Origin of the sequence: Kitasatospora sp. NPDC001539 (genome assembly GCF_040298565.1) — a bacterium.
Taxonomy (GTDB): domain Bacteria; phylum Actinomycetota; class Actinomycetes; order Streptomycetales; family Streptomycetaceae; genus Kitasatospora.
Genome location: NZ_JBEPAK010000004.1, coordinates 1 through 55,755, shown reverse-complemented (window position 1 = coordinate 55,755; position 55,755 = coordinate 1). Strand labels below are relative to the sequence as shown.

54 protein-coding genes (1 of these 54 only partly in view) are annotated in these 55,755 nt (G+C 74.3%); 26 read left to right on the top strand and 28 right to left on the bottom strand.

From position 1 onward, the window contains the following. The 8 genes from paaE to ABT247_RS01940 all read right to left on the bottom strand — a co-directional run. Positions 1 to 335, bottom strand: the start of a protein-coding gene (gene paaE, locus ABT247_RS01975) for a 1,2-phenylacetyl-CoA epoxidase subunit PaaE (protein WP_350736435.1). It extends 877 nt beyond the left edge of the window; the window shows 335 of its 1,212 coding nt (coding positions 1–335); its start codon is at positions 333 to 335; its stop codon lies beyond the left edge, outside the window. Further along, positions 336 to 878: a 1,2-phenylacetyl-CoA epoxidase subunit PaaD gene (gene paaD, locus ABT247_RS01970; RefSeq protein ID WP_392897879.1), complete on the bottom strand. Its 543-nt coding sequence runs from the start codon at positions 876 to 878 to the stop codon at positions 336 to 338. It lies immediately after the preceding gene. Next, positions 872 to 1,804 carry a 1,2-phenylacetyl-CoA epoxidase subunit PaaC gene (gene paaC, locus ABT247_RS01965; protein ID WP_392897882.1) on the bottom strand — a complete coding sequence of 311 codons (933 nt, stop codon included), beginning with the start codon at positions 1,802 to 1,804 and terminating at the stop codon, positions 872 to 874. The genes paaD and paaC overlap by 7 nt, the downstream gene beginning before the upstream one ends. Beyond that, positions 1,788 to 2,054, bottom strand: a complete 267-nt coding sequence (gene paaB, locus ABT247_RS01960) for a 1,2-phenylacetyl-CoA epoxidase subunit PaaB (protein ID WP_217680971.1) — start codon at positions 2,052 to 2,054, stop codon at positions 1,788 to 1,790. The genes paaC and paaB overlap by 17 nt, the downstream gene beginning before the upstream one ends. Before the next feature lie 83 nt (positions 2,055 to 2,137). Beyond that, entirely contained in the window at positions 2,138 to 3,118 is a 981-nt protein-coding gene (gene paaA / locus ABT247_RS01955) for a 1,2-phenylacetyl-CoA epoxidase subunit PaaA (protein WP_350736427.1), read from the bottom strand. A 394-nt stretch (positions 3,119 to 3,512) separates the two neighbouring features. Continuing rightward, a complete protein-coding gene (locus ABT247_RS01950) occupies positions 3,513 to 4,886 on the bottom strand; it encodes a M20 family metallopeptidase (protein WP_350736424.1) in 1,374 nt (457 codons plus the stop codon). Positions 4,887 to 5,535: 649 nt separating this feature from the next. Continuing rightward, positions 5,536 to 6,195 carry a response regulator gene (locus ABT247_RS01945; RefSeq protein ID WP_350736421.1) on the bottom strand — a complete coding sequence of 220 codons (660 nt, stop codon included), beginning with the start codon at positions 6,193 to 6,195 and terminating at the stop codon, positions 5,536 to 5,538. Continuing rightward, positions 6,192 to 6,383, bottom strand: coding sequence for a hypothetical protein (locus ABT247_RS01940; protein WP_350736418.1), 192 nt, complete (start codon positions 6,381 to 6,383; stop codon positions 6,192 to 6,194). The genes ABT247_RS01945 and ABT247_RS01940 overlap by 4 nt, the downstream gene beginning before the upstream one ends. 256 nt (positions 6,384 to 6,639) lie before the next feature. Here ABT247_RS01940 and ABT247_RS01935 point away from each other — a divergent pair, with 256 nt between their 5' ends. From ABT247_RS01935 to ABT247_RS01925, 3 genes are all read left to right on the top strand, one after another. Further along, a complete protein-coding gene (locus tag ABT247_RS01935) occupies positions 6,640 to 7,653 on the top strand; it encodes an aldo/keto reductase (protein ID WP_350736415.1) in 1,014 nt (337 codons plus the stop codon). Positions 7,654 to 7,719: 66 nt separating this feature from the next. After that, complete coding sequence (locus ABT247_RS01930) at positions 7,720 to 8,307, top strand: TetR/AcrR family transcriptional regulator (RefSeq protein WP_350736412.1); 588 nt, start codon at positions 7,720 to 7,722, stop codon at positions 8,305 to 8,307. Between the two features lie 109 nt (positions 8,308 to 8,416). After that, entirely contained in the window at positions 8,417 to 9,334 is a 918-nt protein-coding gene (locus tag ABT247_RS01925; protein ID WP_350736409.1) for an ADP-ribosylglycohydrolase family protein, read from the top strand. Positions 9,335 to 9,419: 85 nt separating this feature from the next. Here the strand turns inward: ABT247_RS01925 and ABT247_RS01920 are convergent, their stop codons facing one another. Further along, positions 9,420 to 9,686, bottom strand: coding sequence for a GlsB/YeaQ/YmgE family stress response membrane protein (locus ABT247_RS01920; protein WP_350736406.1), 267 nt, complete (start codon positions 9,684 to 9,686; stop codon positions 9,420 to 9,422). A gap of 182 nt (positions 9,687 to 9,868) precedes the next feature. Here ABT247_RS01920 and ABT247_RS01915 point away from each other — a divergent pair, with 182 nt between their 5' ends. After that, on the top strand, positions 9,869 to 11,119 hold the full coding sequence (locus ABT247_RS01915; protein WP_350736404.1) for a glycosyltransferase: 1,251 nt from the start codon (positions 9,869 to 9,871) through the stop codon (positions 11,117 to 11,119). A 22-nt stretch (positions 11,120 to 11,141) separates the two neighbouring features. On the opposite strand, the gene ABT247_RS01910 is transcribed toward ABT247_RS01915, so the two are convergent. The 4 genes from ABT247_RS01910 to ABT247_RS01895 form a co-directional block, all read right to left on the bottom strand. Continuing rightward, positions 11,142 to 12,770, bottom strand: coding sequence for an NCS1 family nucleobase:cation symporter-1 (locus ABT247_RS01910; protein ID WP_350736401.1), 1,629 nt, complete (start codon positions 12,768 to 12,770; stop codon positions 11,142 to 11,144). Between the two features lie 218 nt (positions 12,771 to 12,988). Continuing rightward, on the bottom strand, positions 12,989 to 14,002 hold the full coding sequence (locus tag ABT247_RS01905; RefSeq protein WP_350736398.1) for a TIGR03842 family LLM class F420-dependent oxidoreductase: 1,014 nt from the start codon (positions 14,000 to 14,002) through the stop codon (positions 12,989 to 12,991). 80 nt (positions 14,003 to 14,082) lie between these two features. Further along, complete coding sequence (gene hydA / locus ABT247_RS01900) at positions 14,083 to 15,513, bottom strand: dihydropyrimidinase (protein WP_350736395.1); 1,431 nt, start codon at positions 15,511 to 15,513, stop codon at positions 14,083 to 14,085. A gap of 11 nt (positions 15,514 to 15,524) precedes the next feature. Then, the gene (locus ABT247_RS01895; RefSeq protein ID WP_350736393.1) at positions 15,525 to 16,367 is read right to left on the bottom strand and encodes a nitrilase-related carbon-nitrogen hydrolase; all 843 of its coding nucleotides are present in this window, start codon (positions 16,365 to 16,367) and stop codon (positions 15,525 to 15,527) included. Between the two features lie 451 nt (positions 16,368 to 16,818). On the opposite strand from ABT247_RS01895, the gene ABT247_RS01890 reads away from it, so the two are divergent. From ABT247_RS01890 to ABT247_RS01850, 9 genes are all read left to right on the top strand, one after another. Continuing rightward, a complete protein-coding gene (locus ABT247_RS01890; protein ID WP_350736542.1) occupies positions 16,819 to 16,896 on the top strand; it encodes a putative leader peptide in 78 nt (25 codons plus the stop codon). Positions 16,897 to 17,145: 249 nt separating this feature from the next. Further along, the gene (locus ABT247_RS01885) at positions 17,146 to 17,661 is read left to right on the top strand and encodes a cysteine dioxygenase (RefSeq protein WP_350736390.1); all 516 of its coding nucleotides are present in this window, start codon (positions 17,146 to 17,148) and stop codon (positions 17,659 to 17,661) included. Continuing rightward, a complete protein-coding gene (locus tag ABT247_RS01880) occupies positions 17,655 to 18,041 on the top strand; it encodes a rhodanese-like domain-containing protein (protein WP_350736387.1) in 387 nt (128 codons plus the stop codon). Before ABT247_RS01885 ends, ABT247_RS01880 begins: the two co-directional genes overlap by 7 nt. Before the next feature lie 440 nt (positions 18,042 to 18,481). Then, on the top strand, positions 18,482 to 19,576 hold the full coding sequence (locus ABT247_RS01875; protein ID WP_350736384.1) for an ABC transporter ATP-binding protein: 1,095 nt from the start codon (positions 18,482 to 18,484) through the stop codon (positions 19,574 to 19,576). Further along, positions 19,566 to 20,234: an ABC transporter permease gene (locus ABT247_RS01870; protein WP_350736382.1), complete on the top strand. Its 669-nt coding sequence runs from the start codon at positions 19,566 to 19,568 to the stop codon at positions 20,232 to 20,234. The genes ABT247_RS01875 and ABT247_RS01870 overlap by 11 nt, the downstream gene beginning before the upstream one ends. Then, positions 20,231 to 20,908, top strand: coding sequence for an ABC transporter permease (locus ABT247_RS01865; RefSeq protein WP_350736379.1), 678 nt, complete (start codon positions 20,231 to 20,233; stop codon positions 20,906 to 20,908). Before ABT247_RS01870 ends, ABT247_RS01865 begins: the two co-directional genes overlap by 4 nt. A gap of 49 nt (positions 20,909 to 20,957) precedes the next feature. Continuing rightward, entirely contained in the window at positions 20,958 to 21,902 is a 945-nt protein-coding gene (locus tag ABT247_RS01860) for an ABC transporter substrate-binding protein (RefSeq protein WP_350736376.1), read from the top strand. Between the two features lie 88 nt (positions 21,903 to 21,990). After that, positions 21,991 to 22,581 carry a hypothetical protein gene (locus ABT247_RS01855; protein ID WP_350736373.1) on the top strand — a complete coding sequence of 197 codons (591 nt, stop codon included), beginning with the start codon at positions 21,991 to 21,993 and terminating at the stop codon, positions 22,579 to 22,581. A 468-nt stretch (positions 22,582 to 23,049) separates the two neighbouring features. After that, positions 23,050 to 24,795 (top strand): glycosyl hydrolase family 18 protein, encoded by a 1,746-nt coding sequence (locus ABT247_RS01850; protein WP_350736371.1) that lies wholly within the window; start codon positions 23,050 to 23,052, stop codon positions 24,793 to 24,795. Between the two features lie 66 nt (positions 24,796 to 24,861). Here the strand turns inward: ABT247_RS01850 and ABT247_RS01845 are convergent, their stop codons facing one another. The 7 genes from ABT247_RS01845 to ABT247_RS01815 form a co-directional block, all read right to left on the bottom strand. After that, a complete protein-coding gene (locus tag ABT247_RS01845) occupies positions 24,862 to 26,187 on the bottom strand; it encodes a multidrug effflux MFS transporter (protein WP_350736368.1) in 1,326 nt (441 codons plus the stop codon). A 303-nt stretch (positions 26,188 to 26,490) separates the two neighbouring features. Beyond that, entirely contained in the window at positions 26,491 to 26,973 is a 483-nt protein-coding gene (locus ABT247_RS01840) for a hypothetical protein (RefSeq protein WP_350736365.1), read from the bottom strand. A gap of 364 nt (positions 26,974 to 27,337) precedes the next feature. Beyond that, entirely contained in the window at positions 27,338 to 28,216 is an 879-nt protein-coding gene (locus ABT247_RS01835; RefSeq protein ID WP_350736362.1) for an alkaline phosphatase family protein, read from the bottom strand. Between the two features lie 241 nt (positions 28,217 to 28,457). Further along, positions 28,458 to 28,832 (bottom strand): hypothetical protein, encoded by a 375-nt coding sequence (locus ABT247_RS01830; RefSeq protein ID WP_350736359.1) that lies wholly within the window; start codon positions 28,830 to 28,832, stop codon positions 28,458 to 28,460. Positions 28,833 to 28,905: 73 nt separating this feature from the next. Continuing rightward, complete coding sequence (locus tag ABT247_RS01825; protein ID WP_350736354.1) at positions 28,906 to 30,093, bottom strand: acyl-CoA dehydrogenase family protein; 1,188 nt, start codon at positions 30,091 to 30,093, stop codon at positions 28,906 to 28,908. 127 nt (positions 30,094 to 30,220) lie between these two features. Then, entirely contained in the window at positions 30,221 to 30,529 is a 309-nt protein-coding gene (locus ABT247_RS01820; protein WP_502892364.1) for an AzlD domain-containing protein, read from the bottom strand. After that, positions 30,529 to 31,332 carry an AzlC family ABC transporter permease gene (locus tag ABT247_RS01815; RefSeq protein WP_350736349.1) on the bottom strand — a complete coding sequence of 268 codons (804 nt, stop codon included), beginning with the start codon at positions 31,330 to 31,332 and terminating at the stop codon, positions 30,529 to 30,531. Before ABT247_RS01815 ends, ABT247_RS01820 begins: the two co-directional genes overlap by 1 nt. A gap of 173 nt (positions 31,333 to 31,505) precedes the next feature. Here ABT247_RS01815 and ABT247_RS01810 point away from each other — a divergent pair, with 173 nt between their 5' ends. Beyond that, positions 31,506 to 32,096, top strand: coding sequence for a helix-turn-helix domain-containing protein (locus tag ABT247_RS01810; RefSeq protein WP_350736346.1), 591 nt, complete (start codon positions 31,506 to 31,508; stop codon positions 32,094 to 32,096). Positions 32,097 to 32,201: 105 nt separating this feature from the next. On the opposite strand, the gene ABT247_RS01805 is transcribed toward ABT247_RS01810, so the two are convergent. Then, entirely contained in the window at positions 32,202 to 34,166 is a 1,965-nt protein-coding gene (locus tag ABT247_RS01805) for a cholesterol oxidase substrate-binding domain-containing protein (RefSeq protein WP_350736344.1), read from the bottom strand. A gap of 395 nt (positions 34,167 to 34,561) precedes the next feature. On the opposite strand from ABT247_RS01805, the gene ABT247_RS01800 reads away from it, so the two are divergent. Next, a complete protein-coding gene (locus ABT247_RS01800) occupies positions 34,562 to 35,968 on the top strand; it encodes a class II fumarate hydratase (protein WP_350736341.1) in 1,407 nt (468 codons plus the stop codon). Positions 35,969 to 36,056: 88 nt separating this feature from the next. On the opposite strand, the gene ABT247_RS01795 is transcribed toward ABT247_RS01800, so the two are convergent. After that, a complete protein-coding gene (locus ABT247_RS01795; protein ID WP_350736338.1) occupies positions 36,057 to 36,527 on the bottom strand; it encodes an SPW repeat protein in 471 nt (156 codons plus the stop codon). Between the two features lie 189 nt (positions 36,528 to 36,716). Here ABT247_RS01795 and ABT247_RS01790 point away from each other — a divergent pair, with 189 nt between their 5' ends. Continuing rightward, entirely contained in the window at positions 36,717 to 37,265 is a 549-nt protein-coding gene (locus ABT247_RS01790; RefSeq protein WP_350736335.1) for a PadR family transcriptional regulator, read from the top strand. Between the two features lie 59 nt (positions 37,266 to 37,324). Next, positions 37,325 to 39,061, top strand: coding sequence for an acyl-CoA dehydrogenase family protein (locus ABT247_RS01785; RefSeq protein ID WP_350736332.1), 1,737 nt, complete (start codon positions 37,325 to 37,327; stop codon positions 39,059 to 39,061). Positions 39,062 to 39,134: 73 nt separating this feature from the next. Here ABT247_RS01785 and ABT247_RS01780 read toward each other — a convergent pair whose 3' ends face one another. Beyond that, positions 39,135 to 39,830 carry a response regulator gene (locus ABT247_RS01780; protein ID WP_350736329.1) on the bottom strand — a complete coding sequence of 232 codons (696 nt, stop codon included), beginning with the start codon at positions 39,828 to 39,830 and terminating at the stop codon, positions 39,135 to 39,137. A gap of 303 nt (positions 39,831 to 40,133) precedes the next feature. Here ABT247_RS01780 and ABT247_RS01775 point away from each other — a divergent pair, with 303 nt between their 5' ends. Further along, positions 40,134 to 42,278: an ATP-binding protein gene (locus ABT247_RS01775; RefSeq protein WP_350736326.1), complete on the top strand. Its 2,145-nt coding sequence runs from the start codon at positions 40,134 to 40,136 to the stop codon at positions 42,276 to 42,278. A 139-nt stretch (positions 42,279 to 42,417) separates the two neighbouring features. Here the strand turns inward: ABT247_RS01775 and ABT247_RS01770 are convergent, their stop codons facing one another. The 4 genes from ABT247_RS01770 to ABT247_RS01755 are packed head-to-tail and all read right to left on the bottom strand — an operon-like array spanning position 42,418 to position 44,191. Then, the gene (locus ABT247_RS01770) at positions 42,418 to 42,633 is read right to left on the bottom strand and encodes a hypothetical protein (protein ID WP_350736323.1); all 216 of its coding nucleotides are present in this window, start codon (positions 42,631 to 42,633) and stop codon (positions 42,418 to 42,420) included. 56 nt (positions 42,634 to 42,689) lie between these two features. Further along, positions 42,690 to 43,373 carry a hypothetical protein gene (locus tag ABT247_RS01765; RefSeq protein WP_350736320.1) on the bottom strand — a complete coding sequence of 228 codons (684 nt, stop codon included), beginning with the start codon at positions 43,371 to 43,373 and terminating at the stop codon, positions 42,690 to 42,692. A gap of 18 nt (positions 43,374 to 43,391) precedes the next feature. Next, the gene (locus ABT247_RS01760; protein ID WP_350736318.1) at positions 43,392 to 43,802 is read right to left on the bottom strand and encodes a cupin domain-containing protein; all 411 of its coding nucleotides are present in this window, start codon (positions 43,800 to 43,802) and stop codon (positions 43,392 to 43,394) included. Next, positions 43,799 to 44,191, bottom strand: a complete 393-nt coding sequence (locus tag ABT247_RS01755) for a hypothetical protein (protein WP_350736315.1) — start codon at positions 44,189 to 44,191, stop codon at positions 43,799 to 43,801. Before ABT247_RS01755 ends, ABT247_RS01760 begins: the two co-directional genes overlap by 4 nt. Before the next feature lie 275 nt (positions 44,192 to 44,466). Between ABT247_RS01755 and ABT247_RS01750 the strand changes: the two genes are divergently transcribed. From ABT247_RS01750 to ABT247_RS01720, 7 genes are all read left to right on the top strand, one after another. Then, the gene (locus ABT247_RS01750; protein WP_350736312.1) at positions 44,467 to 45,786 is read left to right on the top strand and encodes a phosphoribosyltransferase family protein; all 1,320 of its coding nucleotides are present in this window, start codon (positions 44,467 to 44,469) and stop codon (positions 45,784 to 45,786) included. Between the two features lie 240 nt (positions 45,787 to 46,026). After that, positions 46,027 to 47,241, top strand: a complete 1,215-nt coding sequence (gene hppD / locus ABT247_RS01745) for a 4-hydroxyphenylpyruvate dioxygenase (protein ID WP_350736309.1) — start codon at positions 46,027 to 46,029, stop codon at positions 47,239 to 47,241. Positions 47,242 to 47,297: 56 nt separating this feature from the next. After that, a complete protein-coding gene (locus tag ABT247_RS01740) occupies positions 47,298 to 48,500 on the top strand; it encodes a homogentisate 1,2-dioxygenase (RefSeq protein WP_350736306.1) in 1,203 nt (400 codons plus the stop codon). Next, positions 48,497 to 49,399: a hypothetical protein gene (locus ABT247_RS01735; protein ID WP_350736304.1), complete on the top strand. Its 903-nt coding sequence runs from the start codon at positions 48,497 to 48,499 to the stop codon at positions 49,397 to 49,399. Before ABT247_RS01740 ends, ABT247_RS01735 begins: the two co-directional genes overlap by 4 nt. Continuing rightward, positions 49,396 to 50,619 carry a fumarylacetoacetase gene (fahA, locus tag ABT247_RS01730; RefSeq protein WP_350736301.1) on the top strand — a complete coding sequence of 408 codons (1,224 nt, stop codon included), beginning with the start codon at positions 49,396 to 49,398 and terminating at the stop codon, positions 50,617 to 50,619. The genes ABT247_RS01735 and fahA overlap by 4 nt, the downstream gene beginning before the upstream one ends. Before the next feature lie 327 nt (positions 50,620 to 50,946). Continuing rightward, positions 50,947 to 52,011 (top strand): enoyl-CoA hydratase/isomerase family protein, encoded by a 1,065-nt coding sequence (locus tag ABT247_RS01725; protein WP_350736298.1) that lies wholly within the window; start codon positions 50,947 to 50,949, stop codon positions 52,009 to 52,011. 224 nt (positions 52,012 to 52,235) lie between these two features. After that, a complete protein-coding gene (locus tag ABT247_RS01720) occupies positions 52,236 to 53,027 on the top strand; it encodes an enoyl-CoA hydratase (protein WP_350736295.1) in 792 nt (263 codons plus the stop codon). Positions 53,028 to 53,070: 43 nt separating this feature from the next. Here the strand turns inward: ABT247_RS01720 and ABT247_RS01715 are convergent, their stop codons facing one another. Next, positions 53,071 to 54,909: an NAD-binding protein gene (locus ABT247_RS01715; protein WP_350736291.1), complete on the bottom strand. Its 1,839-nt coding sequence runs from the start codon at positions 54,907 to 54,909 to the stop codon at positions 53,071 to 53,073. A 221-nt stretch (positions 54,910 to 55,130) separates the two neighbouring features. Here ABT247_RS01715 and ABT247_RS01710 point away from each other — a divergent pair, with 221 nt between their 5' ends. Next, entirely contained in the window at positions 55,131 to 55,730 is a 600-nt protein-coding gene (locus ABT247_RS01710) for an HdeD family acid-resistance protein (protein WP_350736288.1), read from the top strand. Positions 55,731 to 55,755 lie beyond the last annotated feature (25 nt).

Sequence of the window (55,755 nt, the reverse complement as noted above, 5' to 3'; positions counted from 1 at the left end):
CGCAGCGGGCCGCCGACGGGGGCGCAGATCGAGTAGGAGCGGCGCTCGTCGACGCCGTCCACCACCTTGCGCAGGGTCAGGGTCTGCCCGGGCCGGAAGGCGTACTCGGCCGCCAGCTCGTCCGGCACCTCGAAGGTCACCGCCACGGCGTCGTCGCAGAGCCGCTCCACCCGGTCGATCCGCAGCCGGTGGAAGGCCGGGCGGCGCGCCGGTCGTACGGCGGCCACGGCGTCGAGCGGGTCGACGGCGTCGAGCGCGTCCACGGCGTCGGCAGGGGCCGGGGACGTGGCGGACGCCCCGGACGCTGCGGAGGCGGCTGGAGAGGCGGCGGGCATTCAGATCTCCTTGACGCGTTCGAAGGGCTCACGGCAGGCGCGGCAGCGCCAGAGCGCCTTGCAGGCGGTGGAGCCGAAGCGGGACAGCTCCTCCGTGTCGGTGCCGCCGCACTGCGGGCAGGGCACCGGGACGGCGGCGGCTCCGGTGCGGGCGGGCCCGAGGGTGAGCGGGACGGGACCTCCGGCGGCGGCAGCCGAGCCGGGGCGCGGCGGCGCGATCCCGGCCTCGGCGAGCTTGCGGCGGCCCTCGCGGGTGATCAGGTCGGTGGACCACGGCGGGTCCAGCCGCAGCCGCACCCGGACCTCCGGGTACCCGGCCGCGCGCAGTCGGCGGTCCACGTCGGCGGCCATCTCGGCGACGGCCGGGCAGCCGGAGTAGGTCGGGGTGAGCCAGGCGGTCACCGCGCCGTCGGCGCCGTCGACCTCGACGTCGGCCAGCACGCCCAGGTCCGCCAGCGTGAGCATGGGCAGCTCCGGGTCCGGGACGGCCGCGGCGACCGACCAGGCGAGGTCGCGGGTGGTGGTCCCGGTGCCCGTCACCACGTCGCCCCCGGGTGCGCGCGGGCCACCACCTGGAGCTCGGCCAGCAACGGGCCGAGCGCCTCGGTGTGCACCCCGTCCCGGCCGGCCCGGCCGAGCACGGTGGCCAGCGGCGGGACGTCCGGCACGGTCAGCCCCGCCTCGGCGATGACGGCGCCGAGCGAGCGCAGCACGGGTCCGCGCAGCTCCGCCGGGTCGACGCCGACCCTCAGCTCCACCGGGTGCCCGGTGAACAGCTCCTCCAGCAGCGGCCACACCGCGTCCAGCCCGGCCTGCATCCGCTCCGCCGAGTGCGGCGTGCCGTCGCCGAGCCGCAGCGTCCAGGCGGTGGCGTACTCGCGGTGGTAGGCGAGCTCCTTGACGCCCCGGGTGGCGACCGCGGCCAGTACCGGGTCCGGGTGGCTGCCCAGCGCCTCGTAGAGGGCGCCGCGGGCGGTGGCGAACAGCAGCAGCCGGGCGACGGAGTACGCGAAGTCGCCGTTCGGGGCCTCGACCAGGCGGACGTTGCGGAACTCGTGCTCGTCCCGCCAGTACGCCAGGTCGTCCTCGGTACGGCCGGAGCCGTCCGCCTGGCCGGCCCGGGTGAGCAGCAGGCGGGCCTGGCCGAGCAGGTCGAGGCCGAGGTTGGCGAGCGCGACCTCCTCCTCCAGCTCCGGCGCCCGGGTGCACCACTCGATCAGCCGCTGGGCGAGGATCAGGGCGTCGTCGCCGAGCATCTGGCAGTAGGCGGCGAGGTCGGCGCCGTCCAGTCCGGCGGGCAGGGCGGTGTCCACGCCGAGCAGCGGGTCGGCGAAGCCCGTCCCGTAGGCCCAGCGGCCCTCGCCCTCGGGGCCGGGCGTGGCGTCGGTGAGGCTGAGGTAGACGTGGTCGTCCTCGGTGGACGCGGTGTGGTCGTGCACGGTGGCTCCCCCGTCAGATGTGCGGGACATCCTCGGGGATGTCGTAGAAGGTCGGGTGGCGGTAGACCTTGTCGCCGCTGGGCTCGAAGAACGGGTCGCGCTCGTCCGGGGTCGAGGCGGTGATCGCGTCCGAGCGGACCACCCAGAGGCTGACGCCCTCGTTGCGGCGGGTGTACAGGTCCCGGGCGGCGAGCAACGCCATCCGGTCGTCGGACGCGTGCAGCGAGCCGACGTGGACGTGGTTCAGGCCGCGCCGGGGGCGTACGAACACCTCGTACAGCGGCCAGGCCGCCTTGGCCCCGGCGGTGGGCGCTGCCGGGGATCCGGCCGTGGGCTGTGCCGTGGACCCGGCCTTGGGCTCGGTCACTTTCCGCTCTCCTGTTCGGTGTGCTGCTCGGCGCCGCGCTTGGCGGCGTAGGCGGCGGCCGCCTCGCGCACCCAGGCGCCGTCCTCGTGGGCGGCCCGTCGGCGGTCGATCCGCTGGGCGTTGCAGGGGCCCTGGCCGTGGATGACCCTGGTCAGCTCGGACCAGTCCGGCTCGCCGAAGTCCCAGCCGCCGCGCTCCTCGTTCCAGCGCAGCTCGGGGTCGGGGAGGGTGACGCCCAGGTGTTCGGCCTGCGGGACGGTCATGTCCACGAACCGCTGCCGCAGCTCGTCGTTGGTGTGCCGCTTGATCCGCCAGGCCATCGAGCGGGCGGTGTTCGGCGAGTCGGCGTCCGGGGGCCCGAACATCATCAGCGACGGCCACCACCAGCGGTCGACGGCGTCCTGGACCATCCGGCGCTGGGCCTCGGTGCCGCGCATCAGGGTCATCAGCAGCTCGTAGCCCTGGCGCTGGTGGAAGGACTCCTCCTTGCAGATCCGCACCATGGCGCGGGCGTAGGGGCCGTAGCTGCAGCGGCAGAGCGGGACCTGGTTGCAGATCGCGGCACCGTCCACCAGCCAGCCGATCACGCCGACGTCGGCAAAGGTGAGGGTGGGGTAGTTGAAGATCGAGGAGTACTTCTGGCGGCCGCTGATCAGCTTCTCGGTGAGTTCGGCGCGGTCGACGCCGAGGGTCTCGGCGGCGGCGTAGAGGTAGAGGCCGTGGCCGGCCTCGTCCTGGGCCTTGGCGAGCAGGATGGCCTTGCGGCGCAGCGAGGGCGCGCGGGTGAGCCAGTTGCCCTCGGGCTGCATGCCGATGATCTCGGAGTGGGCGTGCTGGGCGATCTGGCGGATCAGGGTGGCCCGGTAGGCGTCGGGCATCCAGTCCCTGGGCTCGATCCGCTGCTCGGCGGAGATCACCGCCTCGAAGCGGTCCTCCGGCGACTGTGCGGGGATCGCCTCGGTCACCTCTGTTGTCACCACGGTCCCCTCTCGTGTTCCCGCTGCGCTGTCCCGCGCCGGGCTGGCCCGCGCCGGCGCCGGACGCCAACCGACTGACCGTTCGGTCGGTACCATTGTGCGTGGCGAGGCCGCGGGATGGCAAGGGACCGGCGGATCATGGGCGGGCGCACGGGAAACGGATCGCAGCCGACGGGATCCGTACTCCGTCAGCTGCGATCCGTCGACCGTGATCCACGGGCTGTGCGACCCCCTGGCCGTGATCCGCCGGCCGCGACCCGTTCGTCCCGATCCGGCCGCCGCGATCCGGCCGCCGCGATCGGTCAGCGCGCTGCCGCCGGCCGTCCGCCCTCGGCGCCGTCGGCCGCCAGGCTTCCCGGCCAGGCCGCTCAGCCCTTCGACTCAGCCCGCCGCCTCAGCCCTCCACGCGGTCCCGCAGCCGCGGCAGCGGCACCGCCAGCAGGGCCGCGAGCAGGGCGATCCGGGGAGCGAGCTGGTCCAGCCGGATGTACTCGTGCCGGGCGTGGGCGCCGGCGCCCACCGCGCCGAAACCGTCCAGTGTCGGCAGGCCCCGCGAGCCCGGCAGATTGGTGTCACCGGCCCCGCCCGCCGGGGCGCCGTCCACCTGCTGCCCGAGCACCGCGGCGAGCGAACGCACGTGCCGCAGCAGCGGGTTGCCGGTCCGCTCCGGCCAGGCCGGGCGGCTGGACAGCACCTCCGTCCGCACCCGCGCGCCGGGTCGCAGCGCGGTCAGCCGGGCGAGGTTGTCCAGCGTACGGCGCTGCGCCTCGGCCGTGGCGAACCGCAGGCCGAGCTCCGCCTCGGCCCGGCCGGCCACCACGTTGGCCCGCGAACCCCCGCAGATCCGGCCGGCGTTGAGCTCGGTGCCGGGCTGGCCCGCGAGGCCGCGGACGAGCACCAGCTGGTCGACCAGCTCGTCCACCGCCGACACCCCGTCGTGGGCGTCGTTGCCCGCGTGGGCCTCCCGGCCGGTCACGGTGAGCCGGACCCGGGTGCTGCCGCGCCGCGCCGTCTTCAGCCGGCCGTCCGGATGCGGCGGCTCCAACCCCAGCACCGCCGCCGCGCCCCGCAGTTGGCGCTCGACCAGGCGGCGCCCGTCCGGACTGCCGACCTCCTCGTCGGAGACCACGACCAGCCGCACGGTGCGGTGCGGCCGCTCTCCGAGATCCGCGAGCAGCGCCAACGCGCCTTCCAGGACGGCGAGTCCGCCCTTCATGTCGACCACGCCGGGCCCGCTGAGCCGGCCGTCCTGCTCGGCGACCGGCCAGTCGGCCAGGGTGCCGACCGGCCAGACGGTGTCGTGGTGGCCGACGATCAGCAGGTGCGGCAGGGTCTCGTCCCGCCCCTGCCACTCCAGCACCAGGTGGTCACCGGCCGGCCCGGGTTCGCGGCGGGCGGTGGCCCCGGTGGCCCGGAAGCCGGCCGCCAACTCCTCGGCCAGCGCGTCGAGTCTGGGAGCGTCCCCGCTCGGCGACTCGATCCGGGCCAGGTCGGCGCAGCGCCGCCGGACGGCCCCGGCGAGGGTGCGGGCTCGGGCGCTGAGCGCCTGCGGAAGACCGGGCAGCGCCGCGGTCGCGGAGGTGGAGGCCGGCGCGGCGGAGGTCCGGGCGGCGGAAGTCGGGGTCGCGGGCGCGGAGGTGGGGGAGGTCGGGGTCGCGTGAGCGGCGAGGGAGTCGGCGCCCGGGGAGACCGGAGCCGTCACCGGGACGCGCTCGGGTTCGGCGGTGGCACCCGGTGCGTCCGCCGACCCGACGATCTGGGGACTCAACGCTCGCCTCCGCGGCCGCCGCCGGTATTCAGCGGCCGTACCGGCCGGCCGCTCCCGCCCCGGTACCAGGCCCGTACGGACCCCACCGGTCGGCCGGGGTGATGGACGGCCGGTCGGAACGGCCCGTCTGGCCCAAGTGCGGTGGAACGGCTGGGCGGCGTGCCTGGCATGGTGTCCTCCTCGCTCGATCCGGCGCCCGGTACGCCCGGAGCGCCGTGCACGGCGGCTTCCTGGAGTCGGGCGCAGAGGCCGGACCGCCGCAGGGAAGCCGAGATGTGAGCCTAGAAGAACCGTTCGGTTTCCTGCGAGGTGGCCCTGCTCCCAGCGTGCCGGTACCGGCCCCGGCCTGGGACACCCGTCGGACAACGGCGGCGGACGCTCGGCACTCGGGCCCGGATCGGCGCGCGGACGCGGTCGCCGGATCGCGCCCATCTCCACCATGGACCCGCCGCCCGGGTTCGGCAGCGCAAACCGCCAAGGCACGGCAATTCCACGCCGGATGGGTGACAGCGGCTCAGCGGGCGGTACCAACCGGGGGCACGCGACGGCTCAGGGAAGCCCGGACCGCCGCCCGGCCCGCCGCCGGGGAACCGTCCGTACGGACACCGTCCGACGCTGCGCCCCGCCCCGCCCTTCCGAGCGCCCGCCGTCAGACGCCGTCCGCGATCAGCCCGGCATCCCGCGCGAGCAGCGCGGCCCGGACGCGGTCGCCGACACCGAGCGCGGTCAGGATCCGGCCGACGTGCGCCTTGACGGTGCACTCCCGCATGCCCAACGCGCCCGCCATCTCGGCGTTGGACAGCCCGTCGGCAAGTTCGCGGAGCACGTCGGTCTCGCGCGGGGTGAGGCCGGCGATCCGGCTGCGGGCGGTGACCGACCCGGGCGCGGCGACGCGGTGGTAGCGGTCGATCAGCCGCAGCACGGCGGCCGGGTGCAGCATCTCCTGGCCGCCGCAGACCACGTGGACGGCCCGGGCGAGCTCGGCGGCCGGGGTGTCCTTGGGCAGGAAGCCGTCGGCCCCGGCGGCGAGCGCCCGGTACACGGACTCGTCCGGGTCGGCGGTGGTGAGCACGATGACCCGCGGGCCGTCGGGCAGTTCGCGCAGCCGCCGGGTGGCGGCGATGCCGTCGAGCCCGGGCATCCGGAGGTCCATCAGCGCGACGTCGATCCGTCGGCCCCGGGCGAGTTCCACAGCCCGCAACCCGTCGGCGGCCTCGGCGACCACGGTCAGGGACGGGTCCTGGGCGAGGCGGTCGGCCAGGGCGAGACGCACCGGCGCGTCGTCGTCGACGACCATCGTGCGGATCATGCGGCGTCCTCGGGCTGGAGGTCGGTGGCGGCGGGGCCGAGGTCTGCGGGGCTGGTGACCGCGGGGCCGAGGTCTGCGGGGCTGGTGACCGCGGGGCCGGCGGCCAGGGCGGCGGCCCGGCAGAGGACTTCGCGGTCGGCGGTCCGGGGTCGGTCGGGGCCCGACCGGCCGAGCGGACCTCTGCGCACCGGCCCCCTCCCCTCACCCGTTCACCGACCGGTCCGCTCGATGCTAGGGCCCGTCCTCGGACCCCGCAGGCGGAGCTTCGAAGTCGGGCCCCCGCCGGGCGGCGGCGCGGCACCGATCGGGGACGGGTTTCAACGTTCATCCGACAAACGACAGCGAACAGACTTTGAAATCTGTTCGCAGTGTGTCACAGTGGTGAGACCGGAGTCACACCGCCCCGGCGCCACCCGGCGCCGCACGTCCGCCCCTGGAGTACTCATGGCTGCGACCACCCGTCCCGCACAGCGCGCGCTCGGCACCTCCGGGCTCGTCACCTCCGCCCTCGGCCTCGGCTGCATGGGCATGTCCGACCTGTACGGACCGGCCGACGAGGCGGAGAGCATCGCCACCATCCACGCCGCCCTGGACGCCGGGATCACCCTCCTCGACACCGGCGACTTCTACGGCATGGGCCACAACGAGCTGCTGATCCACGAGGCGCTGCGCGGCCGCGACCGCGAGAGCGTGCAGATCAGCGTGAAGTTCGGCGCCCAGCGCGACCCGCACGGCCAGTGGCTCGGTTACGACGCGAGCCCGGCGGCCACCAAGACCGCGCTCGCCTACACCCTGCGCCGCCTGCGCACCGACCACGTCGACGTCTACCGCCCGGCCCGCCTCGACCCGAAGGTCCCGATCGAGGAGACCGTCGGCGCCATCGCCGACCTGGTGAAGGCCGGCTACGTCCGCCACATCGGGCTGTCCGAGGTCGGTGCCGACACCCTGCGCCGCGCCGCCGCCGTCCACCCGATCAGCGACCTCCAGATCGAGTACTCGCTGCTCTCCCGCTCCATCGAGGACACCGTGCTGCCCGCCGCCCGCGAACTCGGCATCGGCGTCACCGCGTACGGCGTGCTCTCCCGCGGCCTGCTCAGCGGCCACTGGAACCCGGAGCGTCCGCTCGACGGGACCGACTTCCGCGGCCGCAGCCCCCGCTTCCAGGGCGACAACCTGACCCACAACCTCGCGCTCGTCGAAGCGCTGCGCCGGGTCGCCGGCGCCAAGGACGCGAGCGTCGCCCAGGTCGCCATCGCCTGGGTCGCCTCGCGCGGGGCGGACATCGTGCCGCTGGTCGGCGCCCGCCGCCGGGACCGCCTGACCGAGGCGCTCGGCGCGCAGGACCTCACGCTGACCACGGAGGACCTCGCCGCGATCGAGGCGGCCGTGCCCGCCGGTGCCGCCGCCGGCGACCGGTACGCTGCCGCGCAGATGGCCCATCTGGACAGTGAGCGCTGACCGGTCCGGCACCGAGCACCACCCCGAGCACCACCCGACCGCACGACCCTAAGGACGGCCCTCCCCGTGACCACGGACACCGCACTCACCGCCGAGCAGATCCTGATCGCGGCGGAGGACGTCCTCCGGCGGTTCGGCCCGGCCAAGGCCACCGTCGTGGACGTCTCCCGCGAGCTCGGCGTCAGCCACAGCAGCGTCTACCGGCACTTCCCCAGCAAGGCCGCCCTGCGCGAGGCGGTCACCCAGCGCTGGCTCGACCAGGCGCACCACGAGCTGGAGACGATCTCCCTCGACGGCGGCGCCGCCGCCGAACGCCTCAGGCGCTGGCTGACCGCGCTGTTCGCGGCCAAGCGGAGGAAGGCGCTCGACGACCCGGAGCTGTTCGCCACCTACATGGTGCTGGTGGCGGAGAACAGCGGCACCGTCGCGGCGCACATCGACACCCTGGTCAGGCAGATCGCGCAGATCGTCCAGGCCGGCGTGGACGGCGAGGAGTTCGCGCCCACCGACGTCCTCGCCACCTCCCGCGCCGTCTTCGATGCCACCGCCCCCTTCCACGACCCGGCCTATGCGTCCACCTGGTCCGAGCCGACGGCCGACGAGCGCTTCGAGGCCGTCTGGAAGCTCGTGCTGGGCGGCCTGAAGGGGAACTGACGCCACGCCACACACGCGTTGACGGCGGCCGGGGTGGCATCCGGTCGCCGGCAGCCCCGTCCGCCGGGCAGACCGGCGGGCACACCGTCGACCCCACCTGGAGGATGACATGCGAGCGGCCGGCCCGGTCCTGGACAGCCTGCAGGGGCTCGCCCTCGGCGACGCCTTCGGCGACCGGTGGTTCTCCGTCCCGATCGACGAGCTGTCCGACGCACTGGCCGTCCGCACGCTCCGCCCGGCGCCCTGGCCCTGGACCGACGACACCGCGATGGCCCTCGTCCTGGTCCGCCACCTGATCACCTGGGGCGAGGTCCGGCAGGACGCGCTGGCCGGGGACTTCGCCGCGGAGTACGGCCGGGAGTACCACCGCGACTACGGTCCGGCGATGCACCGGGTGCTGCGCGGCATCGGCTCCGGCGGGGACTGGCGCGCCATCACCTCGAGCCAGTTCGAGGGCCAGGGGTCGTACGGGAACGGCGCCGCGATGCGGGTGGCGCCGCTGGGCGCCTGGTTCGCCGACGACCTGGACGAGACCGTGCGGCAGGCCGAACTCCAGGCACTCACCACGCACTTCCACCCCGAGGCGGTCGCCGGGGCGGTGGCGGTCGCGCTCGCGGCGGCGCTCGCCGTCCGCACCCGGGGCCGGCGCGCCCCCGGTCGGGCGGAACTGCTCACCGAGATCGCCGGGCGGCTGCCGGACAGCGAGGTCCGCTCCGGCCTGCGGATCGCGGCCCGGATGCCCGACCGCACCAGCGTCCGGCACGCGGCCGCGGTGCTCGGCTCCGGGCTCCTGATCTCCGCCCCCGACACCGTCCCGTTCGCCCTGTGGTCCGCCGCCGGGCACCTGGACTCGCTGCCCGAGGCGATCTGGCACACCGTGGCGGGCGGCGGCGACACGGACACCACCTGCGCCATCGCCGCCGGGGTGGTCGCCGCCCGCACCGGGCTCGCCGACGTCCCGTCGGCCTGGCTGGCCGCCCGCGAGGAACTGCCGGACTGGGTCGCCGAGGTGTCGACCTCCTCCTGACCCGGCCTGCGCCGGAGGTCGGAGGTACGGGCCGGCCCCTCCCCCCGAAGGGGCCGGCCCTGTCAGGGGGTCCGCAACCGGGGCGTCACCGCCGCGAGTTGCCGAAGACCAGCCGGTAGGCGATCAGCAGCACCAGCGCCCCGCCGATGGCCGACACCCAGGTCGGACCGTCGAAGAAGCGCGCCGAGATCGACCTGTGCAGGAAGTGCGACGCGATCCAGCCGCCGACGAAGGAACCGGCGATGCCGATCAGGGTCGTCACGATCAGACCGCCCGGGTCCCTCCCGGGCAGCAGCAGCTTGGCCAGGGCACCCGCCACCAGGCCCAGCACGATCCACGCGATGATGCTCATCCGTCCGTCCCTCCCGTCCACGGCGCGGCGGCCCCGTCCCGCGCGCTCTGCTCCGAAGGACGCCGCCGTCCGCGGCCCGGTTCCGCCGCCCCGGACGGGGTGCTGCGATCCGGCCGTGCCCGGCCGACCGGTCCGCGCGTGGCGTTCTTCCGGCGGACCGCCCGCGTCGCGATACTGCGGCCATGCGCATCCTGATCGCCGCCGCCGGCTCCCGGGGCGACGTCGACCCCTTCACCGGGCTCGGTGCCCGCCTGCGCACGGCCGGGCATCAGGTGGCCGTCGCCACCCACGCCACCTTCGCCGGGTCGGTGCGGGCCGCCGGGCTGGAGTTCCGCCCGCTGCCGGTCGACCCGCGCGCCGAACTCGCCTCGGCCGGAGGCCGGCGGCTGCTGCGGGCCGGCAGCGGGCCCCGGGCCGTCCTGCAGCTCCTGCGGCTGGGCCGGAGGTTCATGCCCGCCCTCGGCGAGGGCATCGCCGAGGCGACGGCGCTCGGCACCGACCTGCTGCTCACCACGAGCACCACCGGCGCACTCGGGCAGGTGGCCGCCGAGGCGGCCGGCGTCCCCACCCTCGGGCTCCACCTGCAACCCCTCTCCCCCACCGCCGAGTTCGCCCCCGCCGTCACCGGCACCCGGTCACTCGGCGGGCCCGGCAACCTGCTCGCCGGGCACGCCGTCCAAGCCGCGACCGACCAGTTGTTCGCCCCGGCCGTCCGCGCCCTGCGGCGACAGCTCGGGCTGCCGCCGCTGAGCGTCGCCCGCGCCCGGCGCGACCAGGCCGTGCTGCACGGCTTCTCGCCACGGGTCGTCCCCCGACCCAGCGACTGGCACCCCCGACTGGACGTGGCCGGCTACTGGTGGCCGCCCGAGCGCACCGACTGGCAGCCGCCCGCCCGGTTGCTCGCGTTCCTCGCCGCCGGTCCGCCGCCGGTCTTCGTCGGCTTCGGCAGCCTGGTCGTGCCCGGGCCCGAGCGGCTCACCCGGGCCGTCCTCGCCGCCGCGCGGATCGCCCGGGTGCGCGTGCTGCTGCAGTCCGGCTGGAGCGGGCTGGCCGCCGAGGACTCGGAGTCCGTACTGACCATCGGCGACACCCCGCACGAGTGGCTGTTCCCGCGCACCGCCGCCGTCGTCCACCACGCGGGTGCGGGCACCACGGCCGCCGTCCTCCGCTCCGGCACCCCGACCGTCCCGGTGCCCGCCCAGCTCGACGCCCCCTTCTGGTCCGCCCGCCTGACCGGGCTCGGCGTCACCCCCGGTCCGGTGCCGCTGCGCACCCTCACTCCCGCCAGGCTGGCCGCCGCGGTCCGCCGGACCGTGGACGACCCCCGCTACCGCGCCCGGGCCCGGGCCGTCGCCGAGGCGCTCGCCGCCGAGGACGGGGCCGCGAAGGTCCTGGCCGCGGTCGAGCAGAAGGGTGCGTCGTCCGCCGGATGACGAGGGCCCGCCGGCGGAGCGCTCAGCTCTCGTCCGTCAGCGCCTCGTCCGGCACCCGCCCGACAGCCCCCCGGCGCGGGCCGGCGGCATCCGCCGCGTGCCGCCCCCGTCCCCGCCGCCGGCCGCCCGGCACCCCACTGAGCAGCAGGTACAGCACCGAGGCCGCCGCGAAGCCGACCGCCCAGCCGTAGTCGGCGAGCGGCTTGAGGACGGGAACGAGCCCGTCCACCGGGAACGGGCCCTGCTTGACCCCGTGCCCGTCGACGGCCGAGTACGAGCCGCCGACCGCCAGCAGGCCGCCGACCAGCAGCGCGACGACCGCCCGCCAGTTCCACCCGGCGGCGTACCAGTACGCGCCGAACGGCCGGTAGAGGTCGGCGAGTCGGAGCCGGGTGCGGCGCAGGACCCAGTAGTCCGCGATCAGCACCCCGGCGACCGTGCCGAGCAGGCCGCCGACGACCCCCAGCCAGACGAAGATGTACACGTGCGGGTCGGCGATCAGCTTCCACGGGAAGATCGCGATCCCGACCACCCCGGTGATCAACGCCCCGGTGCGGAAGTTGACGAACCGGGGCAGCAGGTTGGCCAGGTCGTAGGCCGGGGAGACGACGTTCGCGGCGATGTTCACCGACAGCGTCGCGACCAGGACCGTCAACAGCGCGAACAGGACGGCCGCCGGGTTCTCCATCTTCGCCGCCAGCTCGATCGGGTCCCAGACCGGCACTCCGTAGACCGCCTCGGAGCCCGAGGTGACCAGCACCGACAGCAGGGCGAAGAGCGTCATCGTGGTCGGCAGGCCGAGCGCCTGCCCGCGTATCTGGGCCCGCTGGCTGCCGCCGAAGCGGGTGAAGTCCGGGATGTTCAGCGACAGCGTCGACCAGAAGCCGATCATGCCCATCAGGGACGGGAAGAAGACCTTCCAGAACCCGCCGCCCCACCCGAGCCGCGACGGCTGGGAGAGCAGCGGCCCCAGCCCGCCCGCCTTGACGGAGATCCACACCAGCAGCGCCAGCGCGCCGACGACGACGAACGGCGCCGCCCAGTTCTCGAAGCGCCGCAGCGCCTCCATCCCGCGGGCGATGATGACCATCTCGATCAGCCAGAACACCAGGAAGGACAGCCACTGCGTCCACGGGTGGCCACCGAATTCCGCTGCGGTGCGCCAGCGTTCGCCGAGCAGCCGGCCCGCCAGCAGGAAGATCCCCTCCCCGCCGATCCAGGTCTGGATGCCGAACCAGGCGCAGGCCACCGCGGCCCGGAGGAGCGCGGGCAGGTTGGCACCGCGCAGCCCGAAGGAGGCCCGGGCGAACACCGGGAACGGGATGCCGTACTTGGTGCCGGCGTGGCCGGTGAGCAGCATCGGGACCAGCACGACCAGGTTGGCGAGTGCGATGGTGAGCACCGCCTGCTTCCAGTCCATGCCGATCGCGACCAGGCCCGAAGCCAGCGTCCAGGAGGGGATGTTGTGGGCCATGCCGACCCAGAGCGCCAGGAAGTTGTAGGTGGTCCAGGTGCGCCGTCGCACCGGGACCGGCCTCAGGTCCTCGCTGGTGAAACCGTTCGCGGGCAACTCACCGGCGGCCGGGTCGAGTTCGACCCGGCCGTCGGGGTGCTGCAGCTGTCTGCCGCCGCTGGTCGCGGTGTCGGTCATGGGCAACTCCCGTCTGATGCGCGGGGATCAGCGGATGGAGCACTCGGTGGAGCAGCGGAAGGGCCGTTCCGGGGGCGGCCCGGACGGGACGGCCCGGCCGCGGCGGCCCGGCGGTGGCGGGGCCGCACAGCAGCGGTGGCGGATCGGGCGGGTGGCGGATCGGGCGGGTGGCGGATCGGGCGGTGGTGGATCGGAAGCGGTGGATCAGAGGTGGGGGATCAGAGGTGGGGGATCACGTCCGTCCCGTAGGCGTCGATGGTGCTCTCGACCGCGTCGTGCATGGCGTAGACGGCGAACTGGTCGACGCCCAGCGAGCGGAGCTCCGCCAGCCGGGCCCGGTGGGCCTCCACCGGGCCGAGCAGGCAGAAGCGGTCGACGATCCCGTCCGGGACGAAGGCCGTGTCGGGGTTCCCGGCCCGGCCGTGGTGGCTGTAGTCGTAGCCCTGGCGGTCCTTGATGTAGTCGGTGAGCGCGTCGGGCACCAGGTCGGAGTGCTCGCCGTAGTGCGCGACCAGGTCGGCGACGTGGTTGCCGACCATCCCGCCGAACCAGCGGCACTGCTCCCTGGCGTGGGCGAGCGCGTCGGGCGAGTCGTCGGCGGTGATGTACGCGGGTGCCGCGACGCACACGGTGACCGAGGACGGGTCCCGGCCCGCGTCGGCGGCAGCGGCGCGGACGGCCTTGACCATGTACTCGGTGAGGTACGGGTCGGCCAGCTGCAGGATGAACCCGTCGGCCTGGCGCCCGGTCAGCGCGAGCGCCTTCGGCCCGTAGGCGCCCATCCACACCGGCAGCGCGGCGCCGGGGCGCACCCAGGGCAGGTGCATCTCGGTGCCGTCCACCTCGACGGTGCGCCCTTCGGCCAACTCCTTGATGGCGTGCATGGCGTGGGAGAGCCGGTCGAGGGTGGCGGGCCGGCGTCCGGCGACCCGCATGGCGGAGTCGCCGCGGCCGATGCCGCAGACGGTGCGGTTGCCGTACATGTCGTTGAGCGTGGCGAAGAGGGAGGCGGTGACCTCCCAGGTGCGGGTGGAGGGGTTGGTGACCATCGGGCCGACGGTCAGCCGCTCGGTCTCGGCGAGGATGCGGCTGTAGATGACGAAGGGCTCCTGCCACAGCACGCAGGAGTCGAAGGTCCAGCCGTGGCTGAACCCGGCCCGCTCGGCGCGGATCATCCGGTCGATGAGCAGGCGGGCGGGCGGGTCGGTCTGCAGGACGAGGCCGATGTCCATGGGTGCTCCGGAGGGGTGGGGAGGGCGCCCGGGGCCGGCGCGCACCGCGCGGCCCCGGGGCGGGAGGGGAGGGGGTCAGGTCAGGTCAGGTACTGGCAGGTGTCGCGGCGCAGGAAGGCGCCGTGCCCGGCGCGGCCGAGCCAGCGGCCGCCGTCGAGGACGACGGTGCCGCGCGAGAGCACCGTCCGGGCCCGGCCGGTCAGTCGGCGGCCCTCGTAGGCCGAGTAGTCCACGTTCATGTGGTGGGTGGCGGCGGAGACGGTCTGCACCGCGGTGGGGTCGTAGACCACCAGGTCGGCGTCGGCGCCCGGGGCGACGGTGCCCTTGCGCGGGTACAGGCCGAACATCCGGGCCGGGGTGGTGCAGGCGATCTCGATCCAGCGGCGCCGGCCGATGTGCCCGTCCACCACGGCCTGGTGGAGCAGGTCCATCCGGTTCTCCACGCCGGGGAGGCCGTTGGGGATCTTCGAGAAGTCGCCGCGACCGAGCTCCTTCTGGCCGACGTAGCAGAACGGGCAGTGGTCGGTGGAGACCACCTGGAGGTCGTTGGTGCGCAGTCCGCGCCAGAGCGCCGCCTGGTGCTCGCGGGGCCGCAGCGGCGTGCTGCACACGTACTTGGCGCCCTCGAAGCCGTCCGCGCCCTCCTCGGCGAGGTTGTCGGTGGAGAGGAAGAGGTACTGGGGGCAGGTCTCGCCGAAGACGTTGAGCCCGGTGTCGCGGGCCCGGGCGAGTTCCTCCAGGGCGGAGGCGGCGGAGACATGCACCACGTACAGCGGGCTGCCGGCGACCTGGGCCAGCTTGATCGCCCGGTGGGTGGCCTCGGCCTCCAGCAGCTCGCGGCGGACCTCGCCGTGGTAGCGGGGGGCGGTGCGCCCGGCGGCGAGGGCCTGTTCGACCAGGACGTCGATGGCGATGCCGTTCTCCGCGTGCATCATGATCAGCCCGCCGTTGGCGGCACCGCGCTGCATGGCGCGCAGGATGCGGCCGTCGTCGCTGTAGAAGACGCCGGGGTAGGCCATGAACAGCTTGAAGGAGGTGGACTCGCCGGAGTCGACGAGCGCGTCCATCTCCTTGAGGACGGCGTCGTTGACGTCGGAGACGATGGTGTGGAAGGCGTAGTCGATCGCGCAGTTGCCCTCGGCCTTGGCGTGCCAGGTGTCCAGGCCCTCGCGCAGTGAGCCGCCGACGGGTTGGACGGCGAAGTCCACGATGGTGGTGGTGCCGCCCCAGGCGGCGGCGCGGGTGCCGGTCTCGAAGGTGTCGGAGGCCGCGGTGCCGCCGAAGGGCAGTTCCATGTGGGTGTGGGCGTCGACGCCGCCCGGGATGACGTAGTGGCCGGTGGCGTCGATGACGGTGTCGGCGGTCCAGGCCCCGGCGGCCGCGCTGCCGGTGGCCGCCAGGGCGGCGATGCGCTCGCCCTCGATCAGGACGTCGGCGTGGAGCTCGTCGGTGGCGGTGATGACGAGGCCGCCGCGGATGACGGTGCGCTGGTGCGGGTCGCGGGTGGTCATCGCGGTGCTCCTCAGGCCTCGGCGAGCGGTCCGTAGGCGTCGGGGCGGCGGTCGCGGTAGAACTGCCACTGTTGGCGGACCTGTTCGATCAGGTCGAGGTCGAGGTCGCGGACGACGAGTTCCTCCTCCTTGTCGGAGGCGACGTCGCCGACGAACTGGCCGCGCGGGTCGACGAAGTAGGACGTGCCGTAGAAGTCGTTGTCGCCGTACTCCTCGGTGCCGACGCGGTTGATGGCGGCGACGAAGTACTCGTTGGCGACGGCGGCGGCGGGCTGTTCGAGCTGCCACAGGTAGGCGGAGAGGCCGCGGCTGGTGGCGGAGGGGTTGTAGACGATCTGCGCGCCGGCCAGGCCCAGGGCGCGCCAGCCCTCGGGGAAGTGGCGGTCGTAGCAGATGTAGACGCCGACCTTGCCGACGGCGGTGTCGAAGACGGGCCAGCCGAGGTTGCCGGGCTTGAAGTAGTACTTCTCCCAGAAGCCCTTGACCTGCGGGATGTGGTGCTTGCGGTACTTGCCGAGGTAGCTCCCGTCCGCGTCGATCACCGCGGCGGTGTTGTAGTAGACGCCGGTCTGCTCCTCCTCGTAGATCGGCACCACGACGACCAGGCCGAGTTCACGGGCGAGGTCCCGCATCCGGCGCACGGTCGGGCCGTCGGGGACGGCCTCGGCCCAGCGGTAGTGCTCGGGCTCCTGCACCTGACAGAAGTACGGGGAGTTGAAGACCTCCTGGAAGCCGATGATCTTCGCGCCCTGGGCGGCGGCCTCGCGGGCGTACCGCTCGTGGAGTGCGATCATGCTCTCCTGGTCGCCGGTCCAGCGGGTCTGGACGAGCGCGGCACGGACGATCTGCGACATGGGTACCTCCGCAACTGCGCGGTCCGGCCGGAGGGCCGGGCCCGCGGTCTGAGGGTTGACGGGGCGGGTCTCACCTGCGGTCCCGCGCGGGGACCACAGCCGGTCTACGTGCGTAGAAAGCGGTCTGTCGACGGTAGGCCGGGCTTCGGTGGCCTGACAATACGTCGGCGGTAACGCGTCTGGGGCGATCTCGTTACGCGGACACGCGGGCGGTCGTGGGTGGGATGAAAGGCTCATCTACCCCGCTGGTGCGCTTCTCACTCATGGGCGGCGCTCCCTGCTCGTCCGAGCGACGGCGGCCGGGCCGCGCCACCGGGCGCCGGGAGCCGGGAGCCGGACGCCGGCCGCCGGGCCGCCGGGCCGCCGGGCCGCCGGGCCGAGGATGAACGGGCTGCAACAAGCCGGTGTCCCGGCTTGACTTCCTCCGACGTGCTCGGAAAGGATCCGGTGCATGGAATCGGGCACCACTCTGGTCTGCCGCCTGCACGTCGACCTGCGACGCCAGGCGAGTTCCATCTGTGCCTGTTGACCCTGCCCCTTCCCGCCGGTCCCGCCCTGTGACGTCCGCCAGGGCCCGCGCCGCGCACCCGTACCCGCAGTTCTGACTCCCGCCCGCCCGACGGCAACCGCGCGCCGTGCCCGGTGGTGCCGGGTGGCACCGCCGACCCGCCCCCGCCGGGCCGCACCGCCACCGGCACCCGCCACCACCGGCACCCGCCACCACCGCCGCGGACCGGGCGCACCCCGCCGACGTTCCCGCCGCACCCGAGGACGCCCCATGAGCCTGCCCCTCGCCCCCGAGACCCCGGCCCCCGCCACCGGGACACCGCCCACCGACGACCCGCTGAGCCCGCGGGCCCTGCGCGGCATCGTCCGCGAGCTGGCCGAGCAGCCCGAGCGGTGGATCCACCTGGTCCGGCTCTCCACCGAGGAGCGCTGGTACCGGCGCCTGGTGGCGGAGGCCGACCACGAGGTGTGGCTGATCAGCTGGCTGCCCGGGCAGTCCACCGGCTTCCACGACCACGGCGGCTCGCGCGGCGCGTTCACCGTCGCCCTCGGCGAGTTGGAGGAGCTGTCCCTCGGCGGCCCGGACCAGGGCCTGCTGATCCGCCGGGTCCCGGCCGGCACGGCCCGCGCCTTCGGCCCGGAGTACGTGCACGACGTCCGCAACACCGCCTCCGGACCGGCCGTCACCCTGCACGCCTACTCGCCCCCGCTCAGCTCCATGGCGCACTACGATCTGCGGGCCGGCGGGCTCGTCCGCACCTCGCAGGAAGGACCGGAGCAGTGGTGACCACGATCGACGACCTGGTGGCACGGGCCCGGGAGGGCGTCCACCGCCCGCAGGCCCGGGAGGCGCACCAGGCGCAGTTGCGGGGCGCGCTGCTGGTGGACATCCGCCCCGCGGCGCAGCGGGCGGCCGAGGGCGAGATCCCCGGCTCGCTGGTCATCGAGCGCAACGTCCTGGAGTGGCGGCTCGACCCGACGGGCAGTCACCGCATCCCCGAGGCCACGGGTTACGACATCGAGGTGATCGTGGTCTGCTCCGAGGGCTACGCCTCCAGCCTGGCCGCCGCCTCGCTGCGCGAGCTGGGGCTGCTCCGGGCGACCGACCTGGACGGCGGCTTCGTCGGCTGGGCGGCCGCCGGACTGCCGACCCGCCCCGGCGGCTGAGGGCCGGCGGCTGCCGGGGCGGGCGGCCGTCGGGGACCGGGGTGCGGCCGAGCGGATCGGCAGCCCGTCGCGGGGCTCGCCCCGAGGTGAACTGACTGGCCGTCGGCGCGGCGGAGAACGGCTCGATCCGGGCTGGATCCGGTGCCGGGCCGAGGCCGACCCGGGCTCGACGGCGTGTGCCGTACGGTAAATCACGGACAGGAGATGACGCAGGTCATAGTCTGATCAGAGTTTCCGCCGGTCTGAAGCTGGGCAGCCACGCGGGCGGAAGAACGCCCGGGCGGTCGGAGCCGCCGCCAACCGAACGACCCGACCGTACGACCCCGACCGACCAGCCCGACCCCTCGGCCCGAGCACACGGCCCGACCGAACGACACAGACCGAACGACCGAACGACACAGACGCCGCCACCCCGGGGCGCCCTGACGAGGAAACACCCCGTGATCAGATTCGACGGCGCCGGCAAGCGCCACCCCGACGGCACCATCGCCGTCGAGGGCCTGGACCTGGAGGTCCCCACCGGTCGGATAACCGTCCTGGTCGGACCGTCCGGCTGCGGCAAGACCACGCTGCTGCGCATGGTCAACCGGATGATCGAGCCCACCTCGGGCCGGGTCCTGCTGGACGGTGCCGACGTCGCCGGCCTGGAGCCCGCCAAGCTGCGCCGCGGCATCGGGTACGTGATCCAGCAGGCCGGGCTCTTCCCGCACCGCAAGGTGATCGACAACATCGCCACCGTCCCCTACCTCCTCGGCTGGGACCGCAAGAAGGCCCGCGCCCGGGCCGCGGAACTGCTCGAACTGGTCGGGCTCGCCCCGGAGACCGCCAAGCGCTATCCGTTCCAGCTCTCCGGGGGTCAGCAGCAACGCGTCGGCGTGGCCCGCGCGCTGGCCGCCGACCCGCCGGTGCTGCTGATGGACGAGCCGTTCAGCGCGGTCGACCCGGTGGTGCGGGCCGGGCTCCAGGAGGAACTGCTGCGGCTGCAGTCCGAACTGCACAAGACGGTGCTGTTCGTGACCCACGACATCGAGGAGGCCGTCCGGCTCGGCGACCAGGTCGTGGTGCTGCGCGAGCACGGCCGGATCGCCCAGCTGGCCGACCCCCACACCCTGCTCACCGCCCCCGCCGACGACGGCGTCGCCGCCTTCCTCGGCCGCGACCGGGGCCTGCGCGGTCTGGGGCTGCGCCCCGCGAGCGACGTCCGGCTGCGCCCGCTGGGCGAGGCCGTCCGGTACGACGGCTGGGAGTTGACCCTGGACGACGAGCTCCGCCCGATCGGCTGGATCGACCGCGGCGCCGTCACCGCCGGCCTGCAGCCGGTGGCCGCCTACCACCCGGACCGCGACACCCTGCGCACCGCCCTGGACGCCGCCGTGCTCTCACCGGCCGGGGTCGCGGTGGCGCTGGACGCCGAGGGCCGGGCGGTGGGCACCGCGAACCGCGAGGCGATCCTCGCCGCGCTCGCCCCCGCCGACCGGCCCGAGGGCGCCGCCCGGAAGGACATCGGGACGGACGGAGCCGACGGTGGACGATGAACCGATCGTCCGCTGGTACTGGATCGGCGACCACCTCGGCTACCTCGGGCACCTGCTCGCCGACCACGCCCTGATCGCCCTGGTGCCCGTCCTGATCGGCCTGCTGCTGGCCGTCCCGCTCGGTCTGGCCTGCGCCCGGTTCCCCCGGCTGTACCAGCCGCTCTCCGCCGTCTTCAACATCGTCTACGCACTCCCCTCGCTGGCCGTGTTCGTGGTGCTGATCCCGTACACCGGGCTCGCCACCCAGGCCACCGTGATGATCCCGCTCACCTTCTACGCCCTCGCCGTGCTGCTGCCGACCACCGTGGACGGGCTGCGCGCCGTGCCCGAGGCCGTCCGGCAGGCGGCCACCGCGATGGGCTACGGGCCGTGGCACCGGCTGACCGCGGTCGAACTGCCGGCCGCCACGCCGTACCTGATCGCCGGGCTGCGGGTCGCCGCGGTGTCCAGCATCTCGCTGGCCAGCGTCGGCGCGCTGGTCGGGCGCGGCGGCCTCGGCTACCTGTTCATCGACGGCTTCCAGCGGACCTTCCCGACCCCGATCGTGGCGGGCATCGTGTTGATCGCCGTGCTCGCGCTGGCCGTCGACCTGCTGCTGGTGGCCGCGCGGCGGCTGCTCGCGCCGTGGGCCGTCCGGGAGAAGGGGGCGGGCTCGTGAACTGGCTCGACTGGCTGAGCGACTTCTTCTCCGCCCCGGACCGCCGCAGCGGCCCGGACTCGATCGTGCACCGGGTGAGCGAGCACCTGCTGCTCTCCGGCGAGGCCCTGCTCTTCGCCGCCCTGCTGGCGGTGCCGCTCGGTCTGCTGATCGGCTACACCGGACGCGGCGTCACCGCCGTCACCGCGCTGGCCGGCGCCGCCCGTGCGCTGCCCACGCTCGGCCTGGTGACGCTGGCGGTGCTGCTCGCCGGGGTCGGCGACACCGCCGTGCTGGTCCCGCTGGTGGCGCTCGCCGCCCCACCGCTTCTGGTGGCGGCCGTCGAGGGCGTGCGGGGCACCGACCCGGACGTCCGGGACGCCGCACGCGGCATCGGGCTGACCCACCCGCAGGTGCTCTTCCAGGTCTGCCTGCCCTCGGGGGCGCCGACCCTGCTCGCGGGCTTCCGCACCGCGACCGTCCAGGTGATCGCGACCGCCACGGTGGCCGCCTACGTCGGCCTCGGCGGCCTCGGCCGCTACGTGATCGACGGCCTGGCCACCCGCCAGTACGCGGTGACCGTGGGCGGCGCCCTGCTGGTGGTGCTGCTGGCGGTCGGCGCCCAGCTGTTCTTCGCCCTGCTGGCCCGGTTCGCGCTCCCGCCCGGGGTGCGCGCCCAACGCCAGGCCCGTTGAGGCCCTCCTCCCCATCCGCTCCGGAAGGACAACTGTCACCATGTCGACGATGAAGAGAGGCCGGCGCGCCGTCCTCCTCGCCACCCTCGCCGCGCTCGCCCTGGGCGCCACGGCCTGCGGCTCCTCCTCCAGCAGCAGCAACCCGCTCGGCGGCGGTTCGAGCTCCGCGGCGGGCGCCGGCGCCACCGGGGCCGGTGGCGGCTCCGGCTCGACGGTCGTGGTCGGCTCGGCGAACTTCCCGGAGAACGTCCTGCTCGGCTCGATCTACTCGCGGGCGCTCAAGGCCAAGGGCGTCAAGGTCCAGGAGAAGTTCAACATCGGCAGCCGCGAGGTGCTCTACGGCCAGCTGCAGAGCGGCAACCTGACCGTCCTGCCGGAGTACAACGGAGCGCTGCTCGCCTACCTGGACTCCCGGGCCACCGCCGTCACCACCCAGGACGTGAACGCGGCACTGGCCAAGGCGCTGCCCGCCTCGCTGGGCATCCTCGACTCCTCCCCCGCCGAGGACAAGGACTCGCTCAGCGTCACGCAGGAGACCGCCGACAAGTACAACCTCAAGAGCATCTCCGACCTCGCCGCCAAGGCCGGGGAGTTCACCATCGGCGGCCCGCCGGAGTTCAAGTCCCGCCGCGAGCAGCAGTTCAAGGACGTCTACGGGCTGACCTTCAAGGAGTGGAAGCCCACCGCCGACACCACGGCGAACGCGCTCAAGGACGGCGGCGTCCAGGTCGGCAACGTGTTCACCACCGATCCGAAGATCGTCCAGTACAAGCTCGTCCCGCTGACCGACCCGAAGAACGTCTTCGGGGCGCAGAACGTCACCCCGCTGGTCAACAAGGCGGGTGTGGACGCCACCGCGACGGCGGCGCTGAACGCGGTGTCGGCCAAGCTGGACACCGCCGGACTGACGGCGCTGATGAAGCGGGTCGCGGTCGACAAGGAGGACCCGTCGACGGTGGCCGAGGACTGGCTGAAGGCCAACGGGCTCGCCTGATCCGACGGTACGCGCGGGCAGGGCCCGCCGCCCCCGGCCGGGCGGCGGGCCTTCCCTTCGGCGCCGCGAACATGACAGTGTGGCGCCCATGCGCACTCGTCTCCTCGCCGCCACCCTCACGGCACTCGCCGCGGTGAGCCTCGCTGCCTGCTCCAGCTCGGGATCGGGCGCAGGCTCGGACAAAGCCACCACCGCGGCCGGTGCCCCCACCTCCGCCGCCGCGGCCGCCGCCTCGAGCGGCTCGCCCGCCTCGCCCGGCTCGACACCCGCAGCCCCCGCACCGTCGGGGACCGGCGCCGCGGACGGTGCCACCGGAGCGCCCGCCGGCTCCCCGCCCGGCGCCTCCGCGCCCGGCCCGGACGCCTCGGCCCCGGCCAAGCCCGCGCCGCCCGCCGACGCCGGGCTGCCCCCCAAGCCGGACGCCGACGCCACCGGCAAGGTCGTGGCGGCACTGAACGCGATCGACCCGGCGATCGTCGGCGGCAAGCCCGACCAGGCGGTGGAACAGGCGCGCAAGCAGTGCCAGTCGATGTACCAGTTCCCCAAGGACACCGCGAAGCTGGTCGAACTGGCCGATCGGAACTTCACCTCGCCCGACCACCCGCAGGGTTTCGGCCCCGACACCGCCGCGAAGATCAACGACGCGCTGCGCGCCACCCTCTGCCCGTCGCCGCGGTAGGAGCTTTCGCCCAGAACCGTCCAGCCCCTGGAACCGCCCGGCGTCCTGAGCGCCGGGCAGCCGTGGCCGCGCCCCGCCCGCCGGGTGCGCGGCCACCGGCGTTTTTTCCGGCTCGTCCGCCGCCTTCGCCGGCCCGGGCCGTATGCTGACGAACAGTTAGGTCGCTTGACAGACCTGTGGTCTAGTCCAACCATATGCATGTCGATCCGACCGGAATGCACTGTGGGGGTGTGTCCACCGGCGGCTGAGGCACCGCCCTGCCCCGCTCCGCCCCGCCCCCGCCGCGTACGGCGTGCGCACGTGCGCACCGTCGCCCGCCTCCGCGCGAGTGGCGGGCACCCGTACACCCCCGTGTCCGCACCGCGAGCCGGACCGGGGCCCGCCCGGCCGACCCCACACGGCCGCCGACGCCCCGACCCGCGCCCGATCTCCCCAACGTCCTGCCCCACCACGTCTGTTGGAGGACCCATGCGTCTACGCAGAACCGTCCAGGCCGCGCTGACGGCCTGTGCCACCCTGGCCGCCTCGGCCGGACTGGTCGCCGCCGGAACGGGCAGCGCCCAGGCCGCCACCCCGCTCCCCAGCCGGGTGTTCGCCCCCTACTTCGAGGCCTGGACGGGCCAGAGCCCCGCCACGCTGGCCTCGCAGTCCGGCGCCAAGTACCTGACCATGGCCTTCCTTCAGGCCGCCACCAAGGGCTCCTGCACGCCGTACTGGAACGGCGACGCCTCGATGCCGGTCTCCTCCTCGACCTTCGGCTCCGACATCGCCGCCATCCGGGCCAACGGCGGGGACGTCATCCCCTCCTTCGGCGGCTACACCGCCGACAACACCGGCACCGAGCTGGCCGACAGCTGCACCGACGTCAACCAGATCGCGGCCGCCTACGAGAACCTCGTGACCACCTACGACATCAGCCGGATCGACCTCGACATCGAGGACAACTCGCTGACCAACACCGCCGGGATCGACCGCCGGAACAAGGCCATCAAGCTGGTGCAGGACTGGGCCGCGACCAAGGGCCGCACCGTCCAGTTCTCGTACACGCTGCCGACCACCACCAGCGGTCTGGCCGACAACGGTCTCGCGGTGCTGAGGAACGCGGTCAGCAACAACGCGCGGATCGACGTCGTCAACATGATGACCTTCGACTACTACGACGGCGCCACCCACGACATGGCGGCCGACACCCAGACCTCCGCGCAGGGCCTGTACAACCAGCTCGCCAAGCTCTACCCGTCCAAGACCCCGGCGCAGCTGTGGGGTTCGATCGGGATCACCGAGATGGTCGGCATCGACGACTACGGCGCGGCCGAGACCTTCACGGTGGCGAACGCGGCCACGGTCTACAACTGGGCAGTGTCGAAGGGCATCAACACGCTGTCCTTCTGGGCGCTCCAGCGCGACAACGGCGGGTGTCCGGGCAAGGGCGGCGACGACTCCTGCTCCGGCATCAGCCAGAACACCTGGGACTTCACCCACACCTTCGCGCCCTTCACCAGCGGCTCGACCACGACCAACGACTTCTCGGTCGCGGTGAACCCCGGCTCGGGCACGGTCAAGGCCGGTTCGTCCACCTCCGCGAGCATCTCGACGGCGGTGACGGCCGGTTCGGCGCAGAGCCTGAGCCTCTCGGTGAGCGGCGCGCCGGCGGGCGTCACGGCCGGGGTCAGCCCCGGCAGCGTCACCGCGGGCGGCAGCGCCACGCTCACCGTTTCCACCACCTCCGCGGCCGCGCCGGGCACCTACCCGCTGACCGTGACCGCCACCGGGCCCTCCGGCAGCCACAGCACGAGCTACTCGCTGACCGTGACCGGGACCGCCCCGTCCACCGGCCTGGTCAACGGGGACCTGGAGACCGGCAGCCTGGCGCCCTGGACCTGCCAGAGCGGCGGGGGCGTGGTCTCCAGCCCGGTCCACGCCGGCTCCCACGCCCTCCAGGCCGCGGCCGGCGCGAGCCAGACCGGTGAGTGCGGGCAGAGCGTGACGCTGAAGCCCAACACCAGCTACACCCTGAGCGGCTGGGTGCAGGGCAGCTACGCCTACATCGGCGTCAGCGGCGGCGCCACCGCCAGCACCTGGACCCCGGGGTCTTCCGGCTGGACCAAGCTGTCCGTGCCGTTCACCACCGGCGCCTCCGGCACCGTGACGGTGTACCTGCACGGCTGGTACGGGCAGGGCAGCGTCTACGGGGACGACTTCTCGATCGCCTGACGGTCGAGGCCGGGCAGCGGGAGTTGCCACGGGTGACGGCTGGCGGGCCTCGAGGCCTGTCAGCCGTCACCCGTTCGCCGTTCCCCCTGCCCCGCCGTCCGTCCGGCGTCCGGCGCCCGCCGTCGCCGTGGCCGTCCGGCACAGCGTCACGTACGCCAGCAGCGCCAGCACCCCGCACGCCAGCACCACCACCGCCAGCAGCACCGCCGACGGCCGTCCGCCGAGACTGCTCAGCGGTGCGACCAGCGCGCCGCACAGGAAGTTGCCGGTCCCCAGCAGCGCCGAGGCCGTCCCCGCGACCCGCGGCTCGACCAGGCTCAACGCCTGGGCCGCCGCGTTCGGCAGGACCACCCCGAGACCACCCATCAGCACGAAGAGCGGCACGCAGAACCCGACCAGCCCGAGGTCCCACACGCCCGTCAGCAGGACCAGCGCCACCCCCGCCGCCAGCACCACGGCAAGGCCGCCCAGCATCAGCGCCCGCGCCGTGAACCGCGCGGCCAGCACCCGCCCGTTCAGCTGGGTCACGACGACGATCGACAGCGAGTTCAGCCCGAACAGCAGGCTGTAGGCCTGCGGCGAGACCTGGTAGACCTGCTGCAGCACCGTCGATGACCCGCTGATGTAGCCGAACAGCGCGCCGAAGGACAGCGAGCTGGTCAACGCCAGCCCCAGGAAGGGCAGTCGGCGCAGCAGCCGCCCGATGGTCCGCAACGCCGCGCCCACCCCGCCGCCGTCCCGGGCCTGCGGCGGCAGCGTCTCGCGCAGCGCGCCGAACGCGGCCAGGGCGAGCAGCAGGCCGAGGGCCGTCAGCGCGCCGAAGGTGCCGCGCCACGAGGTGAAGCGCATCAGCTGGGCACCGATGATCGGGGCGAGGATCGGCGCCAGTCCGGATATCAGCGCGATCGAGGCGAGGAAGCGCAGCATCGCCACGCCCTGGAAGCGGTCCCGGGCGACGGCCCGCCCGATGACCAGCCCCGCCGAGCCCGCCGCGCCCTGGACGAAGCGGGCGGCGACCAGCACCGCCAGGTCCGGCGCGAGCACGCACACCACGCTCGACACCGTGTAGACGACCAGTCCCACGAGCAGCGGCGGGCGGCGCCCGAAGCGGTCGCTGAGCGGACCGAACAGGAGCTGGCCGGCCGCGACCCCGAACATCGAGGAGGTGAGGGTGAGTTGGACGGCCGCCGGTTCGGCCGTCAGGTCCTCGGCGATCGCGGGCAGGCCGGGGAGGTAGAGGTCGGTGGTGAGCGGGCCGAGGGCGGCGAGGCCGCCCAGGACCGCGATCGTCGCCCGGCCGGCAGCGGCCCGGCCGATGACGGAGGGGGTTCCGGGCGGGGCTGCGGGAGCGGTCGACGTGTCGCCGCCGGGGCCGACGGTCGGTCCTGGCATGGCTCTCCTCGGGGACGCGATGACGGGGATTCGTTCGCGATCCGTCCTATCGCAGTCCGGCCGGAAAGACGACGGCAGGGGCGTGCCCGGGTCGCTCCTTCCGGCGGAAGACGGCCACCCGCCCGTGCTCCGCGCCACCCGGTTCGCGCGGCGCGCCTCCTACCGCGCGCCTCTGCCGTACGCCGCGCGGCGCGTCTGCTGCCGCGCGCACGACGACGGCCCGCCCGCACCTTCCGGTGCCCGGCGGGCCGCTCCACGCCCGGCCGGGACGGCTGATCCGGGGCCGGCGTCCGGCCGGCGGCCTCAGTTCTTGGCGACGCGCTCGGCCCGCAGGGCCGCCTGCAGGGCCGCGCCGTCCTGCCACGCGAAGAGCTGGTTGCCGGTCAGGGTCACGTCGTAGTGCCCGCAGGTGCCGGACACCTTGGTCGCGACGTCCTCCGGGAACCAGCCGGCCCTGAGCGAGACCGGGATCGGGTGCCGCCCCTTCCCCGGCGCGCCGGCGGTGCAGCCGGCGGGCAGTCGGCCGTCGGGGAGGGTGGCGCGCAGCAGGCGGTCGTCGCCCGTGGTGGACATCAGGTACTTCACCGAGGAGGCGTTGTCCGGCAGCCAGGACGGCATCGAGCGGCGGTCGGCCTTGGCCTGGGAGCCGCTCTCGTACGAGGCCTGCTCCTGGTGCCGCCCGTCCCACCACTCGGACACGCGCGGGCCGACTGCCACGGCCGCCACGGCGACGGCCATGCCGGTGCCCGCGACTCCCAGCGCGACCTTGCTCACGATGCCCTTCATGTCCGACTGCCCTCTCCGTGTCCGGTGCCGATGTGTCGGTTCCCGGCGGGCCGTCACCGGCCCCGCCGGACCCGTCCCGCGGAGCCGTCCGCCGTCCGGGTGTCCCTATCGTGGCCCGGGCGGCACCTTCGGATCGTCACCACGAGGTCGTGGCCTCGACTCCGACCCACGGGGTAGCGTCTCCACCTTCAGGCGTACGTCCCGCCGCCCGGCCCCTGGATAGCCGCTCGGGCTCGCGATCGAGCCTGACCCCATCGCGCGCCCGCCGCAGCCCCGCCTGCTGCACTCGGAGCAGGCGCCACCTCCGAAGCAGCTCCGCCGGACGGACCCACCGGACCGACCCGCCGGACGGCGCGGCGACAGGTCAGGACAGCGCGGGCACCGGCCGGGCCACCGGGAAGGGCCGCCCGTCGAGGGTCCAGTGCGGATCGATGGGGCGCAGCAGGGAGGCGTACACCTGGGCGGCGACGTCCGGGTGGCGGATCTCCCCGGTGGGCGGCCCGGCCGGGATGCCGTGCCCGGCGCAGGCGATCCAGGCGGTCCGCTCCTCGACGCTGCGGCCGCCGTGGCCGCCGGCGTCGACGTGTCCGTGGTCGGTGACGACGATGACGGTCCACTGCTCCTCGGCGTGGGTGGACCGGCCGCGGACGGCGTCGAGCAGCCGGCCGAGGCGCTCGTCGGCGGTGCGCATGGAGGCGCGGTACTCCTCGCCGCAGCCGAGGAAGTGGGCGGTCTCGTCGACGGCGCCGAGGTAGACGAAGGAGGCCTCGGGGTCGGCGGTGGAGAGGACGTGCACGGCCTCCCGGGTGACCTCCTCGTCGACGGCTTCCCAGGCCTCGGGGGTGTCCTCGGCCGGGGCGACGTACGAGAGCCTGCCGGGAGCGCGGAACAGCGGGCCGCCGGACTCGTTGATCATCAGCGGGTCCCAGCCGGCCGCGACGAAGGTGCGGCGGCGGTCGCCGCGGTTCAGGCGGGTGGCGAAGTCGGGGAAGACGTCGAGTCGGTTGCCGGCCAGGTGGTTGCCCCAGACGCCGTGCTTGGCGGGCTCGACACCGGTCACGATGGTGGCCCAGCAGGGCCCGGACATGGTGGGCGTGGTGTCCGCGACGGTCACCGGCACCAGGAACCCGGCCTCGGCGACCTCCTGGAGCCGCGGCATCGCCACCTCGGCCAGGTAGTCGTGGCGGACTCCGTCGATCCCGACGACCAGCACGCGGGGACGGGGCCACGGGGCTGCGGACATGGTGGGGCTTCCTTTCGGTCGTGCACGCCCGGCCGCGCCCGCCGAGGGCGCCGCCGACCGCGCCATGCTTCACGGCCTGCCGTACCGCCCGGCATCGTCGCATCGAACAGCAGGTGTCCGGGAGGTGTCGGGAAGCCGGAAAGCCGCCGCCGGAGGACCGCCGGTGCTCCGGTGCTCCGGTGCTCCGCCACCGTGGCGCCCAGGCGCCCCCTCCCCCTCCCCCCGTGACCGCACCCGCCGTTCAGGCCTGTGGCCGGAACTCGTGGACGACCTCGATCCGGCCGACGATGTGCCGGTTGAACTCCGCCAACTCCTCCGCCGGGACCCAGAGCTCGAGGATCGTCCGACCGCCCGCCCGTTGCACGGGGTAGCGGGCGAGGAAGTCGCTCTCGACCCTGAAGCGCGTGACGTAACCGGCACCGGAGGCGGGCACGTTCCAGTCGCGGGCGATCCGGATCGCGTAGTCCTCGTTGAGGACGGGGTAGAAGATCGGCTGCTCGGGCAGCCGGGGCGGCCAGGCGCGCCAGTCGGCGGCCTCGACCAGCGCCAGCTCCTCGGGGCCGGTGGGGCGCCAGAGGGTGGTGGTCGGGGGCGTCGGGGTGTCCTGGCCGTTCATGGCGGGAACGGTAGCCGGGCCGACGGGGCCCGGCCACCGGGTTTCCGCTGGTCGCCGCGGGCCTGCGGGGCCGTCAGCGGTAGGCCGACTCGCCGGTGATGGCCTCGCCGAGGACCAGGGTGTGGATCTCGCTGGTGCCCTCGTAGGTGAGCACCGACTCCAGGTTGTTGGCGTGCCGCAGCACCGGGTACTCGGTCGTGATGCCGTTCGCGCCGAGGACGGTCCGGGCGCTGCGGGCGACCTCCAGGGCGGTGCGGACGTTGTTCAGCTTGCCGAAGCTGATGTGCGGCGGGCGGGCCGCACCGTCCTCCTTCAGCCGGCCGATCCGCAGGGCCACCAGGTAGGCCTTCTCGACCTCGAGCATCATCTCGACCAGCTTCTGCTGGGTGAGCTGGAACCCGGCGATCGGGCGGTCGAACTGGATCCGGGTCCTGGCGTAGTCGAGGGCGGCGGTGTAGCAGTCGCGGGCGGCGCCGACGGTGCCCCAGAGGATGCCGTAGCGGGCCTCGTTGAGGGAGGAGAGCGGTCCGCGAAGTCCGGTGACCCCGGGCAGGACGGCGTCGGCGGGCAGCACCACCTCGTCGAAGGCGAGCTCGCTGGTGACCGAGGCCCGCAGGGAGAGCTTGCCGTGCACGTCGGTGGCGGTCAGGCCGCGGGTGCCGCGCTCGACGAGGAAGCCGCGCACGCCCTCCTCGGTCTGCGCCCACACCACGGCGACGTCGGCGATGCTGCCGTTGGTGATCCACATCTTGCTGCCGGACAGCACCCAGTCGCCGTTCGGGCCGCCCTTCCGGACGGCCCGGGTGCGCATGTTGGCCGGGTCCGAGCCGAAGTCGGGCTCGGTGAGGCCGAAGCAGCCGATCAGTTCGCCGGCCGCCATGCCGGGCAGCCAGCGCTGCTTCTGCTCCTCGGAGCCGAAGGCGTGGATCGAGCGCATCGCCAGCGAGCCCTGGACGGAGACGAAGCTGCGCAGCCCCGAGTCGGCCGCCTCCAGTTCCATGCACGCGACCCCGTAGGCCACGGCGCCGGCGCCGGCGCACCCGTAGCCGTCGAGGTGCATGCCGAGCACGCCGAGGGCGCCGAGTTCGGGGGCGAGTTCACGGGCCGGGAAGACGCCGCGCTCGAACCAGTCGCCGATGTGCGGGCGGATCCGGTCCTCGGTGAACGCGCGGACGGTGTCACGGATCAGCCGCTCCTCGTCGGAGAGGAGGTCACCGACGGCGAGCAGGTCGGACGGGTCGATCCGGGGCGGCTTCGTCATTGAAGCTCCTTGTAGTCTCAGCGGGATACCGGGGAGTATCCCGCAACCGGCCCGACCGCGGGCGGGCGCGAAGGCGTGAGGAAGACGACACGGGCCCGGGGCGCGCCCGGGCAGGTCCCGCCCGGCCTCACGCCACGCCGCACAGCCGCAGCAGCGCGGCGGTGGCGGCGCCCGCGACGACCACCACCGGGAACGGGGCCCGGCGCCAGGCGAGCACCCCGGCGACCAGGACGCCCGCCGGCCGCGCCCACCCGGCGAAGCCGTGGCCCTGGGTCAGCGTGCCGGTCGCCACCAGGGCGACCAGCAACACCGCCGCCGCGACGGCCAGCAGGTGCCGCAGCCGCTCGGACAGGGCCAGCCGGTGCCCGAGGAGCGGCCCGGCGATCCGGTAGGCGTACGTCCCGGCCGCGAGCAGCAGGATGGCGTAGAGCGGCATCATCGGACCTCTCCCTTCGCGGCCCCGACGGCCGTCACGGCACCCCCGGCCGCCGTGGCACTGTCGGCCGCCGTGGCAGTGTCGGCCGTCGCGGCACCCCCGGCACCCTCGGCAGACGTCCCGGTGGTCCCGGCGGCCCCGGAGGAGGCGTCCCCCGCACCCGGCCGCCCGGCGAACAGCAGCCCGACCAGCGCCAGCAGCACCGGCAGCCCGGCCGGCAGGTACGGAGTCGCCCCGACGGCCACGACCGCGCCCACCAGCGCCGCCGTACGGGTCCGGCGGTCGGTGAGCGAGGGCAGCACCAGCGCGAGCAGCACCGCCGGGAAGGCCGCGTCCAGGCCCACCGCGTCCGTGTCCCCGATCAGCCCGCCCGCGAGCGCCCCGAGCGCCACCGCGAGGTTCCACACCACGAACAGTCCGACGCCGCAGATCCAGTAGACCGCCCGGCGCCGGCGCGGCTCGTGCTGCTGGAGCGCGAACGCGGCGGTCTCGTCGGTGAGCAGGTGCGCGCCCAACAGCCGCTGCCACCACGGGCCTCGGAGGACATCGCCGACGGCGAACCCGAACGGCAGCATTCGGGCGTTGAGCACCAGCCCGGTGGCGACGGCCGCGAGCGCGCCGCCGCCGGACAGCACCACGCCGACGGCCGCGAACTGCGAGCCGCCCGCGAAGACGAGGACGGAGAGCGCGATCGGCACCCAGATGGGCAGGCCACCGGAGATGCTGATCGCGCCGAAGGAGGCGCCGACCAGGGCGTCGGCGAGACAGACGAGAGCGATGTCACGAAGCGTGGCACGCTCCACTGTTCGGAGTAGCGAACACATGTACAACAGAGTGAACCCCACAGCGCTGTTCGTCAAGGCGAACGAACCGGACGACAACGCGAACGTTCGGGGCGCTCGCGGCCGGTCGTGGCAGCATGAACGGCACCAACCACCGCATCCGAGGGAGCCGGAAGAAAGCGTGAGTGGCGAGCATGAGTGACCAGACCGCCCAGCCCGCGGGCGTCAACGGGTCCGGCACGGAGCTGATCGGCCAGATCGCCGCCTCCATCCGGCGCGAACGCGAACGCAGCGGGCTGTCGATGACCGAGCTGGCCCGGCGCGCGGGCATCGCCAAGTCGACGCTGTCGCAACTGGAGTCCGGCGCGGGCAACCCCAGCGTGGAGACGCTGTGGGCGCTCGGGGTCGCGCTCAATGTGCCGTTCAGCCGGCTCGTCGACCCGCCGCGCCCGACCGTCAAGGTGCTCCGGGCCGGGGAGGGCCCGGTCACCCACTCCGAGCAGGCCAACTACGCGGCGACCGTACTGGCCTCCTGCCCGCCGAACGCCCGGCGCGACATCTACCGGATCGAGGCCCAGCCGGGCGAGACCCGGGCCTCCGACCCCCACATGCCCGGCACCGTCGAGCACGTGATGATCGGCTCGGGCCGGGCCCTGGTCGGCCCGGCCGAGGCGCCGGTCGAACTGGGCCCGGGCGACTACATCAGCTACCCGGGCGACGCCCCGCACGTGTTCCGCGCGCTCGACCCGGACACCCTCGCGGTGATCGTGATGGAGCACATCTGACCGTCGGCCGGCCCGGGACGGCCCGGGACGCGCCCGGTTCGGGGTGCCCGGGGCGTCCCCGGTTCGGGGGTGCGCCCCGCCCGGTCCGGGGGGCGCACCGGCCGGCTACCTCAGCAGCCCGTCCAGGAACGGGTTGCCGAACACCCGGTGCGGGTCGTACCGGTCCAGCACGGCGACCGCCTCGTCCCAGCCCGGCCCGCCGCCGGACCGCAGGCTGTCCGGGATGACCCGGCCGATCACGTCCGGGTCGGACCAGGCCGCGTCGGCGGTGTAGGCCCAGCCCTTGGACCACTCCACCCGCAGGCCCGCCCGGGTGCCGTCGAAGGTCCGCAGCAGCCACTGCTCGAGGTCGCGGGCGAAGCGTTCCAGGCTGGGGGTGCCGGGGAAGGCCAGCACGTCGAGCCAGATCGCGGTGTCCCAGTCGGGCCGGTCGGCCCGGGGCCGCAGCGCGGACAGCAGCGGGGGCCGGGCGCCGGGGACGCCCGCGTACCCGGGGTCGTCCAGGCCGGTGACCCGGATCTCCACCGCGCCGTTCACCGGGAACTCGCCCCGGGCCTGGTACTCGGCGAGCAACTTCCGGTACTGGTCCGCGAATTGACTGACCACCCACTGCAGGTCGGCGCGCGCGGCCAGGACCGCGTAGCCGTTGGCGGTGACCCGCAGGGTGGTGGGCCGGACGTACTGCAGCAGGGCGCGCGACGGGCCCCAGAGGTCGGAGCGTAGTCCTCCGGCGAGCAGGTGGGTGATCAGGTCGCCGGTGAGCAGGTCGCGCAGCAGTCCGCCGGAGAGCAGGACGTCGGTGAGGTCGCCGGTGAGCGCCACCTTGGCGACGAGGTACTGGAGTTGGCCGAACAGCGGGGCGGAGGCCCAGGCGCCGCCGACGATCTGGCCGGCCAGCCGGGCCACCGGCTCCGGGACGCTGTCCGAGAAGGGGTAGTTGTAGGGCTGGTCGACGGCCCGGGAGGCGAGCGGCTTGGTCGGGGTGACGGTCCAGGTCTTGAGCCACGGGTACTCGGTGTAGGCGAACCAGATCGCCTCGACCCGGCCGTCCCGCTCGACGAAGTCGGCGAGGGTGCGCGGGCCGGCGCCGCCCGACGGACCGCCGCCCAGCACTCCTCCGAGCACTCCCCCGAGCAGGCCGCCGCCGCTGCCGGAACCGCCGCCGGAGCCGGGCCGGGCGAACAGTTCGGAGGCCGGGATGTCGAGCCGGCTGACGCAGCGCAGCGGCCGGTCGGCCCCTGCCCGCAGCACCACCTCGGTGAGGAAGGCCCGTCCGAGGTGCACCAGGAAGGCGGCGCTGTCCGCCTCGGCGCGGTCGAAGGTGCGCAGCGCGTAGCGGCCGGTGGCGGGGTCGAGGACGACGGCGGTGAGCCGGACCACCTGGTTGCTGACCGACCCGTAGCCGTGGCCGTCCGGCCGCAGCTCGCCGCCTGCGGGGGCGGCCGTGCCGTGGCCGCCGATGGCGAGCACGCCGCCCACGGTGAGGTCCCCGGGGGCCGGGCAGGCCGTCAGGCCGAGGCCGCGGTCGGCGAGATGGGCGAGCAGCGCCTCCATGCTCGCGCCGGTCTGGGCCCGGACGGTGGTGGGTGAGTCGGCGGTGAGCGCGGTGAGGTGCCGGCTGGTGTCCAGGAGCAGGACGCGGGCGTCCTCCGGGGTGCCGTCGGCGACGGTGAGCGGCGCCCAGGTGTGCCGGTAGCCGGTGGCGCGCAGCCGCCAGCCGTTGGCGTGGGCCCAGTCGGCGAGCGCCGGCACCTCCTCGGGGGTGCGCGGTGCGCAGGTCCACAGCTGGTCGGTGCGGATCTCGCCGGACCAGTTCTGGAAGACCCGCTGGTAGAGCTCGGTGCCGGCGGGCAGCCCGGGCGGTACGGGTGCGGCGGCCTCGGCGCCGTCCGGGCCGACGGTGCCGCGCAGCAGCCAGGCCGCGCCGCCGAGGGCCGAGGCGCCGAGCAGCTGCCGTCGGCTCAGGCCGCTCCCCCGGCCGGGGGCTTCCCCGCCGCCACGGCCGCGCCGGCCCCGGCCCGGGCCGTCCGCCTCGCCGTCCCCGTGCCGTTCCGTCCGCCCTGTGGTCATCCCGGTCCGCCCCTCCGCCCCCGCACTGGTGCCCCCGGGCCGCGCCGCGGCGCCTCGGGGGTGGGCCGGTGTCCGCCCGGCCCCGCCCAGGAGCGTACGAAGCACCGCACAGCCGTCTGAGCGAACCGGCCGGGATGTCACTCCTTCGAGTGATCATGTGACGAACGGCTGCGAACCTCACCCGCGGAGGCAGGGGTCGGCGCTACCCGGTGGCCCAGTGCCCGGCGCGTGCTACGGCTGCCGGATCGGTCGCCCGCGGGTGGAATACCCGGGGACCGCGCGCGGCTGCCATGATCGGCAGACCGGAGGATCGGCGGACCGACGGGCCGCAACGGATCCGTCGGCCGGTGACCCGTGACCGGGCCGATCGGCCCGTACAGGAGGTGCAGCGCGCGATGGGTGACGAGCGGGAGAGGCCGCAGGAGTACCGGGTCGAGCACGACTCGATGGGCGAGGTGCGGGTGCCGGCCGCCGCGAAGTGGCAGGCGCAGACGCAGCGGGCGGTGGAGAACTTCCCGGTGTCCGGCCAGCGGCTGGAGCGCGCGCACATCGCCGCGCTGGCCCGGATCAAGGCGGCCGCGGCCCGGGTGAACGCCCGCCTCGGGGTCCTGGACGAGGAGACGGCCGCGGCGGTCGCCGCGGCGGCCGAGGAGGTCGCGGACGGCCGGTGGGACGACCAGTTCCCGGTGGACGTGTTCCAGACCGGCTCCGGCACCTCGTCCAACATGAACGCCAACGAGGTGATCGCCACCCTGGCGAGCGAGCGGCTGGGGCGGCCCGTCCACCCGAACGACCAGGTGAACGCGAGCCAGTCGTCCAACGACGTGTTCCCGTCCTCGATCCACATCGCCGCGACCGCCGCCGTCACCCACGACCTGATCCCGGCCCTGGAGCACCTGGCGGAGGCCCTGGAGCGCAAGAGCGTCGAGTTCGCGCAGGTGGTCAAGTCGGGCCGCACCCACCTGATGGACGCCACGCCCGTCACCCTCGGCCAGGAGTTCGGCGGCTACGCGGCGCAGGTGCGGCACGGGCGGGAGCGGCTGCTGGCGACGCTGCCCCGGGTCGCCGAGCTGCCGCTCGGCGGCACGGCGGTGGGCACCGGCATCAACACCCCGCCCGGCTTCCCGGCGGCCGTGATCGAGGAGGTGGCGCGCGCCACCGGCCTGCCGCTGACCGAGGCCCGGGACCACTTCGAGGCGCAGGGAGCGCGCGACGCGCTGGTCGAGCTGAGCGGTCAGCTGCGCACGGTGGCCGTCGGGTTCACCAAGATCGCGAACGATCTGCGGTGGATGGGCTCCGGCCCGCGCACCGGCCTCGGCGAGATCAACCTGCCGGACCTCCAGCCGGGTTCGTCCATCATGCCGGGCAAGGTGAACCCGGTGCTGCCCGAGGTGGTGCTGATGGTCGCCGCCCAGGTGGTGGGCAACGACTCGACGGTGACGCTGGCCGGCGCGAGCGGCAACTTCGAGCTGAACGTGATGCTCCCGGTGATCGCCCGCAACGTGCTGGAGTCGGTGCGGCTGCTCGCCAACAGCGCCCGGCTGCTCGCGGACCGGACGGTGGACGGCATCACCGCCAACGTGGAGCGGGCGCGGGAGTACGCGGAGTCCTCGCCCTCGGTGGTCACGCCGCTGAACCGGTACATCGGGTACGAGGAGGCGGCGAAGGTCGCCAAGCAGGCGCTGGCCGAGCGGAAGACGATCCGTCAGGTGGTGCTGGAGCGCGGGTACGTCGAGCGGGGCGACCTCACCGAGGAGCAGCTCGACCGGGCGCTGGACGTGCTGCGGATGACGCACCCGTAGGGCCGGCACGACCGTTCCGGGGCGGACGTGCGCCGGGGCGCGGGGGGCTCGCGCCCTCCGTGCCCCGGACACGGGCTGCGGGGGGGGTTCAGCCCTTGGCGCGGCCGGCGCGGCCGCGCCGCATCGCTGCTCCGTTCGACGTGATCGTCGCCATCGAGATCGCCGCGAGGCCGAGCAGGAACATCACCGCACCGACGATGACGCAGGTGACGATGTTCTTGCCGTGTGCGACGGAGCCCGAGACGGCCCAGGGGGAGATGATCGTCCACACACCGAGCGCGGCGGCCGCCCAGGCCCGTGCGTGTGTCCGTTCGTAGGCCGAGCCGTAGCCGGCCATCAGCAGCGTGTAGGCCAGGCCCACGATCAGGCAGGTCACGGTCAGCGTGCTGAACGCGGTGAAGCCGACGATCCACGGCGACGCCGCGAGGAAGAGGCCGGCCAGGACGGCCAGGGCTTCCACGCCCTGGGCCCGCGGGGTCGAGGTGACCCGCTCGTAGTGCTCCCGGAGTTCGACGATGTCCGGGTGGTGCTCCATGCCGGTCGGCATATGGGTTGCCACCGATACCACCTCCTGTGGTTCCGGACCATGGAAGGGGGGTCATGCCCCGTACCCATTCTGGCTCTTCTCCATGGTTTTGCACCTGATAGTCGGGAATGACCGATAACCATCCGGTCACGCCGGTGAGCTGCGTCTCACCACTCCGTGGGCCCATTGCCTATGCAACTCGTTGCATAGCAGGATGCGGGCATGGCACTGGAGCACGCGATCCTCGTCTCGCTGCTGGAGCAGCCCGGCTCGGGCTACGAGCTGGCCCGGCGCTTCGACCGGTCCATCGGCCGCTTCTGGACCGCCACCCACCAGCAGATCTACCGGGTGCTGCGGCGGATGGAGGCGGACGGCTGGATCGCCGCGCAGGAGGTCGCCCAGGACGGCCGCCCGGACAAGAAGGTCTACTCGGCGGCCGGGCCCGGACGGGACGCGCTGGCCGCCTGGCTGCGCGAGCCGGTCGAACCGGAGACCGTGCGGCACGAGCTCGCGGTCAAGATCCGCGCCGCCGCCTTCGACGACCCGGGCGCCCTGATCTCCGAGGTCGAGCGGCACCGCGAGAGCCATGCCGCCCTGCTCGCCCGCTACCTGCACGGCGAGCAGCGGGACTTCCCCGACCTCTCCGCACTCGACACCCGGCAGGAGCTCCAGCACGTGGTGCTGCGCGGCGGCATCGAGTACGAGCGGATGACCCTCGCCTGGCTGGACGACGTGCTCGCCACGCTGCGCCGCCTCTCCGCCGGAGGCTGACGGCCGCCGGGGCCCGCAAGGCGGTCCCCGCAGGCCGGCCCGACCACCGCCGGTACCCCATGCCACTCCCCACCCTCGACCCCCGGGAGCCCGTGATGCTCTTCCACCCGCGCACCTACGACCCCGCCCAGTTCGACGAGCCGACCCGCCGTCTGCTGCGCGCGACCGTCGACTGGTTCGAGTCCCGCGGCAAGAAGGCGCTCATCGACACCTACATCGACCGCAGCTGGTACGCCGACTTCCTCGAGTTCGCGGCGAAGGAAGGCCTGTTCGCGGAGTTCCTGACCCCCACCGCGGCCGACCCGGCCAAGCGCTGGGACACCGCGCGGATCGCCGAACTGAACGAGATCCTCGGCTTCTACGGCCTGGGCTACTGGTACACCTGGCAGGTCACCATCCTGGGCCTCGGCCCGGTCTGGCAGAGCGAGAACGAGGCCGTCCGGGCCCGCGCCGCCCGGCTCCTCGCCGAGGGCCACGTGATGGCCTTCGGCCTGTCCGAGCGCACCCACGGCGCCGACATCTACTCCACCGACATGATCCTCACCCCGGACGGCGAGGGCGGCTTCACCGCGACCGGCTCCAAGTACTACATCGGCAACGGCAACGTGGCCGGCCTGGTCTCGGTCTTCGGCCGCCGTTCGGACGTCGAGGGCCCGGAGGGCTACATCTTCTTCGCCGCCGACAGCCGCCACGAGGCGTACCACCTGGTCAAGAACGTGGTGAACGCCCAGATGTACGTCAGCGAGTTCCGGCTGGAGGACTACCCGGTCCGCGCCGAGGACGTGCTGCACACCGGCCAGGCCGCCTTCGACGCCGCGCTGAACACCGTCAACGTCGGCAAGTTCAACCTCTGCACCGCCTCCGTCGGCATCTGCGAGCACGCGATGTACGAGGCCGTCACGCACGCCCACAACCGGGTCCTGTACGGCCGGAAGGTGACCGACTTCCCGCACGTGCGACGGGAGTTGACCGACGCCTACGCCCGCCTGGCCGCGATGAAGCTGTTCAGCGCCCGGGCCGTGGACTACTTCCGCACCGCCTCCCCCGAGGACCGCCGCTACCTCCTCTTCAACCCGATGACCAAGATGAAGGTCACCACCGAGGGCGAGAAGGTCATCGACCTGATGTGGGACGTCATCGCGGCCAAGGGCTTCGAGGCGGACACCTACTTCGACAAGGCCGCCAAGGACATCCGCGGCCTGCCGAAGCTCGAGGGCACCGTGCACGTCAACCTGGCGCTGATCCTCAAGTTCATGGGCAACTACCTGTTCGCGCCCGCCGACTACGCGCCGGTGCCGACCCGCCTGGACGCCGCCGACGACGCGTTCCTGTTCCGCCAGGGCCCGGCCCGCGGCCTCGGTGCGATCCGCTTCCACGACTGGCGCGCCGCCTACGACCGCAACGCCCAGCTGCCGAACGTCGCCCGCTTCCGCGAACAGGCCGACGGCTTCTGCGAGTTGCTGCTCAAGCACGCGCCGAGCAAGGAGCAGCAGGCCGACCTGGACTTCCTGCTGGAGATCGGCCAGCTGTTCGCGCTGATCGTCTACGGCCAGCTGGTGCTGGAGCAGGCCGAGCTGACCGGCCTGCCGGCCGACGTGCTGGACCAGGTCTTCGACGCGCTGGTCCGCGACTTCTCCGCGCACGCCACCGAGCTGCACGGCAAGGCGTCGACCACCGAGGAGCAGGCCGCCTGGGCGCTGGCGAACGTGCGCCGCCCGGTCGCGGACGCCGAGCGCGCGGCGAAGGTCTGGGCGCGGGTGGAGGCGCTCTCCGGCGCGTACGAGATGCAGCCGTAGGCCCGTACCCGCAGGACCCCGGGGGTGCCGGCCGGCGGGCCGGCACCCCCGGATCACCGGTGCCCGGGCGGGCTCACTGCTCCCCGAGCCCCATGTCGCGCGCCCGGGCGACCGCCTCGGCCCGCGTGGCGACGTGCAGCTTCTCGAAGATGTGGGTGACGTGGTTGCGGACGGTCTTCTCCGCGACCACCAGCTCCCGGGCGATCCGCCGGTTGTCGTAGCCGCGCGCGACCAGGTCCAGCACCTCGGCCTCGCGGGCGGTGAGCTCGGGGAAGAGCTGCCCCGCCTCGCGCATCCTCGCCCCGGCGAGCAGGGCCGTGATCCGCCCGGCCACCTCGCCGCCGAACACGGCGCCGCCCGCCGCCACGGTACGGACCGCGTGCAGCACCTCCTCCCGCCCGGCGCCCTTGACCAGGTAGCCGCGGGCACCGGCCTGAAGGGCGGCGAGCAGGTTGCCGTCGTCGTCCGACATCGTCAGCATCAGGACGGGCGGCGCCGGCTCCCCGGCGGAGAGCCGGCGGACGGCCTCCAGCCCGGAGCCGTCGGGCAGCGAGAGGTCCATGACCACCACGTCGGGGCGGTGGCGCTCGACCGCCTCCGGCACGTCCGCGACCCGCTCGGCCTCGGCCACCACGGACACGCCCTCGGCGCTCTCCAGCGCCGCCTTGAGCCCCTCCCGGAACAGGGGGTGGTCGTCGACGATCAGCACACGGACGGACGGGGCCTGGCCCGCCGGGTCCGGAGGTGCCGCCGGCTGCTGTTCATCCACCCGGCCGACACTAGCAGCGAAGCTGCGGTGACTTTCCGTGACATGCTCGGAACGTCGTCCGCACGGCGGGGCGAGGCGGACCCCGGCGTCCCGCACGGGATGCGTGACCGCTGCCTCAGGCGCCCGGGACACCGGGCGGCCGAGACTGGAGCGACCGTGCGGGACCCGCCGACCGGCGGTCCGTCCCGCCGAGGACCGCCCGGAGGGCTGCCGGGGTACCGCCCGGAGGACCGCCGGGCCTGCCGCCGCCCCGCCGGGATCCGTCCCGACCGATCCGCTCCGGTCCGTCTGCGAGGTGGTGCCATGACCACGGTGACCGTTCCCCGGCGCCGCACACCGGCCGAGAGGCAGCTCACCGCCGCGGCGGTGGCCACGGCGGTCTGCCTCGTCGTCGCCACGCTGTGGACCTGCTACGTGCTCGTCCACCTCGGCGAGCCGGGCGTCTCCCGCCCCCGGGACCTGCTCGCCGTGCTCGTCTACGCCCTGCCGACCGCGGGAGCGGGGATGCTGCTGCACGCCCACCGCCCGGGCAGCCCGCTCGGCTGGGTGCTGCTCGTCTACGCGCTCACCCTGGTGCTGCCGTACGCGGCGGACGCACCCGTCTGGGTGGAGGTCACCGATCCGGGCATCCTCGGCGCGACCGCCGCCTTCGACGCGCTGTGCCTCGTGGTGAACGTGACGCTGTTCTACACCCTGCCGCTCTGGCTGCCGGCCGGCCGGCTGACCACCCGGCGCTGGTGGTGGTACATCGGTGCCGTCGCGCTCTGGGTGATCCCGGTGACGGCCTGGACCCTGGACAGCGCCACCCTCCACGGGCGGCCCAACCCGCTGGCCGGCAACCCGCCCGGCCACCTGTTCCGCACCGTCGTGAACACCCTCTGGGACCACGACCTGCTCATCGGCGAGTGCCTGGTCGGGCTCGCCTCCGCGGTCCTGCTGGTGCGGCTGCTGCGACCGGCCGGTCCGCAGCCCGGCACCGCCGGGGCCGGACGGCACCGGCTGCGGGTGGCGGCGATGCTCGGCGCCTACCTGCTGTGGGCCGGGGCGCAGGACTTCTACGAACGCACGCTGACCGAGCACTACTGGCTCAGCTACTCGCTGTTCGCAGCCGCCGGGGCGGTCTGGGCCGTCGGGATCGGCCTGCTGGTGATCCGCGACCACGGCTGGCGGCTGCACCGGGCGGCGCGCAGCGTGCTGATCGGGCTGCTGCTGGCCACCGGCGTCACCGTGCTCTTCGTGGCCGCGGCCGCGCTGCTCTCCAGCTGGCTGCTGCCGGGGCGCGGCGGGGCGGCGCTGCTGCTGATCGCGCTGGTCTACGCGCTGGGCGCGGCCCTGCCGCGAGCGGCCCGACGGACCGTGTCCCTGGTGGACCGGCTGTACTACGGCGAGCGCGCGCAGCCGTACCAGGTCCTGCGGGCGCTCGCGGGACGGGTGCGGCAGGTGGTCGATCCGGCCCGGCTGCCGGAGGCGCTGTGCGCGACGGTCGCCGAGGAGCTGCGACTGCCGGGAGTCACCCTCGCCGTCACCACCCGGGCCGGCCGGCGCACGCTCGCCACCGCCGGCCGGCTGGACGGCCGGACCCGGGGCTTCGCGCTGGTGCACAACGGACTGCCGATCGGCGAGCTGACCGTGGGGCTGCGGGCGGGCGAGGAGCGGCTCGAGGCCAGCGACGTCGACATCCTGCGCTCGCTCGCCGACCAGGCCTCGCCCGCCGTCGCGTCGCTGCGGCTCCAGGAGGACCTCCAGGCCAGCCGGGAACAGATCGTCGCCGGGCGGGAGGAGGAGCGGCGGTGGCTGCGGCGGGACATCCACGACGGGCTCGGGCCGGCACTGGCCGGCCTGCGGCTGCGGGTGGACGGCGCGGCCTCCACCGCCGACGAGGAACTGGCCGCAACCCTGCGCGGGATCGCGGAGGGCCTCGGGATGGCCATCACCGAGCTCCGCCGGATCACCGACCGGCTCGGGCCCGCCCCGCTCGGCGAGCTCGGGCTGGCACGGGCGGTCGAGCAGTTGGCGGCCACCTTCAGCGGGACCGGCCTGGCCGTCACCGCGGAGATCGAACCGGAGCCGCTGCCGGAGCTGCCGGCCGCGGTGGAGGTCGCGGCCTACCGGATCACCGCGGAGGCGCTCAACAACGTGCTGCGGCATGCCAGGGCCAGGTCGGCACGGGTGCGGTTGCGGGTCGACGGGGAGGCGCTGGTGCTCACCGTGCAGGACGACGGGGTCGGGTACCGGGAGGGCTCCGCGGGGTCGGGGGATCCGGACGGCGGTCGTGGTGGCGGGGTGGGGCTGCGTTCGATGGCGGACCGGGCGACGGAGATCGGCGGCAGTTGCGTCGTCCGGCCGCTGGCGCGGTCCGGTGGGACGCAGGTGCTGGCGGTGCTGCCGCGCTCGACGGGGACGGGCGGCGGGGAGCAGGCGGCGGACGCGGGCGGCACGACCGGTTGACGGCTTACGGCTGACGGTTGACGGCGGCGGCCGGCGCGGCTGACGCGATCGGCGGCGGCCGACCGCAGTCGGCGCCCCCGGCGCTGGTTGCGCCGGGGGCGGTGGGGGGATGGGGGCGGTGGGCGGCGGTGTGGTGGGGCTACTGGTCCGGGTCCGGGACGTCCCTGCAACCGCCGGGCGGGCAGCCGATGTGGCCGTCCGCCGCCTGCGAGCCGCCGCCGGCGCCGGAGTCGGTGCCGGTAGCGGAGCCGGACGCAGAGGTGGCACAGGCGTGGCGCAGCACCGTGACGACCGCGATCACACCGGCGATCACGGAGGCCAGGCAGATCGTCCTGGTCACACTGTTCATTGCCATGAGGGGGTCCTCCTGATTCTTCCGAACGGCCGATCCGATCGCTCGATCGCCCTGCCTCAACTCTGCGGACGTCCGAGCCCCGACCGCATGGGCTCGGTGTCCCGTTCCGGTCCCGGAACCGCGTCCAGCAGGGCGATGTCCAGCAGGCCGATCCGGCCGAGGACGGCAGTGACCGGTCCGCCCGCGCCGGCCCGCAGGACGTACCGCTCCCCGGCCCGGACGTACACCAGGTCACCGGGGAGGAGGAGCGCTTCACCGCCGTCACCGCCGAGGAGGCCGCCGGCACCAGAGAGCGGCAGCAGGAAGGCGTCCGCCGCCGGTTCCGCGCACGGCCGGAACTCGGCGCCGGCGGCCAGTCGAACGGTGTCCACGGCGATGCGCCGAACGGGGCCGTACGCCCCCGTGCCACCGCGTTGGGCGGGTACGGCCGCGGCGGACGGGACGGGACGGACGGTGAGCACGGCGGCCGGTGAGCCGGGCAGGGCGGTGAGCCGGTGGCTGCTGCCCGGCGGGTGGTGCAGCAGCTGGCCCGGGAACAGGACCCGACCGGCCGCGGACAGCCGGCCGGAGAGCACCACCGTCGCCGACTCGACGGACTCGCAGGGGCGTTGCGCCAGGTGGAGGCCGGGCGGCAGGGTCTCGACGGTCAGTGCGGCGCGGACACCGGGCCGCCGGTCGGGATCGATCAGCCGTTGGAGGACGGGGGCGGTGCGGGGGACGGCGGCGGGGACGAGGATCACTGGGACCTCCGGGGGGCGTCAGGGGCGGTTGCGGCGCTCGGCGCGGCGTCGGGCGAGGGCGGCGCGGGTCCCGGCGCGGTGCAGGGGAGCCGTCAGGGTGAGGCAGAGCAGCTCCGCGCCGAGCGGTCCGGCCTCCAGGTGCAGGGCGTGGCCGCGCCGGGCCAGCAGCAGGTCCCCGTCCGAGGCCAGGTGGTCCGGTTCGCCGGGGAGTCGGCCGACGACGGCGGCGCCGCGCAGCACGTGGAGGACGGTCTCGGCGTCGGGCCGGCCGGGCAGCACGTGGTGGGCGCGCGGACTCAGCCGCAGGTGGTCGAAGGACTCGCAGGCGCTGGTCAGCACGGTGCGGCGGGCCAGCGAGCGGATCCGGACGCGTTCGCCGTTCGGGCCGAGGAGGACCATCGCGGAGCCGGTGTCGGTGGTGACGATCACTCGGGGTCACCCCCTTCGGGAGGGGCCTCGCACCCGCCGGGCGGGGCTCCGGTCAGGGCGGGCGCGGCCAGGACGGCGTGGAAGTACTCCAGCCCGGCCGTCCCGGCGGTGAGCACGGTCCGCGAGCCGAGCGGGAGCACCACGGCGGTGCCCTCGACCAGCGGAAGGCCGGCGTCGGGGTGGTCCGGGTGCACGGCGTCCTCGGGCAGGGCGGCGAGGCCGGAGCCGGCGGTGACGTACAGCGCGTGCTCGACGCCGTCGGCGGTCACCGCGGCGCTGCGGCCCGGTTCGAGCCGCTGCAGGCCGACGGCCCGCAGCGGGCCGGCGAGCAGGCGGCCGGGGTCGACGGCGCCGCGGCGCCGCAGGTCGGTGATGACGGTGCCCGGCATGGCGGGCGCTCCTTCCGGTCGAGGGCGGCTCTGCTGTCCGCCTCTGCGGACCACCGTCCGCGGCCCGGTGTCCCAGTCGCACGGGGGTGCCGTCCCGTCCCGATCCCGGCCGTCCGCCCGGCGCGTCCCGGGCCCTCGGCGGCGGCTGTCCCGGGGCGGGCCGGGGTCGGCCCCGGGAGGCCGCCCGGCACCGCCGTCGGTCCGTCCCGGCCCCGGCGCGCGCGCCCGGGAGCGGCGTACCGGATCGGCGTACGGTGGAACTCGGAGGCCGTGTCATGCCCGTCACCGGAACCCGCTTCACCGACCGCACCGACGCCGGCCGCCGGCTGGCCGCCCGGCTCGGCCCGTCGGGCGGCGCCGACACCGTCGTGGTGGCGCTGCCGCGCGGCGGGGTGCCGGTGGCCGCCGAGGTGGCGCGGGCGCTCGGCGCGCCCCTGGACATCTGCGTGATCCGCAAGCTCGGCGTGCCGTACCAGCCCGAGCTGGGCATGGGGGCGATCGGCGAGGACGGCGTACGGGTGCTGAACGAGCAGGTCATCCGGCTCGCCGGGGTCACCGACGACCAGCTGGCTGCGGTGGAGCGGCGGGAGCGGACCGAGCTGGAACGCCGGGCCCGTCGCTACCGGGGCGACCGTCCGCCCGCCGACCTGCGCGGGCGGACGGTGGTCGTGGTGGACGACGGCATCGCCACCGGCTCCACCGCCAAGGCCGCCTGCCGGATCGTCCGGGCGCGCGGGGCGGCCCGGGTGGTGCTGGCCGTCCCGGTGGCGCCCCGGGACTGGACGGACCGCCTGGCCGAGGTCGCCGACGAGCTGGTCTGCGTCGACACGCCGTCCCCGTTCTACGCCATCGGCGAGTTCTACCGGGACTTCTCGCAGACCGGCGACGAGGAGGTGCTGCGGCTGCTGGCCGAGGCCCGCGGCGACGGGCCTGCGGAGGCCGCCGGGGTCGACGGCGAGGTGGAGCTGCCGGCCGCCGGGGTCCGGCTGGCGGGCCGGCTGACCGTCCCGGCCGGGGCGCGCGGCGTCGTGGTCTTCGCCCACGGCAGCGGCAGCGGGCGCCACAGCCCGCGCAACCGGCACGTCGCCCGCCACCTGAACCGTGCGGGGCTGGGCACGCTGCTGTTCGACCTGCTCACCGAGGCCGAGGAGCCGGACCGGCGCAAGGTGTTCGACGTCGGCCTGCTGGGCTCGCGGCTGACCGCCGTCGCGGGGCAGCTCGGCGGGCTCCCGCAGACCCGCGGCCTGCCGCTCGGCCTGTTCGGTGCCAGCACCGGCGCCGCCGCCGCGCTCCGCACCGCCGCCGACCTCGGCCCGGCGGTGCGCGCCGTGGTCTCCCGGGGCGGTCGCCCGGACCTCGCCGGGCCGCAGGTGCTGGGCCGGGTGGACGCGCCGACGCTGCTGCTGGTCGGCGCGCTGGACCCGGTGGTGATCGACCTCAACCGGCAGGCCAGGGCCGGGCTGCGCTGCGCCAGCGAGCTGGTGGTGGTGGGGCACGCGAGCCACCTGTTCGAGGAGCCGGGCACCCTCGACCGGGTCGCCGAGCTGGCCGGGGACTGGTTCCTGCGCCATCTGCCGCCCGCCGGGAGCCCCTGACGCCGACTGCGCAGAATTCAGGCGACCACCCCGCCGGGGCAGCGCATTTTGCGCAGCCAAGGCTGGGATTTCCTGACCAGCTTGTACACATTGAGCAGTGAAAAGCCGACCTGTTGCCCAACTACCCCGACAGGAGCAAGCTCAGCGCCAGCCGCACCGCCCACCCGATCGCCGTGCGGCCGCGATCCACGCGATCCAGCGGAAGCCTCAGCGTCGAGGCCCAGAGTGGAGGAACGAGCGATGACCCCGCAGTCCCAGGCCCTTGAGTTGACCCCCGAGGAGCGCGAGGCCGGTCTCGACGCCGACCAGCTGCGCCGCCTCGTCGGCCTCGTCGAGCACGACGCCAGCACCGACCCGTTCCCCGTCACCGCCCAGGACGCGGTCGTCTTCGTGGTCGGCAACGCGACCCAGACGGCCCAGTTCTACCAGGTCGTGTTCGGCATGGAGCTGGTGGCCTACTCCGGCCCGGAGACCGGGCGTCGCGACCGCAAGGCCTACGTGCTCCGCTCCGGCTCGTGCCGCTTCGTGATCAAGGGCGGTGTCCAGCCGGACAGCCCGCTGCTGGACCACCACCGCCGCCACGGCGACGGCGTGGTCGACCTCGCCCTGGAGGTCCCGGACGTCGACCGGTGCATCGAGCACGCCCGGGCGAGCGGCGCCACCGTTCTGGAGGAGCCCAACGACGTCTCCGACGAGAACGGCACCGTCCGCCGCGCGGCCATCGCCACCTACGGCGAGACCCGCCACACCCTGATCGACCGCTCCCGCTACCACGGCCCGTACCTGCCGGGCTACGTCACCGCGCAGAGCAGCGTCACCCACCCCGAGGGCACCCCCAAGCGCCTGTTCCAGGCCCTCGACCACGCCGTGGGCAACGTCGAGCTGGGCCGGATGGACGAGTGGGTCCGGTTCTACAACCGGGTCATGGGCTTCGTGAACATGGCCGAGTTCGTCGGCGACGACATCGCCACCGAGTACTCCGCCCTGATGTCCAAGGTCGTCGCCAGCGGCAACCACCGGGTGAAGTTCCCGCTCAACGAGCCGGCCGTCGCCAAGAAGAAGTCCCAGATCGACGAGTACCTGGAGTTCTACGCCGGCCCCGGCTGCCAGCACATGGCGCTCGCCACCAACGACATCCTCACCACCGTGGACGTGCTGCGCGCCCGCGGCGTGGAGTTCCTCTCCACCCCGGACGCCTACTACGACGACCCGGAGCTGCGCGAGCGGATCGGCAAGGTCCGGGCGCCGATCGAGGAGCTGAAGAAGCGCGGCATCCTGGTCGACCGCGACGAGGACGGCTACCTGCTGCAGATCTTCACCAAGCCGATCGGCGACCGCCCGACGGTCTTCTACGAGTTCATCGAGCGGCACGGTTCGCTGGGCTTCGGCAAGGGCAACTTCAAGGCGCTCTTCGAGTCCATCGAGCGCGAGCAGGACCGCCGGGGCAACCTGTGAGCGTCGGGCTCGAACCCGATCTGACGCCCTGACGGACGGCGAGGAGGAGCACGGAGATGGCGTACTACCGGCAGCTGGGCAGCATCCCGCCCAAGCGGCACACCCAGCACCGCACACCCGAAGGCGGTCTGTACTACGAGGAGTTGATGGGCGAGGAGGGGTTCTCCTCCGACTCGTCGCTGCTCTACCACCGGGGCATCCCCTCGGCGGTGGTCAACGCGGTGCCCTGGGAACTGCCGGACCAGTCCACGGTGCCCAACCATCCCCTGCTCCCCCGCCACCTCAAGCTGCACGAGCTGTTCGCGGACCAGGAGTGGAAGTCCGCGGACGTCGTGGGCAGCCGCCGGCTGGTCCTCGGCAACGGCGACGTGCGGATCTCGTACGTCGCCGCCGGGGCCCCGAGCGAGCTGTACCGCAACGGGCTCGGCGACGAGTGCGTGTACGTGGAGTCCGGCGCGGGCACGGTCGAGACGGTCTTCGGCTCGATCGAGGTCGGCCAGGGCGACTACGTGATCATCCCGCGGGCCACCACCCACCGCTGGGTGCCCTCCGGCGACGAGCCGCTGCGCGCCTACTGCATCGAGGCGAACAGCCACATCACCCCGGTCAAGCGCTACCTCTCCAAGTACGGGCAGCTGCTGGAGCACGCGCCGTACTGCGAGCGGGACTTCCGCGGTCCGGTCGGGCCGCTCGTGGTGGACGCCCCCGGGGACGTCGACGTGCTGGTCAAGCACCGGGGTCCGGACGGGATCTCGGGCACCCGCTACACGGTGCCGCACCACCCCTTCGACGTGGTCGGCTGGGACGGCTGCCTGTACCCGTACGCCTTCAACATCAGGGACTTCGAACCGATCACCGGCCGGATCCACCAGCCGCCGCCGGCCCACCAGGTGTTCGAGGGCAACAACTTCGTGATCTGCAACTTCGTCCCGCGCAAGGTGGACTACCACCCGCTGTCCATCCCGGTGCCGTACTACCACGCCAACGTGGACAGCGACGAGGTCATGTTCTACTGCGGCGGCGACTACGCGGCCCGCAAGGGCTCGGGCATCGGCCAGGGCTCGATCTCCCTGCACCCGGGCGGGCACACCCACGGGCCGCAGCCGGGCGCGTACGAGCGCAGCATCGGCGCGGAGTTCTTCGACGAACTGGCGGTCATGGTCGACACCTTCCGGCCGCTGGAGCTCGGCGAGGGCGGCCGGGCCAGCGAGGACGCGAACTACGCCTGGACCTGGGCCGGTCGGGGGCCCGGGCGATGAGCGCACCGGCTTTCCCGGGGGCGGTCCCCGAGCTGTTCCGCGGGCTCTTCGACGACGCGGCGGTGTTCCCTCCGGGGAACCTGCCGGTCGCCGAGGCCGTGCCCGCACACCGGGCCCACCGCGAGGCCTGGTACGCCGAATCGGTCGGCCCGCTCCTGTGCGGGGCGGGCCGCCTGGGCGAGTTGACCGCCGCGGCGAGCGACCGGGCGGCGGGCGGACCGGCGGGTGCCGGGGTGCTCAGGGTCGGGCTCGTACTGCCGGGGGGCAGTGCGGAGCTCGGCCCGGCGCTCGACGCCACCGCGCCGTTCGAGCCGGCCGGCGTCGAACTGGCCGGCGTGGAGCTGGCCACCCGGGACGCCGCCGAGGCCGTCGCCGAGCTGGACCGGCTGCTGCCCCCGCACGTGCCGGCCGCCGTCGAGCTGCCGCGCGAACTCCTGCGCGGCGACGCCCTGGACGCGGCGCTGGACGTGCTGGTCGACAGCCCGTACCGGGCGAAGTTCCGCACCGGCGGGCTGGCCGCGGAGGCGTTCCCGGACGAGGACGAGCTGGCCGCCTTCCTCACCGGCTGCGCGCAGCGCGGCCTGCCGTACAAGTGCACGGCCGGGCTGCACAACGCCGTCCGGCACACCGACCGCGAGACCGGTTTCGAGCACCACGGCTTCCTCAACGTGCTGCTGGCCGCCCAGGAGACGGAGCGGGCGGCGGCGGCCGCGGTGCTGGCGGAGCGCGACGGCGAGGTGCTGGCCAAGGCCGTTCGTTCACTGAGCGACCGTCAGGTTACGGTGATCCGCAATTCGTTCACCGCGTTCGGCACCTGCAGCATCGCCGAGCCGCTGGCCGACCTGGCCGCGCTCGGCCTGCTGCCGCCGCCCGACCGACTGCCCCAGGAGGACCGTTGAGCACCACCCCCAGCAGCTGGCTCGCCAGTGCCCAGGACTCGCCGTTCGGCGTGCACAACCTGCCGTACGGCGTCTTCACCGCCGACGACCAGCCCGGGCGGCGCCGGATCGGCGTGCGCGTCGGGGACTTCGTGCTGGACGCCGGGGCGGCCGCCCGCGCCGCCGGGGCGCCGTCCGCACTGCTGGACGCGGACTCGCTCAATCCGCTGATGGCGGCCGGCCGTTCGGCCTGGACCCGGGTGCGCACCGACCTGACCACCTGGCTGACGGACGCCTCCTACCGCGAGGCGCTCTCGCCCGCGCTGCTGCCGGCGGACGAGGTCGGCTTGCACCTGCCGTTCGAGGTCGCGGACTACGTCGACTTCTACGCCTCCGAGCACCACGCCACCAACCTGGGCCGGATCTTCCGCCCGGGCTCGGAACCGCTCACCCCCAACTGGAAGCACCTGCCGATCGGTTACCACGGCCGGGCGGGCACGGTGGTGGTCTCCGGCACGCCGGTGGTGCGCCCGCACGGGCAGCGCAAGGCACCCGCCGACGCCGCACCGGCCTTCGGGCCGTCGCGCCGGCTGGACATCGAGGCCGAGGTCGGCTTCGTCGTCGGCACGCCGTCGCAGCTGGGGCAGCCCGTCCCGCTGGACGACTTCCGCGAGCACGTCTTCGGCGTCTGCCTGCTCAACGACTGGTCGGCGCGGGACATCCAGGCCTGGGAGTACGTGCCGCTCGGCCCCTTCCTGGGCAAGTCCTTCGCCACGTCGGTCTCGCCGTGGATCGTGCCGCTGGACGCCCTCGAGCACGCCCGGGTCGCGCCGCCGGCGCGCGACGTCGAGCCGCTGCCGTACCTGGACGACCGGGGCGGCGAACCGTGGGGCCTGGACCTGGCGTTGGAGGTCCGGCTGAACGGGCACCTGGTCTCCCGGCCGCCCTTCGCCGCGATGTACTGGACGGCCCAGCAGCAGCTGACCCACATGACCGTCAACGGAGCCTCGCTGCGCACCGGCGACCTGTTCGCCTCGGGCACGGTCAGCGGACCGGAGCCGGACACCCGCGGCGCACTGATCGAGCTGACCTGGAACGGCGAGGAGCCGATCAAGCTCCCGGACGGCACGACCAGGACCTTCCTGGAGGACGGCGACGAGGTCGCCATCACGGCGACGGCCCCGGGACCGGACGGCACGGTGGTCGGCTTCGGCGAGGTCTCGGGCCGGGTCAGCGGCTGAGGACGGCGGCCGGTGACAGCTGACGGATGACGGACGGCGGACGACGGCCGGCAGGCTCCGCGCGACGGAACCTGCCGGCCGTCAGCGCGAGCTGCGGCCCGACGCCGGCCCCGACGCCCTGGCCGGCCCCTTCTCCCCGGCCGTCCAGGACACGTCCCAGCGGGCCCGCGACGGCGCCACCGCCGACGACCCGGCCCTCGTCGCCGACCCGGCCCCGCGCGTCCGGCCGTGCCGGCCCGGGACACCCCGGTGATCACGGCGCCCCCACCCCTCCCGGTACGGTGGACGGCGGAAGTCCACATCGATCGGGGCACGGGAGCGGAGCCGATGAGCGCGGAGACGGCGGAGGTCCAGGCCTTCCTGGACGGCGACGGCGGTACCGGCGGCGGGCTCGGACGGCTCGTGCTCAACCGCCCGCGGGCGCTCAACGCGCTGACCCACGGCATGGTCACCGCCCTGCGCGCGACCCTGGACGAGTGGGCCGCCGACGACCGGGTCCGCGCCGTCGTCCTGACCGGCTCCGGCGAGCGCGGTCTCTGCGCCGGCGCCGACCTGCGCGCGATGCACCGGGACGTGACCGCCGGCGGGGCCGGCACCCGCGCCTTCTTCCGCGACGAGTACCGGCTGAACGCGCTGATCGCGGAGTACCCCAAGCCCTACGTCGCGGTGATGGACGGCATCACCATGGGCGGCGGCGTCGGCCTGTCCGCCCACGGCGCGGTGCGGATCGTCACCGAGCGCTCCGTCGTCGCCATGCCCGAGACGCGGATCGGTCTCGTCCCGGACGTCGGCGGCAGCCGACTGCTCGCCCGCGCCCCGGGCGAGTCGGGCACCCACCTCGGGCTCACCTCGGCCTCGATGGGCCCCGGCGACGCCCTGCTGTGCGGCTTCGCCGACCACTTCGTGCCGTCCGCGCGCATCCCCGAGCTGCTCGCCGCCCTGGCCCGCAGCACCGATCCGGCCGCCACCGTCGCCGCCCACGCCGAGGCCGCGCCGCCGTCCGCGCTCGGCGCCCACCGCGAGTGGATCGACGACTGTTACGCGGCCGACACCGTCGAGGAGATCGTCGAGCGCCTGCTCGACTCCGGGGTCCCGGAGGCGAAGGAGGCCTGCGAACTGGTCCTCGGCAACTCCCCGACCGCCGTCAAGGTCACCCTGGCCGCGCTGCGCCGGGCCCGTGCGCTGCCCTCGCTGAGGGCCGTGCTCGACCAGGAGTACCGCGTCTCCTGCGCCGCCCTGGAGGGCCCCGACCTGGTCGAGGGCATCCGCGCCCAGGTCGTCGACAAGGACCGCGATCCGCACTGGTCGCCGCGCACGCTCGCCGAGGTGGCGGAGGCGGACGTCGCCCGCTTCCTCGCCCCGCGCAAGGGCGACGAACTGGGTCTGGGCTGACCCCGACCCGGGCTGACCCCGACCCGGGGCGATTCCAACCCGGGCCGACCCCGACCGATCGGGCCCGATCGGGACCCGCCGGGTTCCCGCCGGTTCCCGCCCGCTCCACCACTCGTGACCGGCGTCTCGCATGCCAAGACTGGCGCGATCCGGGGCGCGTCGTAGATCGTTGGGTGGTCAGTGCGCCCGTGCGGCGCCGAGCAGCGGAAAGGGAGTCAACGGCGATGACCGAGACCGAGACCGAGACCTACGAGACGATCCTGGTCGACCGCAAGGGCCGGGTGGGGCTGATCACCCTGAACCGGCCGAAGGCGCTCAACGCGCTGAACACCCGGCTGATGAACGAGGTCGTGGCGGCCGCCACGGCGTTCGACCGGGACCCGGAGATCGGGTGTCTGGTGATCACCGGCTCCGAGAAGGCCTTCGCCGCCGGCGCCGACATCAAGGAGATGCAGGGCAACCGGTTCCCCGACGTGTACCTGGACGACTGGCTGGGCCCCTGGGACCGGCTCGGCCGGCTGCGCAAGCCGGTCGTCGCGGCGGTGGCCGGATTCGCCCTGGGCGGCGGCTGCGAGCTGGCGATGCTGTGCGACATCCTGCTGGCCGCGGACACCGCGAAGTTCGGGCAGCCGGAGATCAAGCTCGGCGTGATCCCGGGCATCGGCGGCTCGCAGCGGCTGACCCGGGCGGTCGGCAAGGCGAAGGCCATGGAGCTGTGCCTGACCGGCCGGATGATGGGCGCCGAGGAGGCCGAGCGGGCCGGCCTGGTCTCCCGGATCGTCCCGGCCGATCAACTGCTCGACGAGGCCCTGGCCACCGCCGAGGCCGTCGCGGCGATGTCCACCCCGGCGGCGATCATGATGAAGGAGAGCGTCAACCGCGCCTTCGAGACCACCCTCGCCGAGGGCGTCCGCTTCGAACGCCGGCTCTTCCACGCCGCCTTCGCCACGGCGGACCAGAAGGAGGGCATGGCGGCCTTCGCCGAGAAGCGGGCGCCGAAGTTCGAGAACCGCTGAGGACCGGCGGCCCAGGTGACGGCTGGCGGCTGGGACGGCCAGGTCAGCCGTTCGCCGTCACCTGTTCCCCGCCGTCCTCGACCAGCACGGTGGTGAGCCGCGCCAGCCCGCTGCGGGTGGCGGCGACCACGATCCGGTCGCCCGGGGCCAGCCGCCGGGTGCGGTCCGGGACGTTCCACTGCAGGTGGCCGGTCCGCGCCGGGCGGACCGCGATCACCCGGACGCCGCCCGGGTCCTCCAGGTCGTGCCGGTTCAGGCCGATCAGCCCGCTGCCGTCCTCCACCGTCAGGTCGGCGATCAGCAGCACGTGCCGGAACACCGAGAGCGTGCCGCGCACCTCACTGCCCATCAGGGCCGCGGCGAAGGCGGGCGCGGCCAGGTAGGAGACCGACCGGGAGGCCGCGTTGTCCAGCGTCCGGTAGACGTGGGCGGCGAAGTCATCGTCGAACAGCCGCATCACCACCCGCACCTCGGGATTGCCGTGCCGCGCCTCCAGCGCCGCCTCCAGGTTGGTGGCGTCGTCGCCGCTGACCGCGACCACGGCCCGGCTGTGCCTCAGCCGGGCGCGCCGCAGCTGTTCCTCGAACGGCCCGTCGCCGAGCACCACCGGGATGCCGAGCGCCCGGACGGCGGCGATGCCGCGAGCCTGCGGGTCCCGCTCCATGCAGACCACCGGCACGCCCAGTTCGTGCAGTTGGGTCGCGACACGGGTGCCGACGTTGCCGAGCCCGACGACGATCACGTGGTCCCGGGTGCCCGCACCGGGGTTGCGGGGCAGCCCGCGCCGCCCCGAGCCGAGCACCTCCACCGCGATGGCGGTGGCCACCGGCGCGAAGGTGATCCCGCAGATGGTGATGACCACCTGGGCGACCCGCTGCCAGAGGCCGCCCGTCCCCGTGCCGGCGGCGACGTCGGCCCGCTGGTCGGGCTGGGCGGCGCCGGCCAGGTCGAGCAGCGAGGTGTAGACCGTCCAACCGAAGTCCCGGTTGAGGTACCAGAGCACGCCGAAGGACATCAGGACGGCGGCGAGCGCTGTGAGCAGCACCAGCCGCAGCCGGGCGCTGGTGAAGAAGCGCAGGGCGTCGAGCACCCGCCAGCGCAGCCGCCGCACCCAGCTGATCGGCTCCCGGGGTTCGACGGGCAGCGCCTGCAGCGCGGCCCTGCCGCCCGGCGGTTCCTCGGGCCCGGCGGGTGGCACCGGCTCGCGGCGTGCCCGGCCGGGCAGGACCGGTCCGTCGTCGCCGAACTCGCTGGCGAGGCGGACGAACTCGGCTGAGCCGCCGTCCTCCTCGGGCAGCAGCCGGATCCTGCCGAGGTCCTGCCGGTCGATCCGGTCGGCGACCATGCAGATCCGGTCGGAGGTGATGGCGTCGTCGAAGGCGATGTGCAGGTAACGCCCGTCGACCTCGACGGAGTTGGGCCGACCGAGCGCGGCGGCGGCGAAGGCCGGGGCAGCGGTGGCGGAGCCGGACAGCGCGGCGCCGTTCCTGAGGAACCGCTGGATGTTCTCACCGAGGCGCTGGTTGAACATCCGGAACACGATCCGGATGTCCGGGTTGTGGTTCTGGGCGCTGAGCGCGGCGTGGATGTTCTCCTGATCGCTGCCCTCGACCAGGGCGAGCCCCCGGGCGGTGCCGACGGAGACCGCGCGCAGCGCCTCGTCGGTGACGCTGGGGTACTCCACCACGGCGGCGACGCCGGGGAGTTGTTCGATCTGCGGCGCGTGGTCGCGGGTCCGGTCGGCGACCAGGACGACGACCGGGACCTCGTAGTGGTCGACGAGTTCCAGGACCAGCCGGTGCGCCAGCGCGTTGCCCCCGCAGACGATGTAGTGCTGGCTGATCGGCTCGACCGGAGGGGTCCCCCACCCTTCAGACGTCATACCGACGGATGCTATCGCCGGCCGGTGACCGGCGGGTGGCGTTCCGGCGACTGCCGGACGTCATTCGAACGGCCGTGCCCGGCGGGCAGGCCGGGGGCGCGGCGACCAGGCTGGGGTTCGTTCTCCGTTCCGAGCCCGTTCCGAGCCCGTCCCGTCCTCCCGGCCGTGCGCCGCTTCCCCGGCCCGCTGTTCGCCTCCGCCCCCTCGAGGAGTACTCCACCGTGGCACCTCCGACCATCACTCCCGACGGCTCCCCGGTCCAGGGCCCGCTCGGAACGCTCGCCAAGGCCGCCTGGCAGGTCCTCCTGGCCGCCGGCGTCGCCTCGCTCGCCCTCGGGATCGTGGTCTTCGTCTGGCCCCGGGAGACGCTGCTGGTGGTGGGCGTGCTGTTCGGCCTGTACCTGCTGGTCATCGGCATCGTCCAGCTGGTCGCCGCGTTCGGCACCCACGTGTCCACGGCCATGCGGGTGCTGGCCTTCATCAGCGGCGCGATCTGCGTGCTCCTCGGGCTGCTCTGCTTCCGGAGCGCTGCGCAGTCACTGCTGCTGCTCGCGCTCTGGATCGGCATCGGCTGGCTGTTCCGCGGCATCACGCAGTTCGCCGCCGCGGTCTCCGACCCGCTGATGCCCGCCCGGGGCTGGCAGGCCTTCGCGGGAGCGGCCAACACCCTGGCCGGTGTGCTGCTGATGGTCTGGCCGGTCGGCTCGATCACCGCACTGACCGTGCTGGCCGGGTGCTGGCTGCTGATCCTCGGCGTGGTCGAGATCGCGACGGCCATCCGGGTGCACGCCCACGCCAAGCAGCTCCCGTCGGGGGCCTGACCGGCCGGGCCCGCGCCCGGCCGGG

Excerpts from the sequence above, each read along its gene's own strand:
- ABT247_RS01830 (WP_350736359.1), bottom strand. The coding sequence starts at position 28,832 with ATGAACGGCCAGGACACCCCGACGCCCCCGACCACCACCCTCTGGCGC.
- ABT247_RS01850 (WP_350736371.1), top strand. The coding sequence starts at position 23,050 with ATGCGTCTACGCAGAACCGTCCAGGCCGCGCTGACGGCCTGTGCCACC.
- paaC (WP_392897882.1), bottom strand. The coding sequence starts at position 1,804 with ATGTCCCGCACATCTGACGGGGGAGCCACCGTGCACGACCACACCGCG.
- ABT247_RS01800 (WP_350736341.1), top strand. The coding sequence starts at position 34,562 with ATGGGTGACGAGCGGGAGAGGCCGCAGGAGTACCGGGTCGAGCACGAC.
- ABT247_RS01750 (WP_350736312.1), top strand. The coding sequence starts at position 44,467 with ATGCCCGTCACCGGAACCCGCTTCACCGACCGCACCGACGCCGGCCGC.
- ABT247_RS01855 (WP_350736373.1), top strand. The coding sequence starts at position 21,991 with ATGCGCACTCGTCTCCTCGCCGCCACCCTCACGGCACTCGCCGCGGTG.
- ABT247_RS01820 (WP_502892364.1), bottom strand. The coding sequence starts at position 30,529 with ATGCCGCTCTACGCCATCCTGCTGCTCGCGGCCGGGACGTACGCCTAC.
- ABT247_RS01825 (WP_350736354.1), bottom strand. The coding sequence starts at position 30,093 with ATGACGAAGCCGCCCCGGATCGACCCGTCCGACCTGCTCGCCGTCGGT.
- ABT247_RS01945 (WP_350736421.1), bottom strand. The coding sequence starts at position 6,195 with ATGATCCGCACGATGGTCGTCGACGACGACGCGCCGGTGCGTCTCGCC.
- ABT247_RS01860 (WP_350736376.1), top strand. The coding sequence starts at position 20,958 with ATGAAGAGAGGCCGGCGCGCCGTCCTCCTCGCCACCCTCGCCGCGCTC.
- ABT247_RS01755 (WP_350736315.1), bottom strand. The coding sequence starts at position 44,191 with ATGCCGGGCACCGTCATCACCGACCTGCGGCGCCGCGGCGCCGTCGAC.
- hppD (WP_350736309.1), top strand. The coding sequence starts at position 46,027 with ATGACCCCGCAGTCCCAGGCCCTTGAGTTGACCCCCGAGGAGCGCGAG.
- ABT247_RS01785 (WP_350736332.1), top strand. The coding sequence starts at position 37,325 with ATGCCACTCCCCACCCTCGACCCCCGGGAGCCCGTGATGCTCTTCCAC.
- ABT247_RS01735 (WP_350736304.1), top strand. The coding sequence starts at position 48,497 with ATGAGCGCACCGGCTTTCCCGGGGGCGGTCCCCGAGCTGTTCCGCGGG.
- ABT247_RS01910 (WP_350736401.1), bottom strand. The coding sequence starts at position 12,770 with ATGACCGACACCGCGACCAGCGGCGGCAGACAGCTGCAGCACCCCGAC.
- ABT247_RS01845 (WP_350736368.1), bottom strand. The coding sequence starts at position 26,187 with ATGCCAGGACCGACCGTCGGCCCCGGCGGCGACACGTCGACCGCTCCC.
- ABT247_RS01885 (WP_350736390.1), top strand. The coding sequence starts at position 17,146 with ATGAGCCTGCCCCTCGCCCCCGAGACCCCGGCCCCCGCCACCGGGACA.
- ABT247_RS01790 (WP_350736335.1), top strand. The coding sequence starts at position 36,717 with ATGGCACTGGAGCACGCGATCCTCGTCTCGCTGCTGGAGCAGCCCGGC.
- ABT247_RS01920 (WP_350736406.1), bottom strand. The coding sequence starts at position 9,686 with ATGAGCATCATCGCGTGGATCGTGCTGGGCCTGGTGGCGGGTGCCCTG.
- ABT247_RS01810 (WP_350736346.1), top strand. The coding sequence starts at position 31,506 with ATGAGTGACCAGACCGCCCAGCCCGCGGGCGTCAACGGGTCCGGCACG.
- ABT247_RS01805 (WP_350736344.1), bottom strand. The coding sequence starts at position 34,166 with ATGACCACAGGGCGGACGGAACGGCACGGGGACGGCGAGGCGGACGGC.
- ABT247_RS01840 (WP_350736365.1), bottom strand. The coding sequence starts at position 26,973 with ATGAAGGGCATCGTGAGCAAGGTCGCGCTGGGAGTCGCGGGCACCGGC.
- ABT247_RS01935 (WP_350736415.1), top strand. The coding sequence starts at position 6,640 with ATGGCTGCGACCACCCGTCCCGCACAGCGCGCGCTCGGCACCTCCGGG.
- ABT247_RS01925 (WP_350736409.1), top strand. The coding sequence starts at position 8,417 with ATGCGAGCGGCCGGCCCGGTCCTGGACAGCCTGCAGGGGCTCGCCCTC.
- ABT247_RS01720 (WP_350736295.1), top strand. The coding sequence starts at position 52,236 with ATGACCGAGACCGAGACCGAGACCTACGAGACGATCCTGGTCGACCGC.
- ABT247_RS01775 (WP_350736326.1), top strand. The coding sequence starts at position 40,134 with ATGACCACGGTGACCGTTCCCCGGCGCCGCACACCGGCCGAGAGGCAG.
- hydA (WP_350736395.1), bottom strand. The coding sequence starts at position 15,513 with ATGACCACCCGCGACCCGCACCAGCGCACCGTCATCCGCGGCGGCCTC.
- ABT247_RS01895 (WP_350736393.1), bottom strand. The coding sequence starts at position 16,367 with ATGTCGCAGATCGTCCGTGCCGCGCTCGTCCAGACCCGCTGGACCGGC.
- ABT247_RS01725 (WP_350736298.1), top strand. The coding sequence starts at position 50,947 with ATGAGCGCGGAGACGGCGGAGGTCCAGGCCTTCCTGGACGGCGACGGC.
- ABT247_RS01835 (WP_350736362.1), bottom strand. The coding sequence starts at position 28,216 with ATGTCCGCAGCCCCGTGGCCCCGTCCCCGCGTGCTGGTCGTCGGGATC.
- ABT247_RS01915 (WP_350736404.1), top strand. The coding sequence starts at position 9,869 with ATGCGCATCCTGATCGCCGCCGCCGGCTCCCGGGGCGACGTCGACCCC.
- ABT247_RS01905 (WP_350736398.1), bottom strand. The coding sequence starts at position 14,002 with ATGGACATCGGCCTCGTCCTGCAGACCGACCCGCCCGCCCGCCTGCTC.
- ABT247_RS01715 (WP_350736291.1), bottom strand. The coding sequence starts at position 54,909 with ATGACGTCTGAAGGGTGGGGGACCCCTCCGGTCGAGCCGATCAGCCAG.
- ABT247_RS01740 (WP_350736306.1), top strand. The coding sequence starts at position 47,298 with ATGGCGTACTACCGGCAGCTGGGCAGCATCCCGCCCAAGCGGCACACC.
- ABT247_RS01890 (WP_350736542.1), top strand. The coding sequence starts at position 16,819 with ATGGAATCGGGCACCACTCTGGTCTGCCGCCTGCACGTCGACCTGCGA.
- ABT247_RS01770 (WP_350736323.1), bottom strand. The coding sequence starts at position 42,633 with ATGGCAATGAACAGTGTGACCAGGACGATCTGCCTGGCCTCCGTGATC.